Raw genomic sequence first — 56,039 nt, forward strand, 5'->3', positions numbered from 1 at the left:
CGACGAAAAAAACGTGGAGTGCAGCCATCGCGATTGCCCCACGAACGAGAAAGACTCTCAAGCGAGGAGTGAGGCGCGTCCAGAAGATCCGCAGAAGAAGCATCGCTGCCGTCAGCAGAACCAGGGCAGCAATTGTGATCGGAATGTGCATACATTGGTAGATTAGCCGTTTTCGCGGAAGAACGAATGGCTTTGAGGACTTTGGAACTACGACAGCAGGTCAGGGCGATTGTGAAAAAAAGCTGGAGCGAGTGAGAATCCGCTCCAGCTGCGCAAAGGGAATGTGGGTTGTCGGCTGTTAGGCGACGGCGCGGCGGTTCTCCGTGGAGTCGCGACGGCTGAGGTTGACGCTGACGATCTTCGAGACACCGGGTTCCTGCATGGTGACCCCGTAGATAACGTCGGCCTGGGCCATGGTGCGTTTGCTATGGGTGATGACGACGAACTGAGTCGTTGCGCTCATGTCGTGGATGAGCTTGGCGAAGCGGCCCACGTTGGTCTCGTCGAGCGGGGCATCGACCTCGTCCAGGATGCAGAACGGCGCTGGCTGGAACTGGAAGATTCCGACGAGGAGAGAGAGCGCGGTTAGAGCTTTTTCTCCGCCCGAGAGAAGAAGAATGTTCTGCAGCTTCTTGCCCGGCGGCGAGGCCACGATGTCGATGCCGCTCTCGTTGGAGTTCTCGGCGTCGGTGAGCTTCATGAATGCCTGGCCGCCACCGAAGAGCTTGGTGAAGGTGACGGAGAAGTTCTCATTGATGACGGCGAAGGCCTCGTCGAACTTCAGACGCGAGACATCGTCGATCTCCTTGATGGAGGCCTGCGTATTTTCGATCGAGTCAAGGAGATCCTTGCGCTGGGTTTCGAGAAAGCTGTGACGTGTGACCGTCTCGTTGTACTCGTCGAGGGCCATCATGTTGACGGGACCCATCGCCTCGAGCTTCTGTTTGAGGGCGCGAGACTCCTCTTCCTGAGTATGGAGATCGTCGCCCTCGATGCGGGCGATGGTCTGATCTTCGCGGAGTGTGATGGCCTCGGCGCCGAGATCGTTGAGGCAGGTGGCATCGATGTGTTCGATGTCGGAGGCGAGCTTGGCGGCGCGGGCGGTGAGGGCGGCGCGCTGTTCGCGGAGAGCTTCGGTCTCGTGACGCAGTGTGCGGAGTCGGCCGTCGAGCTCAGTCATTGCGGTGCGTAGTTCGGAGGCCTGGGCGGTGAGACGCGCTCCCTCAGCAACTGCGGTGGCGCGAAGTTCGGCGAGCTCCGCGTGCTGGACGGCGAGGGCCGAGGTTTCTTCTTCGCGGCGAACTTTCTCTGCGCCGGCGGAGGCGAGCTGTTGGTCGAGTTGCTGAATGCGCTGGTTCTGGCCGTTGTAGAGGCGTGTCGTCTGCTCGAAGTTGGCAGCTGCGTTCCGGCGGCGTTCTTCCAGACCGGCGAGCGCGGCGGAGGCTGCTGCTGCGGACTCCTGAAGCTCTTCGCGGCGGCCACGCAGCTCCTCCAGTTGCTCCTGGAGCGCGGCGAGGCTGGCTTCGAGGGTGGCGCGCTCGTTCTCAAAGGCGGTTGCTTCTTGTTGACGGCGTGAGATGAGGTCTGCTTTTTGAGTGCGCGCTTCACGGTTGCGCTCGGTGGTGAGAGCCCAGTCCTGCAGGCGGCGCTCGATGCGGGCGACCTCGGACTCCATCTGGCGGAGAGCTGCGCCGGAGTTGGCGGACTCGCGCTCGGCGTCTCGACGTTCGTGGGTCTTGCCTTCGATGGATGCATTGAAGGCGGCGATCTGATGTTGAAGCTCGGCGGTATGGAGGTCTGTCTGGGTCAGCTCCTGCTCGGCTTTTTCGAGCTTCTGCTGAACTTCAGCGAGTTCGCGCTTGAGAGCCAGAGGACCCTGGGTGCGCGGACGGCCACCGGTGACGGTGACGTTGTGGAAGGTCTCGCCGGTGGGGGAGAGGAAGAAAGCCTGGGGGTTCGAGAGCGCGAGGGAGCGGGCCGTGTAGGAGTCGGGCGCGACGAAGCCCTCACGCAGCTTGGGCAGGATGACCTCAAGCGATTTGCCGAAGCCGTCGAGGACGCGGATGCACTCCTTGAGCGGAATCACGCCTTCGATGCCGCTGATCTCGGTCTGGGCCGCACTCTCCATGCCCTCCGCAAAGGCGAAGTTCGCCTGTGAGTCGTTTGGGTGAACGAGGAACGTGGCGCGTCCGGTGACGTCGGTCTGAAGCAGATGCATACCGGCGTTGGCCGCGTCCCAGCTCTTGACGACGACGTAGTTGAGCTCGTCGCGAAGGAACTCGTCCACGACATTTTCGTACTTGCCGTCGACCTCTAGGAAATCGGCGAGCGTGCCCACGGGAGCCATGCCGTCGGTGTTCTGCTTGTAGGCGTCGGTCTTGAAGAGGTTGCGAACGGTGTCGGTGGAGTAGCTGTGCTCGCGGATGAGGGCTTCGAGAGAGCCGCGCCGGCCGGTGAGAGCAGCGACCTCGCCACGCAGCTGGTCGCCGCGCCGCTTGGACTGGGACTCTTCGCCACGGCTGGCTTCGATCTCAAGGCGGAGTTCGGCGATCTCGGCTTCGAGGCGCTTCAACCGTTCGGTGACGGATTCAAAGGACATCTTGACCTGGCCGCGCTGGAGGCCGAGGGTTTCAAGCTCCTGTCTGGCGATATCGGACTCGGACAGGAGACGTTCGGCTTCGCGGTCGAGACCGGCGAGTGCGGCTTCGGCCTGTGCCTGTTCGTTGCGTGTCTGGGAGATGCGCTGGACGAGCTGCATGGTGGAGCGGCGATTCTGCTCGGCCTGCTGCTCGCCTGCGGCGACGGAGCGTGCGGCCTCCTGGACCTGAGCCTGATGGCTCTGTGCGGCATCGCGGGAGCCGTTGGTCTCGGCTGTGGCGTTTTCCAGGAAGTTGCGATGCTGTTCGAGCTCACCCGAGAGGCCGGCAAGTTGCTCGCGAGCTTGCGCGAGATCGTCCACCCCGGTGGCGAGGCGATTAGTCAGCTCGCTGATGCGGTCGGCGTTGGCGGCGGTGCGGGCGGTGATGCGTTCCAGCTCCACGGCGGACTGGTTGGCCTGGGCTCCGGCCTCGCGAATCTGCTGGTCGAGCGTGTAGCCGGTAGCGACGCCTGCGGTGTGCTCAGCGTCCATGGCTTCGACAGTGGTGGCCTGGGCGTCGATCTGGGAGGCGAGGGCGGTGATCTTCTCCGTGGTGGCGGCCTGCTCGGAGTCGAGCTGCGACATGCGGCTGGCGAGAACGACGCGGAGACGAGTGCGAAGCTCGTCGCGCAGGGAACCATAGCGTTCGGCTTTGGCTGCCTGACGCTTCAGGGTGGTCATCTGCCGTGTGACTTCGTCAAAGATATCGTTGACGCGGGCCAGGTTTTGGCGGGCCGATTCAAGGCGCAGCTCTGCGAGGCGTTTCTTGGTCTTGAAGCGGGTGATGCCGGCGGCCTCTTCGATGATGGAGCGGCGGTCGTGAGGCTTGGCGGAGAGCAGTTGTCCGATGCGCTCCTGTCCGATGATGGCGTAAGACTCTCCGCCAAGACCGGTGCCCATGAAGATGTCCTGAATGTCGCGTAGACGGCAGATCTTCCCGTTGAGGAGATATTCGCTGTCCCCGGAGCGGAAGAGGCGCCGTGTGATGGTGAGTTCACCGGCGCGGACGGGCGCACGGCCAAACTTGCGGCGGCGGATCTTGAGGACGACGTTGTTCGGATTGGCCAGTTCAGCGGCGGCGTCTGCCTCTGTGGGCGGCGGGAGGATGTGAGGTCCCTTGGCTTCGCCCTCGATGACGGTGCCGGGCTGGGCTTCGGCTACGGCCTCTTCGGTCTCCTCTGCGCGATCCTGGCGGAAGGCGGTCTCATCCCAGTCGGTGGGAAGACTCTCGTCGATGACGATCTCAGGCAACTCCTGCAGGCTGGCGCCGTCGTAGACTTCGGGGTCGACGAGGGTGAGCGAGACCTCCGCCATGCCGGTCGGCTTGCGGTCGCGTGTACCGGCGAAGATGACGTCCTCCATCTTAATGCCGCGGAGGCTCTTGGCCGACTGCTCGCCGAGGACCCAGGTGATGGCGTCGGAGATGTTGGATTTGCCGCAGCCGTTAGGGCCAACTATGGCGGCGATGCCCTCGCCGGAGAGCTGGACCTCGGTGCGATCGCAGAAGGACTTGAAGCCGAGGATCTGAACTTTCTTGAGCTTGAGCAATGGCACCTCTGCGGGACGAATCAGGGAGTTTGGATAGGATTCGCCCTGGTGGTAAGACTGATTCAACTTTAGCTGCGGTTGGGCGCGGAATCAACGGTAACAACACCACCTGTTGTGGATAAGACGGGCGAAACACTATAAATGGGCAGTTCGAGCCGGATTCCACTGAAGTTGGATTATTTTGGAGCCGTCAGGCAGGCAGTTGGGTGGTGTGCCGAGGAATCTGCATGGAAATTAACACAAATTGAGACTGATTGAAGCACAGGGGGCATAGGGTCGCGGTGTAACTAATCAACGTTTCACAAAGGGGATCACCATGGCACACGACGCACACAAGAAGGCAGCAGAGCATCACGAGCACGCAGCGAAGGCCCACCACGCAGCAGCCGAGCACCACGCGAATGGCGATCACCAGGCCGCCCACGAGCATTCGGCGAAGGCGCACGAACACTCAACCACGGCGCACGATCATTCGACCGACGCTCATCACAAATCGACCGCACATAAGTAAGTTGAGGTTGGTTGATGGGCTGCCCTGGGCGATGGATATTGTCCGGGCAGCTCTTTTTTTGTGTTTGACGTCGATCTGCCGATAGGGAAGATGTAACTATTTGCCTATGCGGAAGTCACATCTGAGTAGGGCAAATTGGGGTTTGGCTTGCCTTTGAGCAACAGCGTTTCTATAATCCGCATCATCATCCCGAGATGCCAAGAACACTTCTATCGCTTGACCGAAGGGTCGGGCACGGTGAAGACTACAGCCTGATGCTCTATGATCAGGCAGTGCTTCGTCGTACATCCAAGTGACCCCGGAAGCATCGGTGACACATTTTGAAAGAAAGATTTACTGAGGAGTGTGGAATGAAGAAGGCAGTCGTTGCGTCTCTCCTGGCGGTCGCTAGCGCTACAGGTCTTGCAGGTATCGCAGTAGCACAGAGTCAGGTCAACCTAGGCTCCAATGCGCAAGCCTCAAGCGGCGGCGTTCAAATGTCCGCGGCTGAGTATGCCGCGTACAACAATGCAATTACACAGACAACGCCGCAGACGAAGGCCCCTGCCATAGAGGCTTACCTGACGGCCTATCCGCAGTCCGCAGTCAAGGCCGCTACGCTGGAACAGCTGATGCTGGCTTACAGCTCGTTCGATCCGAAGAAGACCGTGGATGCGGCTGACCGTCTGCTCCAGGTGGATCCGACAAATATGCGCGCCCTGACGTTCGAGGTGTACTTCCGCAAACAGGATGGGGAGCAGGCGACGGATCCTGCCACAAAGCAGGCTGACCTGGATGCCGCTGCGTCCTACGCTCAGAAGGGGCTGGCGGTTACCACCAAGCCGGCGGAGATGAGCGATGACGACTTTGCCAAGCTCAAGGGCGCGGCGACGCCGGTCTTCGACAGTGCGGTTGCTGAAGATGCCCTGAACAAGAAAGACTCAGCGGCTGCGATCACGAGCTACAAGGCGGAGCTGGGCAGCGTTCCTGTTGCGCAGACACAGGTACCCGGTCCCATCCTGCAGGACACCTACACGCTCGGTCAGGCCTACTACCAGCAGACGCCGCCTGACTACGTGAACTGCACCTGGTATGCCTCGCGTGCGGCTGCGTTTGCACCGGAGCCATACAAGAGCCAGATGCTTCCGTTGGCAAAGTATTGCTACAAGAAGTACCACGGCGCAGACGATGGTTACGAAGCTGTGACGGCTGCGGTTCAGACGAACTTGGATCCTCCAGCTGACTTCAAGATCAAGCCTGCTCCTTCACCGTCTGACATTGTGGCGCAGGTGATTGCAAGCACTCCGGACCTGTCGACGCTGGCCGTCAGCGACAAGGAGTTCATCCTTGCCAATGGCAAGCCTGAGGATGCCGCAAAGGTTTGGGATACCGTCAAGGGCAAGTCGGTCCAGTTCCCGGATACGACTGTGATCGCGGTGAACGATACCTCGATTCAGGTTGCGGTCTCTGACGATGCTGTTCAGTCGAAGACAGCCGACTTCACCTTCCAGCTGAAGGAGCCGTTGAAGACGCCTCCTGCTGTTGGAGCGAAGGTAACGCTGACTGGAACCTATGCTTCCTTTACCCCCAGCCCGATCATGATCACGATGAGCGATGGCGCGGTGGTCGAGCCGAAGAAGGCTCCGGTGCATCACACGACGCATCGCTAAACAAGCGGTATCAGACAAACGAAAGAGGCAGCCTTTGCGGGCTGCCTCTTTTACGTTTGCTGCGTGAAGAAAGCTCTATTCGCCGAGCATGATGCGCTGGATGCGGTGGGCGCGGCCAGTGGCTCCGTCGCAGGAGATGAGCGCGGCGCACATCTTGGGATTGCCCTTGGCGGGCTCGAATTTGCCGGGCATTCCGGTGAGGAAGCGGGCGAGCACAAGTTCTTTTTCGACGCCGATGACGGAGTCATAGGGACCGGACATGCCGACGTCGGTCTGGTATGCGGTGCCGTTGGGCAGGATGCGCTCGTCGGCGGTGGGGATGTGGGTGTGGGTGCCAAGCAGCGCGGTGATGCGGCCGTCGAGGTACCAGCCCAAGGCTACTTTTTCCGATGTAGCTTCGCCGTGCAGATCGAGGAGGATGACTTTTGCGGTGATCTTGCTGAGGAGCTCGTCGGCTTTGCGGAAGGGGTCGTCGCAGGAGGACATGAAGACGCGGCACTGGAGGTTCATGACGGCGTAGCTTTGGCCGTTGGGAAGTTCACCCTGATAGACGCCGAAGCCGGGTGTGCCGACGGCGTAGTTGGCGGGGCGGATGACGCGGCGGCCGCGGACGTGGGAGTCGGCGGGGACGGTCATGTACTCGAAGATCTCGCGCTTGTCCCAGATGTGATTGCCGGTGGTGATGACGTGGGCGCCGAGGTCGAATAACTCTTCTGCGATGGAGGGGGTGATGCCGAATCCGCCGGCGGAGTTTTCTCCGTTGATGACGAGGAGATCGACGGCGTTGGTTTCGAGGACATGGGGGAGATGTTCGCGGACGATGTGGCGGCCGGCGGAGCCAAAGACATCGCCGACAAAAAGAATATTCACCTTAAAAGTTTACACGGGCGTGGATGACGCGGAGTCTGCGATTGGCGCGGAGGTGCGCATTTCGCGGCAAAATCATCAGTGTTCGGCGGCGCATAGGCTGCCCGGGTGTGGTAGTTTTTTTGCATGGCACAGAGTGGGCGGTTTCAGTTGAGCGTACGGGTGTTGGCGGTGCTGGCGAGTGAGCCGGATGCGATGCATACGTCGTCGGCAATTGCGGAGGCGCTGACGGAGAGCGCCGTGATGGTGCGGAGAACGTTTCTGCTGCTGCATAAAGCGGGCCTGATCGAGCAGAAAAAAGGGCCGCACGGCGGTGCGAAGCTGAAGCTTCCGGCCAAACAGATTGGGCTGGGCGATGTGTTTGAGGCGACCGCCGGCGACTGGTTGAGCCTGGAGGACAATGCGGTGACGGCGCTGATGAAGAAGGTGCGCGGCGATGCGGTGGCGGCGATGAACGAGCACACGATGTCGGGCGTGGTGAAGAGGCTGAAGAAGACGAAGTAATTTTTGAGTAAATGTTGCAGATTTTTTTGCAAAAAAAGTGGCCCTGGTGCGAGCCAGGGTTTCGCTGTTTTTGCTGGTGTTTTTGAAGGGTGTTTTGGAAAAAGTGATGTTTTTGAGATGGTTTGTGGTGGTAAACAGGTGTGATTTGCGTGGTGAAGGTGGTTGCCTAGCGGTCACTTTTTTGAAGCTGAAAAGTACGCCATGAATTTAGGATTTATTTTTCGGGAAGGACTTTGATGCGTCGTCTAGTTGGTTTTTTGCTTTTTGTCTGGATATTCCCGATGGTTTCAATGCAGGCGGCGGGACCGGCGCGGTGGACCGAGGTGAAGGCGAACGCCTGGTACGCGGAGCAGCCCTGGCTGGTGGGAGCGAACTACGTGCCTTCGGACGCGATCAACCAGTTTGAGATGTTTCAGGCAGCAACGTTCAACCCGGCGTTGAACGACAGGGAGCTGGGTCTGGCTGAGGGCATCGGGATGAATACGATGCGGGTGTTTCTGCAGGACCAGTTGTGGGAGCAGGACCCGGAGGGGTTCAAGACCCGGCTGGATGCGTTTCTGGCGATTGCGGCGAGGCACCACATTCGTCCGCTGCTGGTGCTGTTCGACTCTTGCTGGGACCCGGAGCCGAGGCTGGGGCCACAGCATCCTCCGATTCCGGGTGTGCATAACTCTGGCTGGGTGCAGAGTCCGGGGACGAAGGGGCTGACGGATCCGGCGTATGAGCCGAAGCTGGAGGCGTATGTGAAGGGCGTGGTGGGGGCGTTTGCGAACGACGACCGCGTGCTGGGCTGGGATGTGTGGAACGAGGCGGACAACGAGGGTGGCGGCAACTACCATGCGCTTGAGGCGAAGGATAAGGTGGCGCGCGTGGAGAGGCTGTTGCCGATGGTGTTTGCGTGGGCGCGGTCGGTGCATCCGGTGCAGCCTTTGACGAGCGGGGTGTGGACGGGGAACTGGAGCGATCCGGCGAAGGAGAGCCGGACGGTGAAGATTCAACTGGCGGAGTCGGATGTGATTACGTTTCACAACTACGGATGGCCGGAGGAGTTTGAGGCGCGGATCAAGGAGCTGCAGGCGCAGCATCGTCCGATCATCTGTACGGAGTACATGGCGCGGGGGGCGGGAAGTACGTTCGATGGGAGTCTGCCGATCGCGAAGAAGTACCATGTGGGGGCGATCAACTGGGGGTTGGTGGCGGGGAAGACGCAGACTTATCTTCCTTGGGACTCGTGGCAGCGGCCTTATGTTTTGCAGCAGCCTGCGGTTTGGTTCCATGATGTGTTTCGGCAGGATGGGACGCCTTACCGGCAGCATGAGGCGGATTTGATTCGGGAACTGACGGGGCGGGGAAGCAGGTAGTGTGACGATTTTAAACTGGTGATCTCAAGGAATGCTTCGGTGGGCTGAAGGATTCCTTGAGATCGGGGTTATACCAACAGTGCTGTACCAACTTGAACGATGGTTTAGCGGATGCCGCCGCCAGCGAGGATCAGCTCGCCGGTGAGCCACTTGGCATCGTTAGAGGCAAGGAAGGTGGCGATGCTGGCGATGTCATCGACCTGGCCTACGCGGCCGAGGGGGGTCTGGGCGACGACGCCTTTTTCAAAGTCGGAGCCGATGAAGCCGGCGGCGTTTGCGCCTTCGGTGTCGACCATGCCTGGGTTGATGGAGTTGACGCGGATCTTACGAGCGCCGAGCTCTTTGGCGAGGACGCCGGTGATGGCATCGACTGCGCCTTTGGTCCCGGTATAGACGGAGCTATTGGGAGGGGTGAGGCTGCTGACGACAGACCCGATGTTGATGATGCTGGCGCCTTCGCCGAGGTGCGGGACGGCGGCCTGCGTGGTGAGGAGAAGGCCGAGCACGTTGACGTTGAAGATCTTGTGGAAGTGCTCTTCGGTGATGGCTTCGATGGGGGAGAACTCGTAGACGCCGGAGTTGTTGACGAGGATGTCGAGGCGGCCGTAGTTCTTGATGGCTGCGTCGATGATGCCTTTGGCTTCAGCGGCTTTGGAGACGTCTCCGCCTACGGCAACGGCCTTGCCGCCGGCTGCGGTGATGGCGCTGACGACGGTGTCTGCACCGGATTTGCTGGAAGCGTAGTTGACGACTACGGATGCGCCTTCGGCGGCGAGCGATTTGGCGATGGCTGCTCCGATACCTTTGGATGCGCCGGTGACGACTGCAACTTTTCCTGCGAGCTTGCTCATGTGTTCTCCTGATCTACTGCTCCCCATGAGATGGGTGAAATTGGAATGGGGATTCATAAGTTCTGGAAATATGAACTTATGAACAAAAAGTGATTTTGAGCGTATGGTTAGTGAGTATGCGACCGCTTTTTCATCCTTCGGTGGAAGACATCACGGTGGAGGGGATACTCCATGCGTTGTCGGACCCGGTGCGGGTGGCGATCTATGCCGAGATTGTGGCGCAGGACTGTACGCATAACTGTACGAACTTTGCGAAGATCATCCGCGAGAAGACGATACCGAAGTCGACGCTGTCGCTGTACTTCAAAGCGCTGCGTGAGGCGGGGCTGATTCGTGGGGAGCGGCGTGGGGTGGAGATGCACAATGCGTCGCGATGTGAGGAGATCGAGCAGCGGTTTCCTGGGCTGATCAGGGCGATTGTGGGGGCGCACAATATTCAGCTTGAAGGGCAGTTGAAGCGTGGGCAGACGCGGGCTGCGAGGAGGAGAGTGGCCGGGCAGGTTTAGGGTCTGCCCGGATGTTTATTTTCCTTGGCGCGGTTATTCGGCGGATTCTCCGTGCGGGGCTTCGGTGGGAGATTGTTTGGCCTGGGGGCGCATAAGGGGGAAGAGGATGACGTCGCGGATGGATTTGGAGTTGGTGAGGAGCATGGTGAGGCGGTCGATGCCGATGCCTTCGCCGGCGGTGGGGGGGAGGCCGTAGCCGAGGGCTCGGACGTAGTCCTCGTCCATGTCCATGGCTTCGGCGTCGCCGCGATTCTTTTCGGTCATCTGGGCTTCGAAGCGGGCGCGCTGGTCGTCGGGGTCGTTGAGCTCGGAGAAGGCGTTGCCTACCTCGAAGCCGCCGATGTAGAACTCGAAACGTTCGACCCAGTCGGGTTCGTCGGGTTTGATCTTGGAGAGCGGGCTGACGGCTAGGGGGAAGTCGTAGATGATGGTGGGTTGGATTAGGTGAGGTTCGGCGAGGAACTCGAAAAGCTCTGCGATAGACTTTCCGAGTGGCCTGTTCTTATAGGCCAAATCAAGTTTAATTGAGTAAACGACTTTATGTTGCGCCAGATCATTCTCATTCAGGACTAAATCGTCCAGCCGTTGCACGAATGGTTCTAGCGAGGCATGATCCTTGAACGCGATACCGGTCGGGGGTGATCCAGCGTCTTGGGGCCAGAATTTGATGATGGCTTCGCGCATGGAGAGTTTGGTCCATTTGCTTAGGTCGATTTCGTTGCCGTTGAAGGTGGTTTTGGTGGTGCCGTTTACTTCTGTAGCTACGAAGGTTACAAGTTCCTCGGTGAGCTGCATGAGGTCGTGGTAGTTGGCGTAGGCCTGGTAGAACTCGAGCATGGTGAACTCGGGGTTGTGGCGGGTGCTGACGCCTTCGTTGCGGAAGTTGCGGTTGATCTCGTAGACGCGGTCGAGGCCGCCGACGACGAGGCGCTTGAGGTATAGCTCGGGGGCGATGCGGAGGAAGAGGTCGAGGTCGAGCGCGTTGTGGTGGGTGGTGAAGGGCTGCGCGGCTGCGCCTCCGGCGACCTGATGCATCATGGGGGTTTCGACTTCGAGGTAGCCTCGGGCGTCGAAGAAGGTGCGGATGGCGCGGAGGATGGCGGCGCGTTTGACGAAGACTTCGCGGACGTTGGGGAGGGCGTCTATGGCTGAAGTGTCGGGGGCTGAAAGGGGTTTGGTGGTTGTGGCGGGGTTGATACTCTCGGGGTCCTTCGCTTCGCTCAGGATGACGACATCTTTATCACTGGCATCTTCATTGCTAGCGATTTTGTTGCTGGCGACTTTATTATTCGCGACGGAGTGCTCTGTCGCATCTTCTTTGTTCGTGGCGCCATTTGCTGCGGTGGGTTTGGTGGCGCCGGTGTTCATGAAGAGGTCGACGTAGCGCTGGCGGTAGCGGAGTTCGGTGTCTTCGAGGCCGTGGTACTTGTCGGGCAGGGCGAGCATGGCCTTGGTGAGAAAGGTGAGGGCGGGCTGGCCGTCGACCGGGGCGGCGTGGACGGTGAGTTCGCCGGTGCGGGTGCGCATGAGGTATCCGCGGACGCCGATGTGGTCGCCGAGGTCGAGGAGCTTGTAGAGGGCGAAGAGGCTCTCGCCGACGTCGTCTTTGCGGACGTAGATCTGGAAGCGCTGGCCGCCCTGCTGGAGCTGCGCGAATCCGGCTTTGCCCTGGACGCGGATGGCCATGATGCGGCCGGCGATGGAGACTTCAATCTTTTTGCCAGCGGCGATGTCGGCCTCGAGCTGCTCGGCGGCGAGGGTGTCGTAGGCGGCGCGCAGTTCGGGGACGGTGTGGGTGAAGGCGTAGCTGTTGGGCCAGGCCTGCTGGCCGAGGTCGGCGATCTGCTTGAGCTTGTCGCGGCGCTGCTGGTAGAGATTTTTTTCGAACTCCGACTCGTACACTGAAGGTCCTTTGTTTGATGGTGATGAATGATTAGTATAGCGGCGCTTGTCCTGCTGGACGGGCCCACTGCTCGTGGGGAGTCACTTCGTGACTTGTGTGCGGCTTCGCTTGGGCCTCCCTTTGGTCGGCGTTTGGCTGATTCGGTGTTCGCGATGGTGGGGCTGGCGTGTTGTAATGGTGCTGCTATGGCGGATGACGGAGCAGGGAAGACAGGCGGCAAGGGGTCGCTGGGCGAGCTGGTGAAGGCTGAGTCGATGATTCAGCTGGCGATTGCGCTGCCGGCGGGTTGCGTGATCGGGTGGCTGGTGGGAAGCTGGCTGGATCGGCACTTTCACCAGGGATGGATCTCGATTGTGGGGATTCTGCTGGGGGCGGTAGCGGGGTTTGTGCAGATCTTTCGGACGGCTTCGAAGTTTTTGAAGAACGACCGCTCGTGACGGACGCGGGTGTGGGCAAGGGAGATGATGTTTTGAGGACGATGGAGAGCTTCAGCGACGCGGACTTCAAGAAGACGATCTGGAGCGCGCTGCGTCTGCTGGGGGTGATTACGGTGGTGGCGGCTCCGCTGGTGTGGTGGAAGCTGGGGTGGCAGTCTGCGGTGCTGCTGCTGGTGGGGGCGGTGATCTCGGGGTCGGGGCTGTTTGAGTGGCTGCGGCTGATGACGGCGGTGATGGTGCGGATGGACGGCGGGGGGAAGGCCAAGCCGATGGGGCTGGTTTTGTTCGGGTTCTTCCTGCGTCTGGGGCTGACCGTGGTGCTTCTTTATGTTAGCCTTAAGTTTCTGAATGGTTCGGTCTACGCGCTGGCCGCCGGTCTCGCCTTGGGTGTGTTTGCACTGACGGTGGAGGGGTTGAGGCTGATGAAGGCGTGGACGGTTTAGGCCGGACGTTGGAAGAGTACGGAATCAAACAAAGATCTCTATATGCCTACACAGACACTGCTTGCCCAATTTCTGAATATCCACTTCGGTGCGCTGACGACATCGTTTCTGCGTGCGCTGCACATTCAGCCGACGTATCCGCAGGCTCCGATTACGGACGCGTTTGCGATGGAGCTGCTGGTATTTGCGTTCCTGATTGCTTACTTTCTGGTGGTTCGGTTCACGCTGAGCGTGGAGAAGCCGGCGCCGGTGCAGCATCTCGCGGAGATGACGCACGAGTTCGTGTCGGAGCAGGGTGAGTCGATCATCGGGCACGGGTACGAGCGGTTTGTGAGCTACCTGACGGCGCTGCTGCTGTTTATTCTGCTGGCGAACCTGATGGGCATCGTTCCGGGGCTGAAGTCGCCTACGGCCGAGGCCGTGGTGCCGCTCGGGTTTGCGATCGTCACGTTTTTCTACTATCACTACCATGGGATTCGGGAGAACGGCTGGGGATATATCAAGCAGTTCCTGGGACCGGTGTGGTGGTTGTACTGGCTGCTGTTTCCGATCGAGGTTATCTCGCACCTTGCGCGCGTTCTTTCGCTCACGGTTCGTCTGTATGCGAATATGTTTGCCGGTGACCTGGTGACGCTGGCGTTCTTCTCGCTGGTGCCGGTAGGAATTCCGCTGATCTTTCTGGGTCTGCACCTTGGCGTGGCTGTGGTGCAGGCGTATGTGTTCTTCCTGCTGGCGGCGATCTATCTCTCGCTGGCTACGGCGCACGATCATTAGAGTTTAGGTTTCAAGCTTCGCTGCGTTGGGGCCTCCTCTCGCAGTGTGTAACAACGCCGCATAGCGTGAGGGTGCCAGCACGGTGAGCATCAACCACCCACTGGCGGCGTATCTGACGGAGGCAGGAGTAATACTATGAAGAAGCTGCAATATCTGTTTATGTCGTTGGCCGCGCTGCTGCTTGCAACGCCGGCTTTTGCGCAGGGTGGCGAAGTTGCCAACCAGTGGGTTCCGCTTGCTGCCGGTCTGGGCATGGCGCTGGCTGCGGGTCTGTGCGGTCTGGGTCAGGGTAAGGCGACGGCTTCGGCGACCGAGGCTCTGGCGCGTAACCCGGGTGCTCGTCCTGGAATCTTTATCTTCCTGATTCTCGGTCTGGCGTTTATCGAGTCGCTTGCGCTGTTCACGTTCGTCATTATCTTCCTGAAGGTTAAGTAAGCTCAGGGAGTTTGGATTGAAGGGAAGGCCTCCGCTTTTGCGGGGGCTTTTTCTTTTGGGGAAAGATATGTTCTGCCGGACGGGCCCACTGCTCGTGGGGAGGTCACTTCGTGACTTGTATACGCCTTCGGGTGGGCCTCCCGTTGGTCGGCGCGATGATGATTCCGACCAACGGGAGGACTGATGTCGTCTGCGCGGGCGTGACAGGTATACACGTCACGATGTGACGTCCCGCTGAGTAAGCGGCCCGTCCGGCAGGACATCATCTTTATCTGTCGTCGAAGTTGAGCTGCAAATGGCAGTTGTCGGGGCTGGCAGCGCACTGCTGGCGGCCCTGCTCGATGAGCGTGGAGTGGCTGGCGAACTCGGCGAAGGAGACCGCTCCGTTGGGCAGGATGCCGAGTGCAAGCGTGGCCACTGCGGCCAAGGCCAGGCCTACTGCGGCGGAGACGCTGATGGGGCGAAGCTGGTTGAGACGGGCGGAGGCCTCGGTGCCGGGTTTGGTGTAGACGGCGGCGAGCAGGCGCAGGTAGTAGAAGCAGGCGATGCCGCTGTTGAGAAGGCCGATGACAGCGAGCCAGATGTTGCCTCCGTGGATGGCGGCGGTGAAGACGTAGAACTTGCCAAAGAAGCCGCCGGTGAAGGGGATGCCGATGAGCGAGAGCAGGAAGAAGCCGAGGAGCGCGGCGAGGAAGGGACGCTTCTGGCCGAGGCCGGTGTAGTCGTCGATGGTGCGGGCGCGCTCTTCGTAGCCGGAGATCTGGGTGATGACGGCGAAGGCGCCGACGTTCATGGCGGCGTAGGTGGCGGTGTAGAAGCAGGCGGCGGCGATGCCGTCGAAGGGGAAGGCCGTGAAGGCGACGAGCAGGTAGCCTGCGTGGGCGATGCTGGAGTAGGCGAGCATGCGTTTGACATCGCGCTGCTGCAGGGCGCCGAGGTTGCCGATGGTCATCGAGAGGGCAGCGAGTACCCACATCAGGACAGACCAGCGATGCTGGTAGATGGGGAAGCCGGTGAAGGTGATGCGAAGCAGGACGGCGAAGGCTGCGGCCTTGGGTGCGGTGGACATGAGGCCGACGACGGGAGCGGGTGCGCCCTGGTAGACGTCGGGCGTCCAGACGTGGAAGGGAGCGGCGGAGACCTTGAAGCCGAGGCCGATGAGGATGAGGGCCAGCGCGGTGAAGGCGAGGTAGGGTGTGGCGGTGGTTTGGAGGCCGTGGGCGATGGCGTAGATGTTGGTGGAGCCTGTGGCTCCGAAGGCGAGGGCGACGCCATAGAGGAAGAAGGCGGTGGCGAAGGAGCCGAGCAGGAAGTACTTGATGGAGGACTCGGAGCCGGTGGCCTGGCCCTTGCGGAAGCCGCACATGATGTAGGTGGAGATGGACGAGATCTCGAGGCCGATGAAGACCATGAGGAGCTCGACGGAGCAGGTCATGAGCATCATGCCGACGGAGCCGAAGCAGAGGAGAGCGTAGTACTCGCCCGCGTGGGTGGCGTGGCCCTGGAAGTAGTCGAGCGAGCCGAGGAGGGTGACGAGGACGACGGCGCCGATGATGAAGTGAAAGAGGACCGAGAAGGCGTCGACCTGGATGGTGCCGGAGAAGGCGTGGATGGTGCCGAACTGGATCTGGTACCAGCTGGAGGCGAGGGCAGCGACGGTGCCGGCGATGGCGATCCAGCCGAGGGGCTTACGGCTGGTGGCGGGCGCGAGGCACGGTTCGGCCATCATGACGAGGATGCCGGTGAGGGTGAGGATGAGTTCGGGAAGGATGGCCAGGATATTGGGGGACATTACTTCGTGGCCTCCTGGGCGGCTGGAATGGGCAGATGCATGTCAGTGTTGGTCGAGAGGGCTGGCTGTTCGGTGGATTGAATCTGAGCCGGTTCCTGCGCGAGGTCGGAGCCGGCGGTGTCGATGGCGCGCATCCAGAGCGGAGAGGCTACGCCCATGGCGAGCATGACGGCGACCAGGGGCCAGAGGGCGATGTGTTCGCGGGCGTCGAGGTCGGACGCTGGGGTGTCGGCGGTGTTGAAGTTGAGGTCGCCGTAGAAGACGCGCTGGATCATCCAGAGCATGTAGGAGGCGGTGAGGATGACGCCGGTGGTGGCGAGGACGGTCCAGCCGGTGTGGTTGTGGACGGTGGACTGCATGGAGCCGGTGAGAACGAGGAACTCGCCGACGAAGCCGTTGAGCATGGGTAGGCCGACAACCGACAGGGTGGTGATGACGAAGAGGGTGACCATCCAGGGGAGCTTCGCGGCGAGGCCGCCGTAGTCGCGCATGTCGTAGGTGCCGTAGCGCTCGTAGAGGATGCCGAGGAGCATGAAGAGTGCGCCGCCGCCGATGCCTTCGTTGAGGGTGGCGTAGATGCCGCCGTCCATGCCGGCGATGGTGAAGGTGAAGATGCCGAGGACGACGACGCTGACGTGGCCGAGGGTTCCGTAAGCGGCTAGCTGCTTGAGGTCCTTCTGGACGAGAGCGATGAGCGCTCCGTAGACGATGCCGATGGCTCCGAGGGCGATCATCAGAGGAGCGATGTGGCGGGACTGTTCGGGAAAGATGCTGAAGGAGAAGCGCAGGATGGAGTAGAGGCCGAGTTTTCCGGCGAGTACCATGACGGCTGCGGTGGGAGCTTCGGCGATGGCGTCGGAGAGCCAGCCGTGCAGAGGGAAGACGGGGACTTTGACGGCGAATGCGAAGAGGAAGGCGAGCGAGGCCAGCCAGAGGGCGGCGTTGTTGCCGGAGATGTTGTGCGCGGCGGCGAGCTGGGTGAGTTCAGGCAGCTGGAAGGTGCCGGTGCGGGAGTAGATCCAGAGCATGCCGACGAGCAGGATGGCCGAGGGGATGAAGGTGTAGAGGAAGTACTTGATGGCGGCGCGGCGGCGGTTGGCGGTGCGGCCGAAGGTGGCGATGAGCAGCGTCATCGGGACGAGGGAGAGCTCCCAGAAGGCGTAGTAGAGGAAGAGATCGAGCGAGACGAAGATGCCGAGCATCGCGACCTGCTGGAGCAGGAAGAGGATGTAGAAGAGTTTCTTGCGCTCGGAGATGGCGTTCCATGAGATGAGGACGCCGAGCGGTGCGAGGAAGCCGGTGAGCACGACGAGCCACATGGAGAGGCCGTCGACGCCGAGGTGGAAGCGGATGGCGGGGGAGCTGATCCACTCGTGGTTCTGGACGAACTGGAAGCTGCCGGCGCCCTCGAGGTTTGCCGCGGCGCTGTAGTCGTAGTGCGAGGGGAGGTGCAGGGTTGCGACGAAGGTGAGGAGGGTGACGGCGAGTGCGCCCCACTGCATCATCTTGCCGCGGTCGGGCAGAAGGGCGAGCAGGACCGCTCCCGCGAGGGGGAGGAAGGTGATGATGGTCAGGATGTTGTGGTCTATGTTCATCGCGAGTTCATCGATTCCTTTGGTGGTGCTGGTGCGGTGGTGCGAGTACAGAAGCAGATCCCTACGGGATGACAAATAAAAGAACAGACAACGGTTAGAGCAAAAGCTTTAGTGCAGCCAGATGGAACGGCCGAAGATCATGACGAGCAGAACGGCGGCTGCTCCGAGGGCGAGCCAGCCGGCGTAGGAGCGAATGTTTCCGGACTGAACGCGGCGTACGAGTGAGCCGAGGCCGCGGGTGGTTGCGCCTGCGGCTGCGGCGGATCCGTTGACGAGACCGCCGTCGATGAGACCGCCGAGGAAGAGGCGGGAGAACATGAGCAGAGGGCTGATGATGACCGCGCTGTAGACCTCGTCGATGTAGAACTTGTTCTGGACGAGGTTGTAGAGGGCGGGTGCGCGCCGGGCGAGGGCTGCGGCGGTGCCGGGCTTCTTGTAGTAGAAGACGAAGGCAAAGAGGAAGCCGATGGCTACGACGAGAACCGAGACGGTCGCAAGGCCGAGTTCGAGGCCATGGCTGGCAGTGGTGGTTGCGGCTTCGACAGCGTTGGGGTTGGCGAAGACGGGTTCGAGGAAGTGCTCGATCTCGTTGTGGCCACCCATGCTTGCTGGGACGCCGACCCAGCCGCCGACGACCGAGAGGATGGCGAGGATGACGAGGGGGAAGAGCATGATCCACGGGGATTCGTGGACGCCGTGGGTATGGGCAGCCTGGCCGGAGTCGTGCTCGGCCTCCATGACGGCGTGGGTGCCGGAGTGGGCGTGGACGGGGGCTCCGTGGGTCTCGATCGGGGCGTGCTCGTCGAAGTGCTCCGGGCCGAAGAAGGTCTTGAACCAGAGGCGGAACATGTAGAACGAGGTCATGCCGGCGGTGATGAGGCCGATGAGCCAGACGAGTTTGCCGAGGGGGTTGGGAGAGGCGAAGGCCTGGTAGAGGATCTCGTCCTTGGAGAAGAAGCCTGCGAAGGGAGGGATGCCAGCAATGGCGAAGACGCCCATCGTCATGGTCCAGAAGGTGACGGGGATGCGCTTGCGGAGGCCGCCCATCTTGCGCATGTCCTGCTCGCCGGAGAGCGCGTGAATGACGGAGCCGGCGGCGAGAAAGAGGAGCGCCTTGAAGAAGGCGTGAGTGAGGAGGTGGAAGATGCCGGCGGTGTAGGCTCCGACTCCGCAGGCGAGGAACATGTAACCGAGCTGCGACACCGTCGAATAAGCGAGGACGCGTTTGATGTCGTGTTGCACCATGCCGATGCAGGCGGCGAAGATGGCGGTGGCGGCTCCGATGGCGGCGATGACGGTGAGGGCGTAGGGGCTGCGGTCGAAGAGGACGTGGCAGCGGGCGACCATGTAGATACCGGCCGTTACCATGGTGGCCGCGTGGATGAGGGCGGAGACGGGGGTGGGGCCTTCCATGGCGTCGGGGAGCCAGACGTAGAGGGGGATCTGGGCAGACTTGCCGGTGGCTCCAAGGACGAGCAGGAGGGCGATGGCGGTGAGGACGCCGCCGTGCCACTCGGGATTGACGTTGATGGCGTTGAAGACGTGGCCGAATTCGAGCGAACCGAAGTGCTGGACGATGAGGAACATCGCGAGCAGGAAGCCGAAGTCGCCGATGCGGTTGACGATGAAGGCTTTTTTGCCGGCGTTGGCGGCGGAGTCCTTCTTGAAGTAGAAGCCCACGAGCAGGTAGGAGGCGAGACCGACACCCTCCCAGCCGACGAAGAGCAGAAGGAAGCTCGACGAGAGGACGAGGATGGACATGAAGAACATGAAGAGGTTGAGGTAGGCGAAGAAGCGCCAGTATCCCTCTTCGTGCGCCATGTAGCCGGCGGAGTAGAGGTGGATGAGGAAGCCTACGCCGGTGACGACGCCAAGCATGAGGAGGGTGAGGTGGTCGACGGTGAAGGCGAAGTCGATCTGTAGGCCGGTGATGGCGATCCAGGGCTGGCTGACGAGTTCGATGGCGTCCGGCGCGCCTGCGGCCTTCATGGTGATCCAGAGCCAGGCGACGAGGATGGCCGGGATCGCGGTGGCGATGAGGGCGATGGCGGTGACGAGGGTGCGGGGCAGCTTGCGGCCGACGGTTCCGTTGATGAGGAAGCCGGCGAAGGGAAGCAGCGGGATGAGCCAGAGATATTCGGAAGGCATAGAGGTCACGATTTCATCAGGTCGATCTGATCGACGTTGAGGGTCTGGCGCGTGCGGAAGATGGCGATGATGATGGCGAGGCCGACGGCGGCTTCCGCTGCGGCGACGACCATGACGAAGAAGACGAAGATCTGGCCGGAGACCTGGTGCCACATGTGGCTGAAGGCGACGAAGGTGAGGTTGACGGCGTTGAGCATCAGCTCGATCGACATGAAGACGGTGATGAGGTTGCGCTTGATGAGGAAGGCCGCGACGCCGATGGAGAAGAGGACGGCGGCGAGGATAAGGTAAGCGGCGATGGGGACCTGCGCGGCTGCGAATGAGTTCATGGCGTCTACTGCTCCTTCCGGGCGAGCACGACGGCTCCGAGGATGGCGACCAGGATGAGGACGGAGGTGACTTCGAAGGGGAGCAGGAGCTTGGTGAAGAGGACGGTGCTGATCTCGGAGATGTTGCTTGTGAGGTGGTTGAGATAGCCGCCGATGTTGGTGGTGCCGAGGGCGCGGCGCTCGGACAGGAAGACGAAGCTGAGCAGGCAGAAGATGGCCGCAGCGCCGGGGAAGCCGACGAGATAGGCTGCGCGGCTGCCGGTGGTGCGCTCCTCTTCGCCTGCGTTGAGCAGCATGATGACGAAGACGAAGAAGACCATGATGGCGCCGGAGTATACGATGACCTGTGCGGCGGCGAGGAACTCTGCCCCAAGCGACCAGTAGAGGACGGCGAGCGACATCATGACGACGACCAGCGAGAGCGCGCTGTTGATAGGATGGCGCTGCAGCAGGAGGTTGAGTGCACCTGCGACGGCCAGCACACCGAAGATGATAAAGAGTGCCAGTTGCATGAGGTTCCGCGATTCCTTGTTTGAAGCTCTTGAATCGGTTACGACGCTTGAACGTGAGCAGAGGCTTCTAGGGCTTATCTGCTGATTGTAAAACAGCTTGCTGTCTTGAGCGGAGTTAGCCGCGCAGGGCGATGATAAGGCTGGTGACGATGATGTTGAGCATGGCGAGCGGCAGGAGGAACTTCCAGCCGAAGCTCATGAGTTGGTCGTAGCGGAAGCGGGGCAGCGTGCCGCGCACCCAGATGAAGAGCAGAAGGAAGCCGAGGACCTTGAGGACGAACCAGAGGATGGGGAAGATGGCGGTCAGGATCGGGCCGCCGAAGTCCGCTGGGAGGAGATGACCGAGGGGGCTGGAGGCGCCGCCGAAGAAGAGCAGGGAGGCGACGCAGCTGACGGTGATCATGTTGGCGTACTCGGCCATGAAGAACATGGCGAACTTCATGGAGGAGTACTCGGTGTGGTAGCCGGCGACGAGCTCGGACTCGGCCTCGGGGAGGTCGAAGGGGGCGCGGTTGGTCTCGGCGTAGGCGGCCATGATGTAGATGAAGAAGCCGACGAACTGGAAGCCGCCGAAGAAGTTCCAGCTGAGCAGGCCGTGAGCGCCTTGGCTGTTGACGATGTCGCGCAGGCTGAGGGACTGGGCGCGGAGGACGACCCCGACCAGCGACAGGCCGAGAGCGAGTTCGTAGCTGATCATCTGCGAGGTGGCGCGAAGGCTGCCGAGCAGGGCGAACTTGTTGTTTGAAGCCCAGCCGGAGAGCGCGATGCCGTAGACGCCGATGGAGGTGATGCCGAGGATGACGAGAAGGCCGATGTTGAGGTCGGCGATGTTGAACATCTCGACGCCCTTGATGGTCTGCATGCCGCCGAAGGGAACGACCGCGATAGAGATAAGCGCGCAGGTGAGCGCGATGATGGGGGCGAGGAGAAAGAGTGGCCGTTCTGCGGCGATGGGCATGAGGTCTTCTTTGAGGAAGAGCTTGATGCCGTCGGCGAGCGGCTGCATCAGTCCGAAGGGGCCGGTGCGGGAGGGTCCCCAGCGGTTCTGGATGCGGCCCAGGACCTTGCGCTCGAGCAGCACCGTGTAGGCGACCGACGTCAGGGTGATGACGAGGACGACCACGACCTTGAGGATGCTGAGCAGAAGGAACGTCTGAAACGGTGTGAGATGGATCATGATCGGCTTTCAGCCCTGAGGTTCGAGCTTTGAGATTTTCGGTTCACTGCGGACTCCGTGAAACTAAAGCTGAGACTTAGTCGGCTGCGGTCTGAATCTGGGTGAGTCCGGTGGGTGGACGAAGGCTCTCGTTGTGCTGCAGGTCGGAGAGCATGGCGGAGTAGCGGCCGAGGGTTCCGGAGGTAAAGAGCGAGTCATTGGCCGGAAGGACGAGGTCGCGACGGTTTGCTATCTGGACGAGGTTGCCGGCGGCGGGTTCGAGGTGCTGGTCGTTGCCGGAGAGAAGCTGGAGGCGCATCAGGTTGTAGCCGGGGACGAGGCGCTGGATCTCGTCCAGGATGGCGAACGGATCAAACGGGCTGAGCTTCGGTTCGAGGTGGTTCGCCGTCAACCATACCGCATGGCGGTCGGCCTCGCCGGACTGTGCGCCGCGGGACTGGCCCATATCGGCGCGTGTGCCCTTGCCGAAAGGAACCAGCGCTTGCATGTTCGCGCCCATCTTGTCGGCGATGCGGACGATCATCTCGAAGTCGGTGCGGACACCGGCGCGGTCGCCTGCCTTGCTGACGAGTTGGAGGTCGCCGTAGCTGTTGGTGACGGAGCCTGACTTTTCGTACAGGTTTGCGGCGGGCAGGACGACGTCGGCGATGGCTGCGGTCTCGGTGAGGAACATGTCTTGAACCACGACGAATGTATTGGCCAGGGAAGAGGGATCGACACCGTAGCGGGAGATTGGGTTTGCGCCGACGACGTAGAGGGCAGAGAGCTCACCCTTGCCTGCGGCTTCGAAGATCTCAAGCATGTCGAGTCCGGGTGCGCTCGGGGTGTTGTACTCGGCGAAGGTGGTGTTGCCCGCCAACGGAGTGTAGCCGGGGAGCAGGTCGGGCAGAAGGCCCATGTCGGCGGCGCCGCGCGAGTTGACGTAGTCGGAGAGGAGAGCGAACTTGCGGTTCGGCATGGTGGTACCGAAGGCGAGGAGGCGCTTGAGGTCGGCACCGCGAATCTCGGAGCCGATGAGGACGAGGAGCGACTCTTCGGCGCGGACGGCGTCGCGGAAGCTGTGGAACGAGGCAGCATCGGCTCCGGCGTGGGTGAGGGAGTCGGTGGCGCTGTCGTCCCCGGCGATGAAGCTGGCGAGCGCGCCGTAGCTGAAGGGCGCGATGTGTGCGAAGGCCTTGGCCTGGCGACGAAGCTTGATCTCGGACGAGTTGGCGATGTAGAGGCGTGCGCGCTTGTTGCGAACGTTGGTGCGGATGTTCCACGCGGTGCCGGGGGCCTGGATGGTGGGGTCGCCGCCGAGGATCATGATGGCCGGAGCGGTGAGGGTGTCGTTCAGGCTGGCGGTGAGGCCGGCCTTGCCTGCGAGGCCCTGCGCGAAGGCGACGTAGTCCGCAGTGCGGTGGTGGTCGATGTTGTTGGTGCCGAGAACGGTGCGGGCGAACTTCTGCAGGAGGTAAGACTCCTCGTTGGTGGTGCGGTTGGAGCCGATGACGCCGATGGACTTACCGCCGCGGGTGTCGCGCAGCTCGCGGAACTTCTTGCCTACGAGGTCGAGCGCAGCCTCCCAGCTAACGGGCTTGAGTTCACCGTTGGGCTGGCGTACGAGCGGCTGGGTGAGGCGGGTCTCGTTGTTGGCGAAGTCGAAGGCGTAGCGGCCCTTATTGCAGAGGAAGTCGCCGTTGATGCCGGACTTGTCGCGATTGTCGCCGCGAACGATCTCGCTGCCGTCGGAGGTGCTGCGGACGCCTAGGGTGGTCTTGCATCCGTCGCCGCAGTGGGTGCAGATGGTGGAGACGTGATTCATCTCCCAGGGGCGGGTCTTGTAACGATAGGTGCCGGAGGTGAGAGCGCCTACGGGGCAGGCGTCGATGCACATGCCGCACTGCTCACAGTCGACGTGGGCGAGGTCATCGGGGGACATCTGCGCGGGGACGTTGGGGGCGACGACCGACGAGCTGCCGCGGTTCTGGATGCCGAGTGCGAAGACGTCCATGCCTTCGCCGCACATGCTGATGCAGCGGTAGCAGAGGATGCAGCGCGGACGGTCATAGTAGACGACAGGGGACCACTTCTGCTCTTCGCGGTGGTGCTTGGGTTCGGCGTAGAAGCTGGTGGCCGCGCCGTACTTGAAGGTCATATCCTGCAACTCGCACTCGCCACCGGCGTCGCAGACGGGGCAGTCGAGCGGGTGGTTGCCGAGCAGCAGTTGGAGCGTGGCCTTGCGGGCCTGGGCGATCTCGGGCGTCTCGGTCTGGACGACCATGCCCTCGGCGACCGGGGTGGTGCATGCGGTCTGGAGCTTCGGCATCTTCTCGATGCGGACGACACACATGCGGCAGGCCGCTTTGAGCGAGATGCCGGGGTAGTAGCAGAAGGCAGGGACTTCAATGCCGGCGGACTTGCAGGCCTCGAGGAGGAGGGTGCCCGCGGGTGCGGTGAGTTGCTTGCCGTCTACGGTAAAGGTTACGTCAGCCATTTAGTGTCCTGCTCCAACGAGTTGTTCGACGGTGATGATGGGAGTTCCGGCCTTGTGGCCATCGATGTAGTCTTCGAACTCTTTGCGGAATTTTTTGACGAAGCCGAGCGTGGGCATCGCAGCCGCGTCGCCGAGCGGGCAGAAGGTGCGGCCCATCATGTTGTCGGCGAGATACTGGATGTTGTCCACGTCTTTCCTGGTGCCTCCGCCGTTGTAGACGCGGGTCATGGTCTTCTTGATCCAGTCCGTGCCCTCGCGGCAGGGGATGCACCAGCCGCAGGACTCGTGCTGGTAGAAGGCGATGGTGCGCAGGGCGAACTCGACGATGGAGACGGTCTCATCCAGCACGACGATGCCGCCAGAGCCGAGCATGGTTCCGGCCTTGCCCATCTGGTCGAAGTCGAGGCCTACATCGATCTCGTCGGCAGTGAGGACCGGGCAGGATGCGCCGCCGGGCACGACAGCCTTGAGTTTCTTGCCGTCTTTGATACCGCCAGCGACGTCGTAGATGGCCTTGCGCAGCGAGTAGCCCATAGGCAGCTCGTAGACGCCGGGGCGCTCGACGTGGCCGCTGATGCCGAAGAGGCGTGTGCCGCCGTTGCGTTCGGTGCCGAGCTTGGCGTAGTCCTCGCCTCCCATCAACAGAATGTGCGGGGCGTTGGCGATGGTCTCGGCGTTGTTGATGACGGTGGGTCCGCCGTAGAGGCCGACGACGGCAGGAAAGGGCGGCTTGATGCGGGGGACGCCGCGCTTGCCTTCGAGCGACTCCATGAGGGCGGACTCTTCGCCGACCTCGTAGGCTCCTGCGCCGGTCTGGGTGATGACGTCGAAGTCGACGCCCGAGCCGAAGATATTCTTGCCGAGGAAGCCCTTCGCGTAGGCGTCAGCGACGGCCTTTTCGACGATCTTGAGGAGGTAGCGATACTCGCCGCGGAGATAGATGAAGCCGAGCTTGGAGCCGATGGCGAGGCCGGCGATCATGGTGCCTTCGATGACGGCGTGCGGATCGTGCAGGAAGATGACGTGGTCCTTACAGGTGCCGGGCTCGGACTCGTCGCCGTTGACCAGAACGTACTTCGGCTTCTCGGACTGCTTGGGAACGAAGCTCCACTTCATGCCAGTGGGGAAGCCAGCGCCGCCGCGTCCGCGCAGGCCCGAGGCCTTCATGGTGTTGATGATCCAGTTGGACATCTCCGGACCCTGGGCGATGGCCTGCTGCACGGCCTTGTAGCCGTCGAGTTCGATGTACTTATCGATATTGGCCGCGCCCATGCCGAAGCGGCGGGAGACGACCTTGACTTCATCGGGATGGCTGACGAGTGTAGGCATTATTTTTCGTCCTTTCCCTGGCCGTCGCGGTAGATCTGGAACAGAACGTCGACCTTTTCGGGGGTCAGATCGTCGTGGAAATCGTAGTTGATCTGGATGGCCGGAGCCCAGCAGCATGCGCCGATGCACTCAACCTCTTCGAGCGAGAAGACGCCGTCCGGCGTGACGCCCTTGTGCCCGATGCCGAGCTTCGCCTTGCAGTGGTCGAGGATCTCGTAACCGCCGCGCAGCATGCAGGAGATGTTGGTGCAGACCTGCACGTTGTACTTGCCCGCGGGCTTGGTGCGCAGCATGGAGTAGTACGAGAGCACGTTGCGTACGTCTAACTCCAGCAGGCCGATGCGCTCGGCGATCTCGGCGACAACGGCGTCCGAGACGTAACCGATCTCGTCCTGCGCGTAGAGCAGCATGGGCACGAGCGCCGACCGCTTGAGCGGGTAGATGGTGACGAGGTGGTCGAAGCGTGCGGCCGTCTCGGGCGAAAAGATCGTGTTGGCGACTGTGCTCATTCAGCTGAATCCTTGGCGGCAGGATGAAACAGATTCCTCCGCTGCGCTACGGAATGACTAAAAAGACTACTCACTGTGCATCATCTCCCGCGCCAGCCGTTCGGCGGCAAGGTCCATCTCTTCGGTGATGGAATTCAGTTTAACAGTTCCGTCTTCCTGAAGGCTGAAGCCGGTCTTGGTGCCGTTACTCTCTTCCACTGCGTCGTGCGTGAAGCGAAGCCAACGGCTGGCTACGCGTAGTGTAATTTCATCTGCTCCAACTTCAACGACTGCATGATGCCGGCTGTTAAGTCCGTGGGCGGCTGCGTACGAGCGAAGCAGGGAAGCCCAGGAAGTCCAAAGTTCGGTGTGAAGCTGTTTGTCCAACTTTGATCACTTGACCTTTTGAATCCATGTGCGTGAGGAAAGTGAGACTGCAGTGCTTGCGAGGATCGTTGCCATTGCTACAGCGCCAAAGTGTTGTCCCATAAGACTGTGTCTTGCAAATGCCGCGATCAACAACACGGGAACTATGACAAGGAGGCCCAGAGTCAGCTTTATCGTCTGCTGCTTTGCGGTTAACGATTCGAACGAAGCTGTCATCGGTCGATCTCTCCCAAAACAATATCAATGCTGCCAATCACTGCGACGACGTCGGCGAGCAATCTGCCTTTGCACATGGTCTCGAGCGCCTGCAGTGTTGCAAATCCCGGGTTGCGCATGTGGACGCGGTAAGGCTTGGCGGTGCCGTCGGAGACGACGTAGTAGTTCATCATGCCGTGTGGTGCTTCGACCGAGCTGCACACCTCGCCGGCTGGTACGCCGAAGCCTTCGGTGACGATCTTGAAGTGATGGATGAGCGACTCCATCTGGGTCTTCATCTCTTCGCGGTTCGGCAGGATGATCTTCGGCGCATCGGCGGTGATTCGGCCCTCGGGCAAGCCGTCGAGTGCCTGCAGGCAGATCTTGACCGACTCGCGGAACTCCTGCATGCGAACGATGTAGCGCGCCCAGACGTCGCCGATGGTCGAAGTGGGGACGTTGAACTGGAACTTCTCGTAGCCGGAGTAGGGCATGTCGCGGCGGACGTCGAAGTCGACGCCAGAGGCACGCAGCGGAGGCCCGGTCACGCCCAGCGCGATCGCATCTTCGGGCGAGAGGTAGCCTACGCCCTTCAGCCGGTTCATCCAGATGGGGTTGGTCTGGAGCAGGCCTTCGTACTCGTCGATGTGCGCGGGGAACTCTTTGAGGAAGGTGCGGATGGTCGCGTACAGATCGCGCGGCGGTTCCAGGCTCAGCCCGCCGACGCGGACGTAGCTGGTCATCATGCGCTGGCCGGAGACGGCTTCAAAGATGCGGAGGAGCTGTTCGCGCTCGCGGAAGCAGTAGAGGAAGACGGTGAGCGCGCCGATGTCCATGGCGTGGGTGCCGAGCCAGACCAGGTGCGATTGGATGCGGGTGAGTTCGTTGAAGAGGACGCGGAGGTACTGCGCGCGCTCCGGAATCTCTAGACCAAGCAACTTCTCCACCGCCAGGCAGTAGGCGAGGTTGTTGGTCATGGGACAGAGATAGTCGATGCGGTCGGTGAGCGGTACGACCTGCTGGTAGAACTTGGCCTCGCAGGTCTTCTCGATGCCGGTGTGCAGGTAGCCGATGTCGGGTGCGAGGCCGACGATGGTCTCGCCGTCTACCTCGATGACGAGGCGCAGGACGCCATGGGTTGAGGGATGCTGCGGACCCATGTTGATGATCATTGTCTGATCGCGCGGCGGCTCGTTCTGCCGGTTCTGGGCGGAGTTCGCGATTACATCATCAATGCCGGGGTCGATGGCCGCACGGCCGGTAAGCTCTGTAACGGTGGAAGCCATTAGCGGTAACCCTCCACGGGGTAGTCCTTGCGCAGGGGATGCCCCTTCCAGTCTGCGGGCATCATGATGCGCGTTAGGTTGGGATGGCCGCCGAAGTGGATGCCGAAGAGGTCGAAGATCTCGCGTTCGTAGAAGTTTGCTGAGGGCCAGACGTCGGTGATGCTGTCCAGCGAGGCGCTCTCGCTGTCGAGACGAACGACCAGGCGCACGCGCTGCTTCATCGCGAACGAGAGGATGTGATACGTGACCTGAAAGCGCGGCTCGGAGGGGTACCAGTCGACTGCGGTCGCGTCTTCAAAGAAGACATAGCCGGCCTGCTGGATGGCCCGGCAGGCGGCGACGATGTTCTCGCGGGCGACCGTAATCGTCAGCTCGGCGCGGTCGTACTTTGCGTCAGTGGCGAGATCGGCGAGTGCCTTGACGGCGGCGTTCTCAGGGTGCGCCTCGAAGACGGCCTGCTTGCCCTTGAGGGCGGAGGATGGCTCGTACATTAGAGGTCTCCTTTATCGTTCGCCCAGTTCAGAATACCTTTCTTCCAGACGTAGAAGAGGCCGACGCCAACGAAGCCCAGGTACACCAGCATCTCGTAGAAGCCGAACATGCGTGAGCCGGTGATGGCGGGCAGGCGGCGAAAGATGACGGCCCACGGAAGCATGAAGACGGCTTCCACGTCGAACAGAATGAAGAGCATGGCGACCATGTAGAAGCGGACGGTGAAGCGGCCGCGAGCGTCGCCGATCACATCCATGCCGCACTCGTAGGCGCTGGCCTTGGTACGTGAATTTTTGTGTTTTCCGATGAGGAAGGAGGCCCCCACCATACCGCAGGCGAGTCCGAGGGCGACCAGGACCTGAAGCACGAGTGGAAGGTAGTTCCAAATGTATGGGTAACTGTGCATGGCCATCTTCGACTCTAAGATTGTGTCTGGCAAGTGTCAAGCAAATGGCCGCCGGTTGTGACGCCTATCGAAGGAATGCTGTGTATATGTCGATAAGGCGGTTACCGAACAGAGCGGCGATGAGTCCGCCGATGGCGAGAAAGCTGCCGAAGGGGAGCTTGGAGGCCGCTCCGGCCCTGCCGCGAACCAGCAAAAAGACGCCGTAGAGGCTGGCGGCTAAGGCTCCGACGAAGAGCGAGAGGACGGACGGCCAGAAGCCGAGGAATGCCGCGATCATGGCGAGCAGTTTCACGTCGCCCAGGCCCATGCCTTCGCGGTGGCGCAGTGCCTTATAGGTCCAGCGGATGAGTAGAAGCAGAAGGGCGGCTCCGCAGACGGCGGCAACGCGGCTGAAGATCAGATTCTCGGGGCCGGTGAGGAAGAGGTTGCCGTGGTCGGTGACGCCGCCGGGACTGGTAAGGTGCAGGCTGTGCTTGGTGAGGTGGATCTCGTCCTCGTCGGGGCCGAGAAAGATGGCTTGGGCGCAGATGAGGAAGAGCGCGATGGCGATGCCGCCGAGGGTGAAGGCGTCGGGAAGGCGCATGGTCTGCCAGTCCATGACCATGAGACCGATCAGAAGGAAGCCGAGGATGGCGAGGCCGAGGGCGGAGAGAAAGTAGATCGCGATGTGGCTTGCCGTGGGGGCGGGCAGGGACGTGACCACAATGGTAGGGCCGAACGTTGGAGGGAATTGGGCCGCGTTCCAGAACAGTGTTGTGGCGTAGGCGAACCAGAGTCCGACGGCGAGCTCCACGGCGGGGTACTGCCACGAGATGGCGGTGTGGCAGTCGCGGCAGTGGCGTCTCAGCAGCAGCCAGCTCAGGAGCGGAACGTTGTCGTACCAGCGGATGGGGGTGCCGCACTGCGGGCAGCGGGAGCGGGGGCGAACGATGGACTCGCCTCTGGGTAGCCGGGCGATGCATACGTTAAGGAAGCTGCCGAAGAGGAGGCCGAAGAAAAAAACGGCGAATTGGACGATGCCGGGGGTGCCCACGTTGAAAGTATACGGTCTGCGCGGCCAAGCCCGCTGTGCGGCCTAAAGCTGGAAGTCCGAGGATAAGTTATCTCGATGGAAGACTTTGCGCAAAAAAGTCCAGGTGTGTGTCTGGTCTAGAAGTCGACGTGCATGCGGACGGATTCGAAGAGAACGGGGCCGCGATCCTGGTTGTAGCCGGGATGATCAATGAACTGCAGGTCGAGCGCGTAGTAGATTCCGCGCCAGGTGTGCACGTTGTAATAGCTCTCGATGATGTCCTCGCGAGCGTAGTTCAGGGTTCCGTCACCGAGCAGGAAGCCCTTTCCGCCAAGTTTCAGATACTCCTGATGGTCGCCCTTGATGGCGTTGGTGACAAAGCTGAGACCGATCTTATCGTTAGGGCGCGTCCAGGCACGGCCGGAGTAGTCGCCGCCGAACGCCATGGTTTGATCGACCTCGGTGTAGGCGAAGGACTCGTGCTGTCCTTCGTTCCAGCCGAGGCGGGTGAAGACGCGCAGGTTGGAGGTGATCTCCTGTTCGGCGTTGAAGGCGAAGCCGTACTTCACTGCGCTGAACTTCTCGTGCAGGGTGATCTCCGGCTTTGGGTCTTCGCCCGCGAGATAGGCGTTGATGGCGTCGCGATAGAGTCCCATGTGGGCGTGGTTGACGTAGCTGAGAACGCGGATGGTCCCCTTGCGATCGGCTGGAAGAAGCTTGCCGAGGAGCGATTTGCGCAGCTCAAACTCCATGTTCTGGCCGCTGGCACGGCGCAGGTCCCAGTCGAGGTCGATGCCGTTGGCGACGGTGGGCATCGTTGCAATGCCGTAGCGTGCAGTCCAGTCTTTATCGTAGTACTCGGCGACGACGCCGTAGGTGTAGCCGCGGGTGTCGGCTGCGTAGTCCCACGCGCCGTTATTGTCGACGGTCCAGTTCATAAACTGAAGATGGCTGTCGGTGCCGATGTTGTTGATGTCGAAGAAGTCGGGCATGCCCATCTTGCCGACGTGGAGCTCCAGCCGGCGCTCAGGCACCTTAGTGGCGAGCGAAAACGGGGTTCTCTCGGCATCGACCATGGTGTTGCTGAAGCCGATGGTCTGATGAAGCTGCACCTGGGCGACGTACGGCGTGGAACCGAGATTGGGATTGCGCACGACGTCCAGATTTGGGGCACCGGCGAGACCGAGCGCCTCGCTGTCGCCGCGTCCTCCCGCGGATTCAAGATCGAAGATGCCGTCGAGGTTGTACTTCGGATTGTTGATGATCTGAGCGCCCAGGTAGAGCGTTCCAAGCAGGGAGGTTTTGTACTCGCCGCGGCTTAGGAGACTGTTGGAGTCCTCATAGGGGGAGTGGAACGGACCGTGCGCCTGGAAGATGATGTTTGCCTGTCCGGCGATAAAGTAACGCGTCTGATCTGAGTGGGGAAACATCGTCAACATTGCGTCATCGGTCTTGGCTGCGGGAACGGGAGCGTCGGGACGGTCGGCAGCGGCGAAGTCGAAGCCTGCCACAGCCTGCTGTGCGACTGCGGGCCTGAGAGCAATCATCATCAACACGCATGCGCCGAGGCTGCGCCGATTCTGTATGAGTTTTCGTATCATCGAACTGTAATATTCAGGCCTGAAGGTTAATGAGGAGCAAACAATCAGGTGAAGGCAGCCTTTCTCAGTCTGATCCAGAAGATACAGATTTTAAACACAGTGTTTTGCCGTGGGCTCCCGGACAGAAATAGGATACCCCCATAGGGTATTAAGGACAATGAAAAATGTCACATACGAAGCGTGAACAGGTTAAGCTCCTGAATCGGGTGAAGCGGATTCGCGGCCAGATGGACAGTGTGGAGCGCGCACTTGCGTCGGAGGAGCAGGAATGTGCCGATGTGCTTATGTTGTTGGCAGCGGTACGGGGTGGAATCAATGGCTTGATGGCAGAGGTTCTTGAGGATCACATTCGGTTGCACCTGCTGCAGGACGGCCACGCTCCGTTGACGCCAGAGCTTGGGGAAGATCTGATCGATCTTGTGCGCGCATACCTGAAATAGCAGACGTCGGCTACGATTACTTCGATTTTGCGCCGACTACGACCAACCCAAGGCCTGCGATGAGCGCGACTGTGCTGAGGATGGGAGACAGGGGAAGAGTGTCCTGCGTTTTGTGAGAGATCTGGACTGGGCCCGCGTCCACCACTTTCTTTTCATGCGTGAAGGTGAGGCCTCCGGTGGCGTAACCGATAATCCCAAGGATGATGAGCAAGATTCCGACGATGGTAGCTGGCTTCATGAGTGGCAGCTTTCTATTCAATTTTCTAGCGGGCGACTTGCGGTGTGATGCGGGTATCGGGATGGCTGGATGTACGGGAGTGCCGCAGCGGCTGCACTTGCTTGCAAGTGGCGTGTGGAGTAATCTGCTTTTACACGGGAAAGGAGGATGGTCCAGCCTATGAAAATTGACAGTAATAGTTGCACAACAGTACGTGAGGTGACTGAGGCTTAGAGCGTCCATAGCTCTAGTCCTGGCGGTCTTTAGTAGTTAGAAAAGTCCAAGCCGAGGCCAAGTCCGAGTATGGACGCCTCAGGTCAATCTCAACAGTTCACCGCCAGACGGCTCGCTGCTCTTTTTAGAGTGCGAGCCGTTTGCGTCTTCGGTGCATCTTAACGGTATGCAACGGGTAGGATATTAACCATGAATCCTCTGGTCATCGCTGGAAGAGCTTTTCAATCGCGGCTGATTGTTGGTACAGGCAAGTACAAGGACGGCGCGGAGACCCAGGCTGCGATCGAAGCCTCGGGTGCGGAGATGGTGACGGTTGCGGTGCGCCGGGTCAATCTGGACCGGACGAGCGAGTCACTGCTGGACTTTATCGATCCGCGACGGTATTTTCTGCTGCCGAACACGGCTGGATGTTATACCGCCGATGAGGCGATTCGCGCGGCTCGGCTGGGTCGCGAGGTTGGCCTGTCGGAGTGGGTGAAGATCGAGGTAATCGGCGATCAGCAGACGCTGTATCCGGATATTCAGGCGACGCTTGAGGCAACTCGCGTACTGGTGAAGGAAGGGTTTACGGTGCTGCCGTATACGTCGGACGATATCGTCTTCGCGAAGCGGCTGATCGATGCCGGTGCGGCTGCTGTGATGCCTCTTGGCGCGCCGATTGGGAGTGGATTGGGTCTGCAGAATACTGCGAATCTGCGGATTCTTAGGGAGCTAATCACCGAGGTTCCGCTGATTGTGGATGCGGGTGTCGGAACTGCCTCTGATGCGGCAGTCGCGATGGAGCTTGGCTTCGACGCGGTGCTGATGAATACGGCGATTGCTTCTGCCAAAGACCCGCTGTTGATGGCGGAGGCGATGCAGCATGCAGTTCTGGCGGGGCGACAGGCTTTTCTGGCAGGCAGAATGCCACGGAAGCTTTATGCGACGGCCAGCTCACCGCTTGAGGGTATTTCCCGCTGAGGCGTTTTGTTGTCGGTCGGTGGCAGACTCAATCTCGATAGTCCGAAGAAGAAGTGAAATGCAGTAAACTTCGCCCATGCGTGTGTTTGGTATCGACTGCGGAACGGAGTTCACCGGCTACGGCGTGGTGGAGGTGGACTGCGATGCCCGGATGCCGCGCCTGGTGCACCTTGCGGCTGGAACGATACGGCTGAACAAGAAAGATAAAACTCCGCAGCGACTGGCACAGGTATACGCCGAGTTGACCGCTCTGATCTCGTTGCATCAGCCGGTGATCGTCGCCATCGAGGAGGTCTTCTTCTCGGCCAATGCTAAATCCGCTCTGAAGTTGGGACAGGTTCGCGGTGTGGCGATGCTGGCTGCGGCTACCTGCGGGCTGCCGGTGGCCGAATATGCGCCGCTTTCGATCAAGAGCTCGGTGGTGGGCTATGGATTGGCAGGCAAGGAGCAGGTGCAGTTTATGATCAGGCGGCTGCTCGATAAGGAAGATGCGTTTGATTCTGCCGATGCGGCGGATGCGCTTGCGATAGCGATCTGTCACATTCATACCTCACAGACATTGGAACTTCAGGGCGCGCATCGATGAGAGTGGTCTGGGTCGGAGGTGTTCTGCTCGCGGGTTTGACGGCCTCTGGGATCGGTCAGACGGCGCAGCCTGTGGCGGACAGCTCTGCAAAATCGCAACCATCGGTGAGCTTTCAATTCGACCGGGCTGGATTGCCGATTCCGCACTTTGCTCTTCGAGTTCGCGAGGATGGGACGGGCAGCTATCAGGCGGACCAGGCGGCAAGGTCGTCGACGGATAGTTCGATGCGGGGAGAGGCTGCGCAGCATATCGATCGCCCGATCGGTTTGAGTTCGGCCACTGCTTCGAAAGTATTTGCGGCTGCGCGGACACTGGATCATTTTAATGTTGGGTGCGCATCCAAAGCGAAGAACATCGCGGATACAGGCACGAAGACGTTGAGTTACACGGGTGCGGATGGCTCAGGTTCGTGTACCTATAATTTTTCCGAAAACAAAACAGTCGCAATGCTGACCGACACTTTTCTTGCCATTGCGAACACCATGGACGAAGGCCGCAAGCTGGAGTTTCTGCATCGATACGACCGGCTTGGACTGGACGAAGAGATGAACTTTCTGACAGAGCAGGTTGAGGCTGGACGGGCGCTCGAACTGGAGACGATCTCTGCTACGCTGTCTTCTCTTGCCGATGACACGGCACTGATGCAGCGGGTGCGATTGCGAGCTGTCCAGTTGCTGGAAAAGGCAAAAGAAGGCCGCTGAGCGTTGACCTGTCTTCCAAAGATGTGCGAAAAGCTAAGAGTCGCGAGTAGGTTCTGGGGGTAATAGAGCGCGATAGAGGACTGCCATAGGCTCGAGCCCGAGTGATTCAGCTCGCGCCTGTGGTGGGATGCTCTCGGGCCAGGCCGCGGAGAGTTGCTGAGGGGTGTACCCGGCGACTCGGAGGTTGTTCTGCAGCGTCTTGCGCTTTTGTGCGAAGCATCGTTTTAAAAATGCATTGAAGCCGATGGGATCTACATCCAATTCTGCGAAGCGAGGTTGAAAGTGGAGCCGAAGCACGGTGGAGTAGACGTCTGGCGGGGGCGAGAACGCGGAGGGCGGAAGGGTGAAGAGGTGATCGACCTGCGCGTTCATCTGGGCGGTGGCAGAGAGCAGGCCGTAGTCGCGAACACCGGGGGCGGCAGAGACGCGGTCGGCGACTTCGCGCTGCATCATGAGGACGGCGCGTGCGATGATGCCGGCGCTGCCCGCGGCAAAAAGCTGAAGCAGAATGTCGGAGGTGATGTAGTAGGGCAGGTTGCCGATGACATCCGCGGTCTCGCCCTCCGATACCAAGGTTCGCAAATCAGTCTTGAGAACATCTGCTTCTATGATCTGGACCTGGGGTTGATCGCGAAAGCGAAAGTTCAGCTCGGCTGCCAGCCCGCGATCGAGTTCCAGAGCAATGAGTCTGTGGCAGCGTCCGGCGAGGATCTCGGTGATCGCTCCGTGGCCGGGACCGATCTCAATGATGGTGCGCTTGCTAATATCGCCGAGAGCGTCGACGATGGCATGACGGGCGGCGTCGTCCACAAGAAAGTTTTGCCCGAGTTTTGGCTTATGTTTCATCTGCATCCAATGGTGTGCATGTATCGATGTGCTCTTGTATAGACTAACGGTTTGTCGGGAAAGATAGAGGAAGGCAGAATGTATATCGTATTTGCAGCATCGGAGTGTGCCCCGTGGGCGAAGACAGGCGGACTGGCAGATGTGGTGAGCGCACTGCCGCGGACGCTGGTTAAGCTTGGGCACCGCGTCAGCGTCTTTATTCCGTACTACAGGCAGGTCGCGAAGGCCGTGCCGGACCCTCCCGTTGCTCTGCAGAGCGTTACGATTCCGTTCCCGTCCTACAACCGCTTCGTCCGTATACTCGATGGCGGCGTAGCGGGTGGTGTGCAGACATACTTCGTTGACTGTCCTGAGCTGTTCGACCGTGAGAGCCTCTATGCGACACCTTCAGGCGATTATCCTGACAATGCCGAACGCTTTGGTCTGCTAAGCCGTGCGGTCATCGAAGCCTCGAAGGTTCTTGGCGTTCCGGATGTCTTTCATGTGCATGACTGGCAGACGGCGATGCTCGCTGTGCTGCTGCGCTCTGTATATTACTTCGATCCCGTCTTCCGCCATGTTCCGGCCGTGTTGACTATCCATAACGCAGGCTATCAAGGGTGGTTTCCGCCGAAGACGATAGAGACGCTGTTGCTGCCGTGGGACATGTTTACGCTCGATAAGCTCGAGCACTACGACACGCTGGACTTCCTGAAGGGAGGCATCGTCTACTCCGATGCGATCACGACGGTCAGCCGGACGTATGCGGAGGAGATTCAGACAGCGGAGTTTGGTAATGGGCTTGAGGACATAATTCGGAGACGTAGTGGCGATCTCTTTGGGATTTTGAACGGCGTCGACTATGAAGAGTGGAACCCACTGGTCGATTCGCATATCGCGGCGCATTACTCTGCGGATAATCTTGCAGGCAAGAAAGAGTGCCGACGTGATCTGCTGCACGCCTTCGGGTTCGAAGACGTTGGTGAGAGCACCGCTATCATCGGCGTCGTGTCACGCTTTGCGACGCAGAAGGGCTTCGACTTCATTGTGGACATCATGGATAAGCTGGTGGAAGAAGACATGGTGTTGGTGATTCTTGGTAACGGGGAAGAGTACTATGAGCGCCTGTTGGTTGAGATGGCGAGCCGCTATCCGGCGAAGGTTCGAGTGCAGGTGAAGTTCGATAATGTGATCGCGCACAAGATCGAAGCCGGTGCAGACATCTTTCTTATGCCGTCGCGCTACGAGCCGGGTGGGTTAAACCAGATCTACAGCTTGAAGTACGGTACTGTTCCCGTGGTTCGCGCTACCGGTGGACTTGAGGACACCATCGACGAGCAGCCATTTGGCGGCGGCAATGGCTTCAAGTTCTGGGGTTATAGCCCGTCGGCTCTCATGGACGCGCTTCACCGTGCGCTGGGCACCTTCCAAAATAAGGACGAGTGGACACGGATGATGCGGCGCGGCATGACGCAGGATTTTTCCTGGGATAAGCCTGCCCATGAGTATGTGCGGGTCTACGAACGTGTGGTTGAGAATCGCAGCTAGGTTGTGCGTCGGCGACGCAGGGCATAGTGGAGCGGAACTCCCAGCAGGATGATGGCTGTGCCTGTCAGGGAGTTCCGCGGTTGGTCTGCGAATGAAAAGACCAGGAGCACAGCCGCAGCCAGGATGAACAATACAGGTACGACGGGATAGCCCCAGATGCTGTAGGGGCGGGATGCATTTTTGTCGCGATGGCGAAAGACGAAGATGGTGCTTGCCGTCAGGGCGTAAAAGAGCCACTCTCCAAAGATGGCGAGGGAGAATAATGCTTGAAATCTCCCGATGGCGAGAAGCAGGAGAGAGCTCAGCACGGCTTGAAGGATAAGCGCCGTGGATGGCGTTTGAAACTTTGGATGGACGTGGGCGAGTTGCTTGAAGAACAGGCCATCACGAGCGGCTGCGAATGGAACACGCGCACCGGAGAGGGATGACCCCACGAACGTCGCTCCGATGCTGACGGCCATGCCGATCGAAACGAGGGTGGCTCCCCACGGTCCTGCGACAAGCCGCATCGCGTCTGCGGCAGGGCGATCCGACGCGGCTATCGCAGCTGCCGGCAAGACGTACTGGATCGCCGCGTTGGTCAGCATGTAGAGCGCTCCCACGATGGCGACGCCTCCGACGAGTGCGAGCGGCATGCTGCGCTGGGGCCGCTTCACCTCGCCCGCCATAGTGACTACATCGCTCCACCCGTCGTAAGCCCACAAGGCTGCTACGAGCGCGATCATGAAGCCGGAGAAGCCGCCGCGCGCTCCTGCAAAGTCTGTAGAGAAGTTATGCCACGACCCGTGATGGCCTGCTGCTCCGAAACAGAATCCTGCGATGACGACGATCAACGCGCCCTTCAACCATGTCAGTAGAAGTTGCACATTGGCGGACTTCCTGGTGCCGACGATGTTGAGACCGGCGATCGCCCACGTCATCGCAATGGCAAAGATCTGTCCCCACGACAGATGCGCGAACGCGGGACGAGCAAATGCGCTGAAGATGGCGAAGGTGCCGAGGACACGAGCTAGCCCAGCAGCGATGGTTGCGAGGGATGCAGGTTTCGCAACGGTGATCTGGGTCCACATGTAGAGGAAGCCGGTGAGGTCGCCGTATGCCTCGCGCAGGAAAGCATATTCGCCGCCATAGTTGGGATGCGCTGCGGCGATCTCCGCGTAGGTCATCGCTCCGAAGAGGGAGAGCAGGCCGCCCACGATCCACACCGCGTAGACCATGCGGGACGAGCCGACCGCAGCCATCATCTCGCGCGGCACCAGGAAGATACCGCTGCCGATAATGATTCCCACAACGATTGAAGTGGCGTGGGACGCGTTCAGAACGCGGGGTAGTTCGCTCTTGAATTGGGGCATCGGTTCACGGAGAGTAACACGTCGGCTGCTGGTCTGTACTGATAAATGAGGTGCTTCAATTTAGGCAGGCCTTTGGTGAAACTTATCAAAGTCTTCATTCTCGGAATCGGCTACCTATTTGCGAAACCATCTTCGGGCGACGCTCTGGCGAGATATACGCAAGACTTTCCCTCTCGCCGCAACTCCGGTATAACTCGCTAGTAGCTAATGCACAGTCGATGGAGTGAGCAATGGATTGGACGCCTGGCGGACTTAGTGGTGACGTTGAGGATCGGCGCGGCTCCTCTGGAGGTGGAGGGTTCGGAGGCGGTGGCCTGGGCATCGTTGGACTGCTGTTCCTCCTTATCATCAGCCTGGTTACCGGGAGGAACTACATAGGCAGCTACCTTTCGGGTGGCGGGGCTTCGCATCCATCGCAGAGCGTCGCTCCCTCTGGCCGTCCTTCTGCGTCGCCGCAGGAAGACCGCTCCGCGCAGCTTGTCTCCTGGACGCTGGATGATGTGCAGAAGACCTGGACCAAACTTCTGCCGGAGCAGACAGGAAGAGACTACCGGCGTTCGAAGCTTGTGCTCTTTCGCAACTACACGCAGTCGGGTTGCGGGGTGGCACAGTCGCAGACTGGCCCGTTCTATTGCCCCGCAGATGAAAAGGTGTACATCGACCTTAGTTTTTGGGACGAACTCAGGCGACTGGGCGGCAGCAACGCAGACTTTGCGCAAGCTTACGTGATCGCCCACGAACTGGGTCATCATGTGCAGGATCTTCTCGGCATCGAAGAGCAGGTGCGTCGTCTCTCCGCGCAGGATTCGTCGCAGAAGAACCGCCTCTCCGTCGATCTCGAATTGCAGGCGGACTGCTTCGCCGGCGTGTGGGCGCATACGACGGCGCAACGCAATATCATTCACGATGCCGATGTGACGGCCGGCATGCAGGCAGCGGCAGCAGTGGGTGACGACCATATACAGCGGATGCAGCGAGGAGCAGTCAGCCCGGAGAGTTTTACGCATGGCACCTCTGCTCAGCGTGTGGGATGGTTCCGACGCGGCATGCAACAGGGAACTGTTGCGGCCTGCAATACATTCAAGACTGGCGGCGTGGTTCCTTCTTCTAATCAACCATAGAGCAGAGTCTACGAAGAACTATTGCAGTACAGGAAGTATGGCATTGCCGGATGCCTCGGCCTCGAAGTAGCTGCGAATGCGCGCGGCCGTTGCAGCATTGACGACTGCTGTCAGTGCGTCGGGTCCGGCCTGCTTGATTCCGCGCACGCTGCCGAAGTGTTCGATCAGTCGCTGCCGCGTCCGTGGGCCTACGCCGGGAATGGATAGAAGTTCACTGTCGCGGTCGCGCATCTGGCGACGTTTGCGATGGTAGGTTACGGCAAAGCGATGGCTCTCATCTCGAATCTTCTGCATCAGATGGAGCACGGGGGAACGTCGATCTAGCACAATTGGCTCATCCTCCTGTCCATAGACGTAGATGATCTCCTCGCGTTTTGCGATCGATGCAAGCGGTTGCAGTGTGACACCGATCTCTTCAAGTGCTGAGTAGGCCGCATGGAGCTGGCCTAGACCGCCGTCGATTAAAATCAACGAGGGGAAAGGTTTCTTGTCTTCCAGTAGTCGTTTATAACGCCGCTGGATGACCTCGCGCATGCTGGCGAAGTCGTCAACTCCGGTGACGGTCTTAACCTGGAACTTGCGATAGTCAGACTTCTTCATCGCGCCGTCCTCCCAGACCACCATCGAGGCTACGGTCTCCGCACCCTGAATATGTGAGATATCGAAACACTCGATCCGGCGCGGCAGCTCCTCGAGCGTCAAAGCATCCTGAAGTGCCTCCTGGATCGCCTTCATCCCCGGCTGCAGAACGCGAAAACGCTGATCGTAGGACTGTTTCGCATTTTGGCAGACGAGATCGACAAGCGAGCGCTTCTCCCCGCGTTGTGGCGCGAGAATCTCAATTCGTTTGCCTGCACGTTCCGTCAGAATATCAGCCAGTAGCGCACGATCGGTGAACTCGACCGGAACAAGGATGGATCGTGGCACATAACTCTGGTCGAGATAGATCTGCTTCAGCAGTGCGGAGAAGAATGCAGATGGACTGAAGGCAGCACCCAACTCCGACACTGCGGAGTGCTGGACGACCGGAACTCCCTCGCCGATCTCGGGAGCAGGTATCGACGGGTCTGGTTCTATGCGTGGAATTGTTTCCAATTCATCGATCTCGGATATGGTCTCGGTGATGGCTTCCAGCAAAGATTCGGGCAACTCCTCCCAGAAGAAGTCTCGCCGGTCGACGATCTTTCCGTTACGCATGTGGAACAGGTTCACGGCCAGCATCTCGTTCTCATAGTGATAGCCGAAGACATCTGCATCCTCGTTGTCGGTGGTGGCGATGCGTTGCTTGTCCTGCATCTGGTGGACAGTGACGATCTGGTCGCGCAGTCGCGCCGCAAGCTCGAACTGTTCCGCCTCCGCAGCCGCTTCCATACGTTTGGTCAGGGACTGTTCCAGTTCATTCGGACGCCCTTCAAGAAAAAGCTGCACGTCCCGAATGGTTTCGCGGTAGCTCTCAGGCGTAGTGAGCCCTTCCAGGCATGGTCCCAGGCAGCGCTTGATGTAGTACTGCAGACATGCGCGCGGGTGGTAGCGCGACAGGTCGACCTTGCAGCTAGGTATAAGGAAGCTCCGGTGGATCAGGTCGACCAATCGATAGGCGAGGTTTCCCGGGAAGTACGGTCCGAAGTATGCTCCTCCATCCTTGCGCAGTTTGCGTGTGACGAACACCTTCGGGTAGCGATCGTTCATCGTCAGCTTGATGTAGGGATAGGTCTTGTCGTCGCGCAGAAGGATATTGAAGCGAGGCTTCTTCTGCTTGATGAGATTGTTCTCGAGAGCCAGAGCTTCGTGCTCGTTCGCGACCGTGATGTACTCGACATCGACAGCCTCGCGCATGAGGGAGCCGGTCTTGGCGTTGGCCTGGGACGCTGCAAGAAAATACGAACGCACACGCGCACGAAGGTTCTTTGCCTTCCCAACGTAGATCACCTCGCCATCGGCATTTTTATAGAGATAGCAGCCAGGCTGGGTCGGTATAGTTCGAATTTTCTGGTGGAGATCCATGCTTAAAGTCAGCGCCCGGTTCAGTGTAGACGCACCTCAAACGATGCGCCGTGTGCATATCTTTGCTCGGTAGATTTGACGCGCTAATAGATCAAAAGTTCCCAATGTATGAGATGGCACCCATATCCAGGGTGCGTATATCTGCTTTATAGTGTTGAAAATAAAATAGTTGCTGGGGCAAGTGGTTTGGCTTTTGAATTGCTCTAATCTCTGTGTTGAAGACGTTGAAGCAGTTGGACTTAGAAACAAAACGATAGAAAGAATAAATTAGGAGAGAGAAACCAATGAGCTCCAAGGCCTACATCCTGACGAAGATTCAAACTACCTTCTTTGTTGCTTTTGCCAGCGCTCTGGTCATTGCATGTACGGTTGGTTGTTCCAGTAAGAATTATGTGCGTTCACAGACCGCCCCGATTATTCAGCAGACGAATGATTTGGATACAAAGACTGCTGCCGATCACCGAAACATCGTCGACACCGATGAGCGCACTCAGAAGGGGATTGCTGGGGCACAGGGTGCAGCGAGCACAGCAGACCAGCATGCTCTCGCTGCCGGACAATCTGCAGACTCAGCCAATCAATCTGCTCAAGAGGCTTATAACCGAGTCGATAGCTTAAGTGGCGTAGTCGCTAATCTTGATAACTACAAGCAGCTATCCGATGTAACGGTCACCTTTGGCTTTGACAAGTCAGTGCTAACCGCATCCGACAAGAAGGAGCTTGACGACCTTGCGGGGAACCTGAATGGTACACGCGGTTATATCCTCGAAGTGACCGGCGGGACAGACTCCGTAGGCGATGCGAACTACAACTATCAGCTAAGCCAACGTCGCGCCGACGCGGTGGTCAATTACCTGCAAGCAAAGTACAACATCCCGCCACATAAGTTCTATCTTATTGGGATTGGCAAGGATCAGCAGGTAGCGAGTGACAGTACAGCGTCAGGCAGAGCAAAGAATCGCCGTGTCGATATCAAACTGATGACCAATATGGGCGCGGCTCCGGCAGTCTCTGGCAGCTCTGCAACTCCCAATGGACAGATGCAGTAGATTATCGCCCTTCGAAAATAAATCCTTTTGCCGTCCACCAATATCCTGCGCAATGAACTTTCATTGCGCAGGATATTTTTAGTTTTTCAGCTTTTTATAGACCACTGCCAGCAGGATTGAGGCGGCGATGACCCAGGCAAATTGATACCAATAGAAAAACGGAAAACCCCACAACGCTGGCGTCGAGCGGGCGTAGATCTGCGGAAAGCAAAGGCCGAGATACGGCAGCACAAGCAGAAGGACCCATCGGCTTCTGCGTCGGGTTGGGCTTGTTGTCGATCTCGTTTCAATCGCCATATGCAGGACAGCATACCGGATTTACAGCCTGCATGAAAACTCATCTCTCATCGCGTAGAGTTTAAGAATGATTGAGCCGATGCCAGACTCCTCCGAGCCGAACGCGACGCAGCAAGATCCCATAGCTGAGGCAATTGCCATCATGGCGAAGCTGCGCGCTCCTGACGGCTGTCCCTGGGACCGCGAGCAGACCTTCGACTCCATAAAAAGACATACGCTCGAAGAGACATATGAAGTCTTCGATGCGATTGAGCGCAGGGCGTGGCCTGATCTAAAGGATGAGTTGGGTGATCTGCTCCTTCAGGTGCTCTTCTATGCGCAGATGGCCTCTGAAGCTGGCTATTTCACCATCCAAGACGTTGCCGCGAATCTCAATGCCAAGCTGATCCGCCGACACCCGCATATCTTTGCCGGAGCCCCAGTCGCGGATTCGGCGGCTGTTCTGCGGAACTGGGAGGCGATCAAGCAGACTGAAAACAAGGCCTCCGCACTCTCTCAAATTTCGATGCTCGACGATGTTCCGCGTAGTATGCCGGCGATGCTGGAGGCGTCCAAGTTGGGCTCGCGTGCGGCAAAGGTGGGTTTCGATTGGCCGGACTCTCATGGGCTCTTCGATAAGCTTCAGGAAGAGATTGGAGAGCTGAAAGCAGAGCTCGCACCGGTAGCAACTGAACCGTCTCAGCAAGCGATCGACGCCGAATTAGGCGATCTTCTCTTCACCGTTGTGAACCTCGCTCGTCATCTCAAAATTGATCCAGAGTCTGCCCTGCGAGGCTCCAATGCTAAGTTCCGTCGTCGCTTCTCCGCTATGGAGTCTGTGGCGGGCGGCAGTGACGCTATGGCGACGCGCACGCCTGCAGAGCTAGACGTGCTCTGGAATCAGGCGAAGAAGACCGCGGGAGCGACGCCAGGGATATGAATCCCTACCTGCCCGCGCAACTGAGAAGTTTATTTGGATGGAGCGGGAGTACTCAGTAAAAGATGTATCGCGTCCTGATAACTCAGTGGAGGCAGCGTTTGGAATTCGCTCGCCTCAATTTGGGAGTGGACGTTCATCGTCTTGACCATCAGCGCACGAACGCTGAGTCGCATAGAAAAGTGTGTGAAGATCCAGCGGTCACCGCCAGCATTTGTCTGGTCGAGAACGAGCGAGCCTCCCGGATAGATGTGAGCCAGCATTCCCCATCCGAAGTTCACTGGCCGCGAGATGGTGCCTTCCATTCGGACCAGATAATGGGTCTTCGCATCGATCCAGATCCTGCCCGTAAGTCCAGTCAGCGCCTCGGCCTCTGTATTAGGAGGAGCAAACTTTGGGTTGGGTCTGTAGTCCAGCACGATCTCTTGCGCGCCGTTGCTGCGACCTGTCTGAGGTTGTCCCGGGACGTAACTGTAAAGCATCGCAACTGGCATAAGAGGCACTAGATTATCTGCGATCTTCTTTTCAGAGTCGCCATTCTTGATGTGCCGGGCGTAGGCTGATGGCGAAGCAATCATATCGTTCAGCCTCTGTTGCTCACCTTGATCCTGCTCTGAGGTAAGTGGCTTTCCATCTTTAAGGATCAATCTCGCGACAGTTCCATCTCTACTTTCCACGAGGTCGCGGACCTGCTCGCCCTTTTCGTTCACGAGACGCATCCGATAGCGCAGATAAGAGTTAGTGTGATGAAGCGCAATCAGTTCGTTCTTCGCTGCATCCTGTATCAAAGAGAGCGGGGGAGTGGGTGATAGCGGGGTGCCTACACTATCTTTCGCGATTAGGGTATTCTGCGCATCCACGAGTGAACTTCCCACCATGTTTGCCAACGCAAGAGATAGCGTGACGAGGGTCCATCGCCTCAATCTCCGACGTGGCGCCGCTGCTTTTCTGTACCAGACCGTGCAGCAGCGACCAGGCTCCCAGGCCTTTCCTGCAGGTTTCACAGATCTTCACCTCTGCCACGCGTCACCATTCTGTCTATCTTACGTAAGACGTTCCCGCTGCGCCAAAGTTTGACCGTTTGCCTCGCGGCATGAGCTTGGGTATAGTTCGGCAAGGCGCATTCGCAGCAAACAGGACCGAAGGAGAACAGCATTCTATGAAGCCAGCAGACGGTTCCACCGTCATCGGTAAGTCGGTTATCATCCGCGGAGAACTCTCCGGCAACGAAGATCTTTACATCGACGGAGACATTGAAGGGACGATTACACTTAGCGAAAGTCGCCTGACCATTGGTCCAAATGCGCACGTCAAGGCTGATATCAGCGTCCGCGATGTCATCATCTTCGGTCATCTCACGGGGAACATTCAGGCCAGCGGCCGTGTCGATCTCCGCCAATCTGCATTTGTCGGTGGCGACATCTCTGCCGGCAGGCTCTCTATTGAAGAGAGCGCCATCCTCAAAGGGCGCGTCGAACTAAAGGCAGTGGTAGAGAGCCAAACGAAGTCGGCACCCACCTCCGCGGAATCTGCCCCAATTGGGGCGGACGCACCTCTCTTCACACAACCAGGGGCATAGACCAGAAAGGGAAGCGGCACATGCGCAGCCTTTTCGGCGGTAGTGATAACACAGGCAGCACGCGCGGAAACGACACAGGACGTATATCGAGACATTCGAGCGGATGGAAGGAGTTATTGAAACATCTGCGAACGGATGACTCGCTTCGCATCTTGGATATAGGACCCACGTCCTCTACCAATATCAACTACATCACCAGTCTCGGCCACAGTATCTATATGGCGAATGTGGTGGAAGAAGCTGCGAAGCCCGAATGGGTGATCCCTGGTGAAGCCGGCGAACCGCCAGGTTTCAACGTCGAACGCTTTCTCGAAACAAATCTAAACTTTTCCGGTCGCATGTTTGATGTCGTTATCCTCTGGGATACTGCAGATTATCTGCCTGAGCAGCTGCTTGAGCCGGTATTCTCGCGCATTCATCAGGTTCTACAACCTGGCGGCCTGATGCTTGCATTCTTCCATGCAACGACAACCCCGGACACACCGTTCTGCCGCTACCATCTCACCGAAACCGAGGTCGTAGAGATGCAGCGAGCAGGGAATTATCCTTTACTTCATATCTTTAGCAATCGGAAGATCGAAAATATGCTGAGCCAGTTCAGCAGCTACCGCTTCTTCCTGGCAAAGGATAGTCTGCGCGAAGTGATCATCACCCGATGATCTAGCGAAGCATTTAATCTAATAAAAGAACAATAAAAAGCGCATACGCTGTGACTCAGGCGTATGCGCTTTTTATCTCGTAAGGGCTAACTATCCCTTTGGGTTCTGTTTTCTGCGGTCAGCCCAGCGCTTCTTCATCGCATCGGCGATGCGCTTGCGGCCCTCAGGGCTCAACTTGCGCTTACGCGCCGTTGCGCTTGGTGCTGCATTTGCGGCGTTCTTGCTTCCCTTTGGACGGCCGCGGCCATTGCGCTGCGTGGTTACTGCGGCAGGCGTACCAGCCAACAGAGCGCGTGCCTGCTGCAGCTTGAGAATTTGAGCGTCGATCTCCGCGATAATACGGCTTACTTCCATGTGTTGCCTCCAGTTGGCATAGGCAGTTTAAATCGCTCAGAATAGAGGGCTGCCTAAAAATGTATTAACAAATACTACTTTCGACCATACAGAAGTAACTAGCATCATGCAAATAACATGTAAGTCGAAATTCTAATCAATCTTTATGAAATTACTATCACTGTCCTTATCTTTTATTATCTCTGGACGCGGCTTTCGAATTGCATATCCCGGTCCAGCCTCATCCAACTCTTCATGTCGCAAATCCCCGAGCCTGCGGCGATGATTAGTCTCGTCGATACACTTTTGCAGGTCACGCAGAGTTCCTTGCTTATCTCTTGCGAACTCGCTCGCCACACGTGTCAGAGCGTAAGCCAGGATGTCGCTATGGTGAAGATCCTGCATATCAGGTGAACGCCGCAGGTTTAGCCAGAGACGATGCACTAGCTGGACCTCATGTGGTTCAATCGTCGGCGCGTGCGGTCCAATGTGAAAGCTTAGAGATGCACCGTCCGGCTTGACGATATAAAACGTAAACTGCCGCTTTGGCTCAGGGAGAGCCTCCCAGGCCTGACCAACGTGGTAGGCTTGCTCCTCTGCCGTGAGCTTTGTAGATAGTCCGGAGACTACCGCTGCAGCTTCCAGTGAGTTGGCCGTCTGCACCAGAGCGGAAAAGATATCGCCTGCGGGAACTACCAGAAGGGAGATATGTTTCCCGAAGCTTTCTGCAACAGAGACGGCCTTGGTAAAGAGCATCTGCTCGTGTTCGCTGAATAATTGTTCGGATGCATCGACATACTCTGGCCCGCCCGCCCCCATCATTCGCGCTGCCAGTACAACCAGATCTTGCTCCTCGGTATTTGTATGTGTCAGGGCCCATTTGAGCGCAAACGGAGCGGCAGAATCGCGCATCGTGACTACGACTGCACCTGGGCGAATATCCAGCGCCTCACGTCCGACGTTATCCTGATGCTCTAACTGAAAGTGTTCTTTCATCTGCATCGTTGTTAGATCGTGTCGCCGTTTGTTGTCTCTCTCTGATAGGGAGAAGATGACAAAAAAAGTAGCTGCAAAGATGACTCCACTTACTGTCGCCACCGATTTGGTAAATAGGTTTACGATCGCGGTTGTAAGTAATACGAGAAATACCGAGAGCAGGCCAAGCGGAATCTCCGTCTTGCCTATTCTGAGGTTCAGCGGTACCTTCCAGCCGCGCTCTCCCTTGTACTTCCACCTTAGTACCAGCATGGCAAGGGCATTGAATGTGAAGCTCCATATCACGCCAAATGCGTAAGCTTCGCCAAGCATGATTACGTTGCCGCGAGTGGCGATGATCGTAAACATCTGGAGCCCGGCGACGAGATTGACGATGCGATAACTGGTTCCAAACTTACGCTGCGGCTTACGAAACCAATCCGACAAAACGCCGTCTTCGGCTACGCGCATTAAGACGCCAGTGGAACCTACGATCGCCGTGTTCACCGCACCACCGAGGATCAGAAAGCCGACGATGACGACAAAGACACGGAAACCAATTCTGAGTGCCAGAGGCCCGACCATGTACATGGCCATGCCTGCGATCAGATTGTCGCGGTAGACCGGTACTCTGACCGAATCGGGTATCAGCATGACAGCCAGAAGCGTACCGACGCCTGTAAAGATGAAGCTATAGATTGCAATGACTATTGCAGCGCGCTTCAGGTTCTTCAGTTTGGGATGTTCGATCTCACGATTCACCTGCGCCAGTGATTCTTCGCCGCTCATCGCCAGTACAGAGTGCCCAAAGGCCATGAGCACGCCGAATAATCCGAGCGACTTCGCAAAACCCAAATGCTTCAGAAAACCTAGCGCATCATTGCTGAAGTGAAGATTATTCGGCGTAGGCCACGGAGGAAGGTGCACACCAAGGTGAATCGCCGAAAATATCCCCCAGCTAAGCAGGATCACGACCATCACTGTCGTAATCTTCATGACCTTCAGGGCCTTATCGCTGGACTCCTCGATACCTTTGGTGTTCTGCCACCAGAAATAAACTGTGATGAGGCCTGCTATTGCGGCTGAAGTACCATTTACCGGAAGTTGGCGCGCCACTCCGGACGGGTGCATTACGAGTACTCTCAGCCAGTGATGCGCAGCACATAGTCGCAATAGTTCATTCAATAAACCAACGATGTACTGTCCGGCAGAGACACCGGAGATCGGTCCTGTAAGAATGTAGTCGAACATCAGAGCCGAGACGCTCAGTTTGGCGAACGTCCCCCCCAGCGCCTCTTTTACAATTCTGTACACGCCTCCGCGCGTAAACATGCTGCAGCTTTCGACGTAAACTGCACGCACCGCGAAGCTGAACAGCATCACGCCCAAAATGAACCACGGCGCTGCTTTACCCACAGCTTCTTCTGCAATGCCACCCGCATAAAAGGCCGAAGAGCCAAGGTCATTCAGAACGATCGCCGCCGCTCGCCAGAACGAGATGAAAGTAAGCATGACCGACGACGCCACCACGAGGCGAACGCGGTTTGATTGCGGCAGAGAGATAGTTTGTTTGGATGCCATTATGGTTTGTTGTTCAGGAATGTGTTCCGGATGTGGCACCGAGTAACTCCGGAGTCATAAGGGTCACTCTTAGTTCTGAGTGGAAGCCTGTCGATGCCCGCTGACAAGATCAGATTACTTTGCCGATAATGGCTAATCTTCATCCTCAAGCAACTCCTTCAGATCTTCTGCAAAACTAATCACAATCACCACTGCGGAACCCGCCATTCCGAGAAAGAATAGTGGCACCACTATCTTTGCAATAACGTGAATTACGAGATCCATACCCCATTGATTGTATCTCTGAAGTCGCTGTCCATTGATAACTCAATGGTAGACTTCAGACGCGATGCGACTCATTTCTCCTCGGCTTTGGGCTGCGGCCGCACTATCCGGCGTTCTCCAGGTTCTCCCCTTTCCGATTGCGGGTCCCACGCCTCTCTGGCGCACTACGTTTTGCTGGATCGCACTCCTGCCACTGTTTTGGGCGCTTCTTGGTAACAGCAAGGCTGGAAATCCACTTACCGTTCGGCAGGGAGCTGCTCTCGGTTATCTTTGTGGCTTCCTCTGGTACATGGGAAATTGTTACTGGATCTACCAGACGATGTATCTCTACGGCGGCCTGGCCAAGCCCATCGCTGCAGGGATCCTCGTCCTTTTCAGCCTCTACCTTGGCCTGTATCACGCGTTATTCGGAGCCTTTGTCGCCGCCTTCCGGGTTCGCTTTGGCCGACAGGGTGCTTTGCTGCTTGTTCCATTCGCCTGGGTCGCAGTCGAACTGGCCCGCGCCCGCATCACCGGGCTACCCTGGGACTTGCTAGGCATGGCTCAGGTCGATAACCCTCTGCTTATACGTCTTGCAGCTATCACCGGCGCCTACGGCCTCTCCTTTGTCATCGCCGCCGTGAACGCCCTCTTCCTCGTTCGTATCAGGATCCGCGAGCGCCGGTTCACCCGTCCGATCCTTACCTCTACCGGTGTTACTATCCTTGTTCTCTACGTCCTCGGCCTGCGCTTCATTGCAACTCCTAAGAGCGAGCCCACGACGGCCACAGCTACCCTCGTTCAGGAAAACATCGAAGTGGGCGCTGCAAACACCGGGCCACAACCTACTACCCGCCAGTACCTCGAATCTTTCTCCTATCTCAGCCTCCACCCCTCCGCGACGCTTCTCCTGGGGATCCCGGAGTTGGTCTCTACCCCGTCGGTCCGCATCATTCGGCGAAGCGACTCAACCGACGAGACCGACCCGAGATCTCCCGTGACCATTCCGACGGATCTCATCGTCTGGCCCGAATCTCCGGCGCCCTTCGAAGATACCGATCCGGAATTCCGTGCCGCGATCTCATCCCTCGCTCGCACCGCTCAAGCTCCTGTGATCGCAGGTAATATTGGCTTCGAGCCAAGTGCGTCCACGAAGTCTGGCTATATCCCATATAACCGTGCGTCCTTTGTCACGCCAGACGGGACCTTCGCCGGCCACTACGACAAGATGCACCTCGTCCCATTTGGGGAGTATGTCCCTTACAAAGAACTCTTCTTCTTTGCGAAAAATCTGCTCAACGAGGTAGGCACCTTTGAGCCCGGTACGCGACGCAGCGTCTTCACCACCGGTGGCCATACCTACGGCACCTTCATCTGCTATGAGTCCATCTTCGCCGACGAGATTCGCGATTATGCGAAACAGGGAGCCGACGTTCTCATCAACATCTCCAACGACGGATGGTACGGCGATACCAGCGCTCCATGGCAGCACCTTAATATGGTCCGTATGCGTGCCATCGAAAATCATCGCTGGGTTCTTCGCGCCACCAACACAGGAATCACCGCTGCTATCGATCCCTTCGGCCGCGTACGCGCCGCCGCGCCGCGCCACAGCCGCACCAGCATTCGCGTCCACTTCGCCTACGAACACGATCTCACCTTCTACTCTACTTACGGCGATCTCTTTGCCTATACGTGCGCGCTTGTTACTGCACTCGGGCTGGCCTTCAGCCTGCACCGCCGGTTTGCCGTAAACTAAAGCTCATATGCTTAGCGATCTTGAATACACCTACTCCCCGGTTCGCGACAGAGTTCGCGATCTGCGGGAGTATCTTTGACTCGGCTCGACTCCGCCGAGAACTAGCCGTCATCGAGGAAAAAATAGCCGATCCTACCGTGTGGGCCGATGCTTCGCGCTCGCAGCCGCTTATGCGGGAGCGCAAACGCCTGGAAACCCTTCTCGCGGATGACGCAGAGCTGGCTCGTCGCTCTGACGATATCGAAGCCTACTTCGAACTGGCCAAGGAAGGTGAGAACACCGAGCCCGACCTCGTTCGGGAGATTCCAGCTCTCGTCGACTTCTCAGAAAAACTCGAATCCAAGACCATGCTCTCCGGCGAGACCGACCCACTCAACGCCATCGTCACCGTACACCCCGGCGCAGGCGGCACCGAGTCGCAGGACTGGGCTGAGATGCTCATGCGCATGTACATACGCTGGGGCGAGCGCCAGAACTTCAAGGTCGAGATCAACGAAGTACAGGACGGCGACGAGGCCGGTATCAAATCCGCGACCTTCACCATCACCGGCGACTTTGCCTTCGGTCTTCTCAGTGGCGAAACCGGCGTCCATCGCCTCGTCCGCATCTCGCCCTTCGACTCCGCCAAACGCCGCCACACCAGCTTCGCCAGCGTCTTCGTCTCACCCGAGATCGACGACACCATCGTCATCGACATCAAGGTCGAAGATCTCCGCATCGACACCTACCGCTCCGGTGGCAAGGGCGGCCAGCACGTCAACACCACCGACTCCGCCGTTCGCATCACCCACATCCCCACCGGCCTCGTCACCGGCTGCCAGAACGAGCGCTCCCAGCACAAAAACAAAGAGCGCGCCATGAAGATGATGCGCTCCAAGCTATACGAGTACGAGCTCGACAAGAAAAAGGCCACTGCCCGCAAGCTCGAAGACTCCAAGCTCGACATCAAGTTCGGCTCACAGATCCGCAGCTACGTCCTCCAGCCCTACCGCATGGCGAAGGATCTTCGCACCCGCGTCGAAGTGGGCGATGTAGACAAGGTTCTCGACGGAGATCTGGAGCCGTTCATTCGCGGCTACCTGCGTATGCGCCGGGAAGGCAGCTTTCCAGCCGAGATTGCAGAAGGGGATGATATTGCATGACATCTGTCATTCGGAAGAATGACAAGGGGCACTGTTAGCGGATCGTAAGGTCGGGGATACTTGGCAGCAAAGCTTTGCACTGCATAAGCGATACTTCGGAGGATCCTTTGGCCACATCATCCAAAACGAAACCCGACTACGGCGTCGATGCTCCCGCCGTCATGCGCAACCTCTTCATCTTCGGAGCGCTCTGTCTCCTTATCGCAATCTTCGCGCCCGGCATCATCAAACTGGGTCCGGTCTCTATTCTTTCGCAATCGTTCTACTGGCCTGCAGGCTTTCTCATCGGCGAAGGCTTTCTCTTTCTCCTCTATGTGAAGTTCGGTAAGTTCCGTCATCGCGACTTTATGCTGAGCCTCCACAGTTGGCGAGGTGACGAAGACGTACTGGATGTCGGCTGCGGTCGTGGCCTGCTTCTGGCCGGAGCAGCAAAGCGTCTTGCATCCTTGAAGGGAACTGGCCACGCCACCGGTATCGATGTCTGGTCGAACGTCGATATGGGCGGAAACTCCGCCGCTGCCACCCAGCACAACCTCGACCTCGAAGGCATCTCCGAACTCTGCACGCTCATCAGTCAGCCCGCGCAGGATATGTCCTTCCCCGACGCCACCTTTGACGTAATCCTCTCCAATCTTTGCATCCACAACATCTACGACAGCCCGACCCGCCGCAAAGCACTCGGCCAGATAGTCCGCGTCCTCAAACCGGGAGGCATCGCTCTCATCTCCGACTACAAACGAACTGGCGAATACGCCAAAGAGTTTGCCAGCTCCGGCCTCATCGTCGAGAAGAAGCGCGGCAGCTTTCTTACCACGTTTCCTCCGCTCACCGTCATCGTCGCTCGCAAACCAATGTAACTCCCAAATTTATCCTGCATCCAATCTCCTATATGGAGGGCAAACCGCCGATGGCGACAACCAAAGCAGCTGAAAAATCCAAGCCCACAGAAGACGTACAGGAACCTCTACGCAAGCAGCTCATCGCGCTCCTCTACGGAGGCCAGGCCCACGCGACCTTCGACGACGCCATCAAAAATTTCCCCACCGACCTTCGCAGCACCGTGCCGCCTAACCTTCCTTACTCTGCGTGGCAGCTCCTCGAGCATCTCCGCATCACCCAGCGCGACATCCTCAACTTCTCCGCCCCACCAACCGGCGGCTACCACTCCATCCAGTGGCCCGACGCCTACTGGCCCAAATCCCCCGAACCGCCCTCTCCTCATTCATGGGATGAATCCATCGCAGCCTTTCACAGCGATCTCAAAAACTTTATCGCTCTCATCGAGAACCCAAAGTCCGACCTCTACAAACCATTTCGCTGGGGCGACGGCCAGAACCTCCTCCGTGAAGCGCTTCTTGTCGCCGATCACAACGCGTACCACCTGGGCGAGCTAATCATCCTTCGGCGCCTCCTCGGAGCTTGGCACAAGTAAACTGTGGAGGCAGCAGGGAAGCGAGAAAAGATGAACGATCCCCAGACAATCCGTGACATGCTGAGCACTACCAACAAGGAAAATACACGGACGATCGCCGTCATAGGCTTGTCGGAAGACCCGCATAAACCAAGCCACTATGTCTCGGCCTACATGCAGCAGCACGGCTATAAAATCTATCCCGTCAATCCATCCCTCTCTGAAGTCCTCGGCGAGAAGTCCTACGCATCACTCGCCGATCTGCCCGTCAAACCCGATATCGTCAACGTCTTCCGTCTTCCGAAGTTCATTCCTGCCATCGTCGACGAGATGATTCAGCTCGGTCTTTCAAATCTCTGGATCCAGCAGGGCATCGTGAATCTCGAAGCCGCCGCACGCGCCGAAGCTGCTGGTATCCATGTGGTTATGGACCGCTGCATCATGGTCGAGCACCGCATGACAAGGACCTGACAAAATTTACCCCTGAAAAGCCCTACAATCGAGTTTGAATGAATATCTTCGGTCGAACTTACACGCTGCTGCTTCTCGCCTGTGCCTCCTGCTTTCTTCCGTCTGCGAGCGCGCAGCTTCAGGTAGTCGGCGACGGCGGTCCCGGTCCCGTCAAGGCCCAGCATCTCACCGCCGAACTGGTCTCGCTCGCCCCCAGCATTGCCCCGGGAGGCACGCTGCAGGTAGGTCTCGTCCTCACACTCGAGGAGCACTGGCACGTCTACTGGATCAACGCCGGAGACTCTGGCGAACCACCCCACATCACCTGGACCCTCCCCGACGGCGTCACCGCCGCTCCGATGCAGTTTCCCATCCCAAGCCGCCTCCCCCTTGGCCCGCTCATGGACTTCGGCTACGAAGACTCCGTAGCCTTTCCTGTTCAACTCACCGCCGCAAGCTCCGTCAAGCCCGGCCCCATTCATCTCGACGCTCAGGTGAGGTGGCTGGTCTGCCGCGAGGTCTGCATTCCCGGTAAGGCTCACCTCGGCCTCAATCTAACCGCCGCCGCCGGAGCAACTGCCCCAGCTCAACCCGTCGGAGCCCTCGGCGAAGCCCTCACCCTCATCCCCAAGCCCCTCCCCGCTGACGCGAAGCTAACCGTCACAGGCGGCAAGCAGAACTTCGTTCTCACCCTCACCACCGGCACGCGCGAGACCGACGCCGAGTTCTATCCCTTCGACCAGGATCAGATCGCCAACGCCGCAGAACAGAAGATCGAGGCCCTCCCAGACGGCGTCCGTCTCCGCGTGCCCCGTTCCGAAGACCTCAAGACCCTTCCCACGCAACTTCACGGCCTGATCAAACTCTCCGACACCGTAGCCTACGACGTCACCTCGCCCGTCGTCCCCGGCGAGATCGCTCCCGCCGCCGGCACCACCGCACCCGGCGCTGCCCAGACCAGCAACGTCACCACCCTCACCGCCATCGGCCTTGCCTTCGTCGGCGGCATCATCCTCAACCTGATGCCCTGCGTCTTTCCCGTCCTCTTCCTCAAAGGCCTTGCCCTCGTTCAGTCGTCCGGAGAAGAACGCAGCCGTCTTCGCAGTCACGGTCTCGTCTACACCCTTGGCATCCTCGTATCGTTCTGGGTCATCGTGGCCGTCCTGCTCATTCTCCGCGCAGAGGGCAGCCAGGCCGGATGGGGCTTCCAGCTTCAGTCTCCGACCTTCCTCACTCTTCTTGCCGCCGGCATCTTCTTCTTCGCACTCTCGCTCGCCGGCCTCTTCGACATCGGACTCTCCCTCACCAGCGTAGGTGGCGAACTCGCGCAGAAGCAGGGCTACACCGGCAGCTTCTTCACCGGCGTTCTCGCTACCGTCGTCGCCACGCCCTGCACCGCGCCGCTTATGGGAGCTGCCATCGGCTTCGCCCTCGCCCAGCCTGCGGGAATCACCTTCGCCGTCTTCACCGCACTCGGCCTCGGCCTCGCCACGCCCTATCTCCTCCTCAGCTTCCAGCCCGCGTGGACCCGTATCCTCCCCCGGCCCGGCGCGTGGATGGAGATCTTCAAGCAGATTACGGCGGTCATCTTCTTCGCCACGGTCATCTGGCTCACCTACGTCTACGGCTCACTCTTCGCAGGGGTAACCGGTGGAGGCCAGGGAATCTACCGAATCGCCCTGCTGCTCGGCTGCTTCCTCGCTCTCGCCGTAGCCGGATGGGTGCTCGGCAAGTGGCCTGCTCGTTGGACAAGCACCACCGCCGCAATCCTCATCGCAGCCCTTGGACTAGCCATCCCCCTCTACCAGCCGAAAGACAACACCCTCGTCTGGACGCCGTACTCCCAGCAGGCTCTAGACTCCGCCCGCGCCGCTGGTCATCCCGTCTTCATCGATTTCACCGCCGCCTGGTGCCTTAGCTGCCAGGTCAACGAGCGAGCCGTCCTCAAATCTGCAGACGTTCAGCACCAGTTCAGCATGAACAAAGTCACACTCCTTCGCGCCGA

Annotated in this window: 54 protein-coding genes (2 of these 54 running past the window's edge); 25 read left to right on the forward strand and 29 right to left on the reverse strand. The window is 59.1% G+C overall.

Annotation, left to right across the window (positions count from 1 at the left end):
- Positions 1-151: the beginning of a hypothetical protein gene (locus GSQ82_RS18770; protein WP_158793838.1), read on the reverse strand. Its footprint begins 482 nt before the window's first position; only the first 151 of its 633 coding nucleotides appear in the window; the start codon lies at positions 149-151; its stop codon lies off the left edge, out of view.
- Positions 152-298: 147 nt separating this feature from the next.
- Positions 299-4,186: a chromosome segregation protein SMC gene (smc, locus tag GSQ82_RS18775; RefSeq protein WP_158794210.1), complete on the reverse strand. Its 3,888-nt coding sequence runs from the start codon at positions 4,184-4,186 to the stop codon at positions 299-301.
- A 316-nt stretch (positions 4,187-4,502) separates the two neighbouring features.
- Here smc and GSQ82_RS18780 point away from each other — a divergent pair, with 316 nt between their 5' ends.
- Together GSQ82_RS18780 and GSQ82_RS18785 are read left to right on the forward strand one after the other, a co-directional pair.
- Positions 4,503-4,697, forward strand: coding sequence for a hypothetical protein (locus GSQ82_RS18780; protein ID WP_158793839.1), 195 nt, complete (start codon positions 4,503-4,505; stop codon positions 4,695-4,697).
- A 350-nt stretch (positions 4,698-5,047) separates the two neighbouring features.
- Complete coding sequence (locus GSQ82_RS18785; RefSeq protein WP_158793840.1) at positions 5,048-6,346, forward strand: hypothetical protein; 1,299 nt, start codon at positions 5,048-5,050, stop codon at positions 6,344-6,346.
- Positions 6,347-6,421: 75 nt separating this feature from the next.
- Here GSQ82_RS18785 and GSQ82_RS18790 read toward each other — a convergent pair whose 3' ends face one another.
- Positions 6,422-7,216, reverse strand: coding sequence for a TIGR00282 family metallophosphoesterase (locus tag GSQ82_RS18790; RefSeq protein ID WP_158793841.1), 795 nt, complete (start codon positions 7,214-7,216; stop codon positions 6,422-6,424).
- A gap of 123 nt (positions 7,217-7,339) precedes the next feature.
- On the opposite strand from GSQ82_RS18790, the gene GSQ82_RS18795 reads away from it, so the two are divergent.
- Entirely contained in the window at positions 7,340-7,717 is a 378-nt protein-coding gene (locus tag GSQ82_RS18795) for an Rrf2 family transcriptional regulator (protein ID WP_158793842.1), read from the forward strand.
- Positions 7,718-7,998: 281 nt separating this feature from the next.
- Positions 7,999-9,078 (forward strand): 1,4-beta-xylanase, encoded by a 1,080-nt coding sequence (locus tag GSQ82_RS18800; protein WP_254061774.1) that lies wholly within the window; start codon positions 7,999-8,001, stop codon positions 9,076-9,078.
- A gap of 104 nt (positions 9,079-9,182) precedes the next feature.
- Here the strand turns inward: GSQ82_RS18800 and GSQ82_RS18805 are convergent, their stop codons facing one another.
- Positions 9,183-9,929, reverse strand: coding sequence for a glucose 1-dehydrogenase (locus tag GSQ82_RS18805; RefSeq protein WP_158793844.1), 747 nt, complete (start codon positions 9,927-9,929; stop codon positions 9,183-9,185).
- Positions 9,930-10,045: 116 nt separating this feature from the next.
- On the opposite strand from GSQ82_RS18805, the gene GSQ82_RS18810 reads away from it, so the two are divergent.
- Entirely contained in the window at positions 10,046-10,435 is a 390-nt protein-coding gene (locus tag GSQ82_RS18810) for a helix-turn-helix domain-containing protein (protein ID WP_158793845.1), read from the forward strand.
- A 33-nt stretch (positions 10,436-10,468) separates the two neighbouring features.
- Here the strand turns inward: GSQ82_RS18810 and lysS are convergent, their stop codons facing one another.
- A complete protein-coding gene (gene lysS, locus GSQ82_RS18815; protein ID WP_158793846.1) occupies positions 10,469-12,337 on the reverse strand; it encodes a lysine--tRNA ligase in 1,869 nt (622 codons plus the stop codon).
- Between the two features lie 27 nt (positions 12,338-12,364).
- Here lysS and GSQ82_RS25185 point away from each other — a divergent pair, with 27 nt between their 5' ends.
- The 4 genes from GSQ82_RS25185 to GSQ82_RS18835 all read left to right on the forward strand — a co-directional run bounded on the left by GSQ82_RS25185 (position 12,365) and on the right by GSQ82_RS18835 (position 14,427).
- Positions 12,365-12,775 carry an AtpZ/AtpI family protein gene (locus GSQ82_RS25185; RefSeq protein ID WP_254061775.1) on the forward strand — a complete coding sequence of 137 codons (411 nt, stop codon included), beginning with the start codon at positions 12,365-12,367 and terminating at the stop codon, positions 12,773-12,775.
- The gene (locus tag GSQ82_RS18825; protein ID WP_254061776.1) at positions 12,772-13,218 is read left to right on the forward strand and encodes an ATP synthase subunit I; all 447 of its coding nucleotides are present in this window, start codon (positions 12,772-12,774) and stop codon (positions 13,216-13,218) included. Before GSQ82_RS25185 ends, GSQ82_RS18825 begins: the two co-directional genes overlap by 4 nt.
- A 42-nt stretch (positions 13,219-13,260) precedes the next feature.
- Positions 13,261-13,992, forward strand: a complete 732-nt coding sequence (gene atpB / locus GSQ82_RS18830; protein WP_158793847.1) for a F0F1 ATP synthase subunit A — start codon at positions 13,261-13,263, stop codon at positions 13,990-13,992.
- Between the two features lie 135 nt (positions 13,993-14,127).
- Entirely contained in the window at positions 14,128-14,427 is a 300-nt protein-coding gene (locus GSQ82_RS18835) for an ATP synthase F0 subunit C (RefSeq protein WP_158793848.1), read from the forward strand.
- A gap of 268 nt (positions 14,428-14,695) precedes the next feature.
- Here the strand turns inward: GSQ82_RS18835 and GSQ82_RS18840 are convergent, their stop codons facing one another.
- The 15 genes from GSQ82_RS18840 to GSQ82_RS18910 form a co-directional block, all read right to left on the reverse strand.
- On the reverse strand, positions 14,696-16,219 hold the full coding sequence (locus GSQ82_RS18840) for an NADH-quinone oxidoreductase subunit N (protein ID WP_158793849.1): 1,524 nt from the start codon (positions 16,217-16,219) through the stop codon (positions 14,696-14,698).
- A complete protein-coding gene (locus GSQ82_RS18845; protein WP_158793850.1) occupies positions 16,219-17,814 on the reverse strand; it encodes a NuoM family protein in 1,596 nt (531 codons plus the stop codon). The genes GSQ82_RS18840 and GSQ82_RS18845 overlap by 1 nt, the downstream gene beginning before the upstream one ends.
- 108 nt (positions 17,815-17,922) lie before the next feature.
- A complete protein-coding gene (gene nuoL, locus GSQ82_RS18850; protein WP_158793851.1) occupies positions 17,923-19,962 on the reverse strand; it encodes an NADH-quinone oxidoreductase subunit L in 2,040 nt (679 codons plus the stop codon).
- A 5-nt stretch (positions 19,963-19,967) separates the two neighbouring features.
- A complete protein-coding gene (gene nuoK / locus GSQ82_RS18855) occupies positions 19,968-20,291 on the reverse strand; it encodes an NADH-quinone oxidoreductase subunit NuoK (protein WP_158793852.1) in 324 nt (107 codons plus the stop codon).
- 5 nt (positions 20,292-20,296) lie between these two features.
- Positions 20,297-20,803, reverse strand: a complete 507-nt coding sequence (locus tag GSQ82_RS18860) for an NADH-quinone oxidoreductase subunit J (RefSeq protein WP_158793853.1) — start codon at positions 20,801-20,803, stop codon at positions 20,297-20,299.
- 115 nt (positions 20,804-20,918) lie between these two features.
- Positions 20,919-21,980 carry an NADH-quinone oxidoreductase subunit NuoH gene (gene nuoH / locus GSQ82_RS18865; protein WP_158793854.1) on the reverse strand — a complete coding sequence of 354 codons (1,062 nt, stop codon included), beginning with the start codon at positions 21,978-21,980 and terminating at the stop codon, positions 20,919-20,921.
- A gap of 76 nt (positions 21,981-22,056) precedes the next feature.
- The gene (locus tag GSQ82_RS18870) at positions 22,057-24,456 is read right to left on the reverse strand and encodes a molybdopterin-dependent oxidoreductase (RefSeq protein WP_158793855.1); all 2,400 of its coding nucleotides are present in this window, start codon (positions 24,454-24,456) and stop codon (positions 22,057-22,059) included.
- The gene (gene nuoF / locus GSQ82_RS18875; RefSeq protein WP_158793856.1) at positions 24,457-25,785 is read right to left on the reverse strand and encodes an NADH-quinone oxidoreductase subunit NuoF; all 1,329 of its coding nucleotides are present in this window, start codon (positions 25,783-25,785) and stop codon (positions 24,457-24,459) included. It lies immediately after the preceding gene.
- Entirely contained in the window at positions 25,785-26,294 is a 510-nt protein-coding gene (nuoE, locus tag GSQ82_RS18880; RefSeq protein WP_158793857.1) for an NAD(P)H-dependent oxidoreductase subunit E, read from the reverse strand. The genes nuoF and nuoE overlap by 1 nt, the downstream gene beginning before the upstream one ends.
- 66 nt (positions 26,295-26,360) lie before the next feature.
- Positions 26,361-26,660: a transcriptional regulator gene (locus GSQ82_RS18885; RefSeq protein WP_158793858.1), complete on the reverse strand. Its 300-nt coding sequence runs from the start codon at positions 26,658-26,660 to the stop codon at positions 26,361-26,363.
- Between the two features lie 212 nt (positions 26,661-26,872).
- A complete protein-coding gene (nuoD, locus tag GSQ82_RS18890) occupies positions 26,873-28,141 on the reverse strand; it encodes an NADH dehydrogenase (quinone) subunit D (protein WP_158793859.1) in 1,269 nt (422 codons plus the stop codon).
- Entirely contained in the window at positions 28,141-28,632 is a 492-nt protein-coding gene (locus GSQ82_RS18895; protein WP_158793860.1) for an NADH-quinone oxidoreductase subunit C, read from the reverse strand. The genes nuoD and GSQ82_RS18895 overlap by 1 nt, the downstream gene beginning before the upstream one ends.
- A complete protein-coding gene (locus GSQ82_RS18900) occupies positions 28,632-29,039 on the reverse strand; it encodes an NADH-quinone oxidoreductase subunit A (protein ID WP_158793861.1) in 408 nt (135 codons plus the stop codon). Before GSQ82_RS18900 ends, GSQ82_RS18895 begins: the two co-directional genes overlap by 1 nt.
- 64 nt (positions 29,040-29,103) lie before the next feature.
- A complete protein-coding gene (locus tag GSQ82_RS18905; protein ID WP_254061777.1) occupies positions 29,104-30,072 on the reverse strand; it encodes an A24 family peptidase in 969 nt (322 codons plus the stop codon).
- A 116-nt stretch (positions 30,073-30,188) separates the two neighbouring features.
- Positions 30,189-31,601, reverse strand: coding sequence for a carbohydrate porin (locus tag GSQ82_RS18910; protein WP_158793862.1), 1,413 nt, complete (start codon positions 31,599-31,601; stop codon positions 30,189-30,191).
- A gap of 215 nt (positions 31,602-31,816) precedes the next feature.
- Between GSQ82_RS18910 and GSQ82_RS18915 the strand changes: the two genes are divergently transcribed.
- Entirely contained in the window at positions 31,817-32,092 is a 276-nt protein-coding gene (locus GSQ82_RS18915) for a metal/formaldehyde-sensitive transcriptional repressor (RefSeq protein ID WP_158793863.1), read from the forward strand.
- A gap of 16 nt (positions 32,093-32,108) precedes the next feature.
- On the opposite strand, the gene GSQ82_RS18920 is transcribed toward GSQ82_RS18915, so the two are convergent.
- Positions 32,109-32,330 (reverse strand): DUF3185 domain-containing protein, encoded by a 222-nt coding sequence (locus GSQ82_RS18920; protein WP_158793864.1) that lies wholly within the window; start codon positions 32,328-32,330, stop codon positions 32,109-32,111.
- Positions 32,331-32,732: 402 nt separating this feature from the next.
- On the opposite strand from GSQ82_RS18920, the gene GSQ82_RS18925 reads away from it, so the two are divergent.
- From GSQ82_RS18925 to GSQ82_RS18935, 3 genes are all read left to right on the forward strand, one after another.
- Entirely contained in the window at positions 32,733-33,503 is a 771-nt protein-coding gene (locus GSQ82_RS18925; RefSeq protein ID WP_158793865.1) for a thiazole synthase, read from the forward strand.
- 76 nt (positions 33,504-33,579) lie between these two features.
- The gene (gene ruvC, locus GSQ82_RS18930; RefSeq protein ID WP_158793866.1) at positions 33,580-34,089 is read left to right on the forward strand and encodes a crossover junction endodeoxyribonuclease RuvC; all 510 of its coding nucleotides are present in this window, start codon (positions 33,580-33,582) and stop codon (positions 34,087-34,089) included.
- Positions 34,086-34,790 (forward strand): hypothetical protein, encoded by a 705-nt coding sequence (locus GSQ82_RS18935; protein WP_158793867.1) that lies wholly within the window; start codon positions 34,086-34,088, stop codon positions 34,788-34,790. Before ruvC ends, GSQ82_RS18935 begins: the two co-directional genes overlap by 4 nt.
- Positions 34,791-34,823: 33 nt before the next feature.
- Here the strand turns inward: GSQ82_RS18935 and rsmA are convergent, their stop codons facing one another.
- Positions 34,824-35,642 carry a 16S rRNA (adenine(1518)-N(6)/adenine(1519)-N(6))-dimethyltransferase RsmA gene (gene rsmA / locus GSQ82_RS18940; RefSeq protein ID WP_158793868.1) on the reverse strand — a complete coding sequence of 273 codons (819 nt, stop codon included), beginning with the start codon at positions 35,640-35,642 and terminating at the stop codon, positions 34,824-34,826.
- A 72-nt stretch (positions 35,643-35,714) separates the two neighbouring features.
- Between rsmA and glgA the strand changes: the two genes are divergently transcribed.
- A complete protein-coding gene (gene glgA / locus GSQ82_RS18945; RefSeq protein WP_158793869.1) occupies positions 35,715-37,163 on the forward strand; it encodes a glycogen synthase GlgA in 1,449 nt (482 codons plus the stop codon).
- Here glgA and GSQ82_RS18950 read toward each other — a convergent pair.
- Positions 37,160-38,515 (reverse strand): APC family permease, encoded by a 1,356-nt coding sequence (locus GSQ82_RS18950; RefSeq protein WP_158793870.1) that lies wholly within the window; start codon positions 38,513-38,515, stop codon positions 37,160-37,162. The two genes, glgA and GSQ82_RS18950, sit on opposite strands and share 4 nt — an antisense overlap.
- A gap of 230 nt (positions 38,516-38,745) precedes the next feature.
- Here GSQ82_RS18950 and GSQ82_RS18955 point away from each other — a divergent pair, with 230 nt between their 5' ends.
- A complete protein-coding gene (locus GSQ82_RS18955) occupies positions 38,746-39,636 on the forward strand; it encodes a neutral zinc metallopeptidase (protein WP_158793871.1) in 891 nt (296 codons plus the stop codon).
- Positions 39,637-39,654: 18 nt separating this feature from the next.
- On the opposite strand, the gene uvrC is transcribed toward GSQ82_RS18955, so the two are convergent.
- A complete protein-coding gene (gene uvrC / locus GSQ82_RS18960; RefSeq protein WP_158793872.1) occupies positions 39,655-41,640 on the reverse strand; it encodes an excinuclease ABC subunit UvrC in 1,986 nt (661 codons plus the stop codon).
- A 284-nt stretch (positions 41,641-41,924) separates the two neighbouring features.
- Here uvrC and GSQ82_RS18965 point away from each other — a divergent pair, with 284 nt between their 5' ends.
- Positions 41,925-42,689, forward strand: coding sequence for an OmpA family protein (locus GSQ82_RS18965; RefSeq protein WP_158793873.1), 765 nt, complete (start codon positions 41,925-41,927; stop codon positions 42,687-42,689).
- A 78-nt stretch (positions 42,690-42,767) separates the two neighbouring features.
- Here the strand turns inward: GSQ82_RS18965 and GSQ82_RS18970 are convergent, their stop codons facing one another.
- Complete coding sequence (locus GSQ82_RS18970; RefSeq protein WP_158793874.1) at positions 42,768-42,986, reverse strand: DUF3311 domain-containing protein; 219 nt, start codon at positions 42,984-42,986, stop codon at positions 42,768-42,770.
- A 67-nt stretch (positions 42,987-43,053) separates the two neighbouring features.
- On the opposite strand from GSQ82_RS18970, the gene mazG reads away from it, so the two are divergent.
- Positions 43,054-43,905, forward strand: a complete 852-nt coding sequence (gene mazG / locus GSQ82_RS18975) for a nucleoside triphosphate pyrophosphohydrolase (RefSeq protein ID WP_256370101.1) — start codon at positions 43,054-43,056, stop codon at positions 43,903-43,905.
- A 29-nt stretch (positions 43,906-43,934) separates the two neighbouring features.
- Here the strand turns inward: mazG and GSQ82_RS18980 are convergent, their stop codons facing one another.
- Positions 43,935-44,906 carry a hypothetical protein gene (locus tag GSQ82_RS18980; protein WP_216847125.1) on the reverse strand — a complete coding sequence of 324 codons (972 nt, stop codon included), beginning with the start codon at positions 44,904-44,906 and terminating at the stop codon, positions 43,935-43,937.
- 155 nt (positions 44,907-45,061) lie between these two features.
- On the opposite strand from GSQ82_RS18980, the gene GSQ82_RS18985 reads away from it, so the two are divergent.
- Together GSQ82_RS18985 and GSQ82_RS18990 are read left to right on the forward strand one after the other, a co-directional pair.
- Complete coding sequence (locus GSQ82_RS18985; protein WP_158793876.1) at positions 45,062-45,481, forward strand: polymer-forming cytoskeletal protein; 420 nt, start codon at positions 45,062-45,064, stop codon at positions 45,479-45,481.
- A gap of 20 nt (positions 45,482-45,501) precedes the next feature.
- Positions 45,502-46,140 carry a class I SAM-dependent methyltransferase gene (locus tag GSQ82_RS18990; protein WP_174243118.1) on the forward strand — a complete coding sequence of 213 codons (639 nt, stop codon included), beginning with the start codon at positions 45,502-45,504 and terminating at the stop codon, positions 46,138-46,140.
- 90 nt (positions 46,141-46,230) lie between these two features.
- On the opposite strand, the gene GSQ82_RS18995 is transcribed toward GSQ82_RS18990, so the two are convergent.
- The 3 genes from GSQ82_RS18995 to GSQ82_RS25395 all read right to left on the reverse strand — a co-directional run bounded on the left by GSQ82_RS18995 (position 46,231) and on the right by GSQ82_RS25395 (position 49,293).
- Positions 46,231-46,494, reverse strand: coding sequence for a hypothetical protein (locus tag GSQ82_RS18995; protein ID WP_158793877.1), 264 nt, complete (start codon positions 46,492-46,494; stop codon positions 46,231-46,233).
- A 132-nt stretch (positions 46,495-46,626) separates the two neighbouring features.
- On the reverse strand, positions 46,627-49,029 hold the full coding sequence (locus tag GSQ82_RS19000; RefSeq protein WP_158794216.1) for an APC family permease: 2,403 nt from the start codon (positions 49,027-49,029) through the stop codon (positions 46,627-46,629).
- Between the two features lie 132 nt (positions 49,030-49,161).
- A complete protein-coding gene (locus tag GSQ82_RS25395) occupies positions 49,162-49,293 on the reverse strand; it encodes a hypothetical protein (RefSeq protein WP_256370102.1) in 132 nt (43 codons plus the stop codon).
- A 64-nt stretch (positions 49,294-49,357) separates the two neighbouring features.
- Between GSQ82_RS25395 and lnt the strand changes: the two genes are divergently transcribed.
- The 6 genes from lnt to GSQ82_RS19030 form a co-directional block, all read left to right on the forward strand.
- The gene (gene lnt / locus GSQ82_RS19005; protein ID WP_158793878.1) at positions 49,358-51,031 is read left to right on the forward strand and encodes an apolipoprotein N-acyltransferase; all 1,674 of its coding nucleotides are present in this window, start codon (positions 49,358-49,360) and stop codon (positions 51,029-51,031) included.
- A 7-nt stretch (positions 51,032-51,038) separates the two neighbouring features.
- Positions 51,039-52,173 (forward strand): peptide chain release factor 2 gene (gene prfB, locus GSQ82_RS19010; RefSeq protein ID WP_158793879.1). Its coding sequence is split into 2 segments (ribosomal slippage): positions 51,039-51,107 and positions 51,109-52,173, totalling 1,134 coding nucleotides; the frame shifts between segments, so codons are not numbered across the junction.
- 107 nt (positions 52,174-52,280) lie between these two features.
- Entirely contained in the window at positions 52,281-53,030 is a 750-nt protein-coding gene (locus GSQ82_RS19015) for a class I SAM-dependent methyltransferase (protein ID WP_158793880.1), read from the forward strand.
- 50 nt (positions 53,031-53,080) lie between these two features.
- Complete coding sequence (locus tag GSQ82_RS19020) at positions 53,081-53,605, forward strand: DinB family protein (RefSeq protein ID WP_158793881.1); 525 nt, start codon at positions 53,081-53,083, stop codon at positions 53,603-53,605.
- A gap of 30 nt (positions 53,606-53,635) precedes the next feature.
- On the forward strand, positions 53,636-54,055 hold the full coding sequence (locus GSQ82_RS19025) for a CoA-binding protein (protein WP_158793882.1): 420 nt from the start codon (positions 53,636-53,638) through the stop codon (positions 54,053-54,055).
- Positions 54,056-54,093: 38 nt separating this feature from the next.
- Positions 54,094-56,039: the 5' portion of a protein-disulfide reductase DsbD gene (locus GSQ82_RS19030; RefSeq protein ID WP_158793883.1), read on the forward strand. 172 nt of this gene lie beyond the right edge of the window; the window shows 1,946 of its 2,118 coding nt (coding positions 1-1,946); it begins with the start codon at positions 54,094-54,096; the stop codon falls past the right edge of the window.

Origin of the sequence: Granulicella sp. L60 (assembly GCF_009765825.1) — a bacterium.
Taxonomy (GTDB): domain Bacteria; phylum Acidobacteriota; class Terriglobia; order Terriglobales; family Acidobacteriaceae; genus Edaphobacter.

Excerpts from the sequence above, each read along its gene's own strand:
- GSQ82_RS18780 (WP_158793839.1), top strand. The coding sequence starts at position 4,503 with ATGGCACACGACGCACACAAGAAGGCAGCAGAGCATCACGAGCACGCA.
- GSQ82_RS18785 (WP_158793840.1), top strand. The coding sequence starts at position 5,048 with ATGAAGAAGGCAGTCGTTGCGTCTCTCCTGGCGGTCGCTAGCGCTACA.
- GSQ82_RS18795 (WP_158793842.1), top strand. The coding sequence starts at position 7,340 with ATGGCACAGAGTGGGCGGTTTCAGTTGAGCGTACGGGTGTTGGCGGTG.
- GSQ82_RS18800 (WP_254061774.1), top strand. The coding sequence starts at position 7,999 with ATGGTTTCAATGCAGGCGGCGGGACCGGCGCGGTGGACCGAGGTGAAG.
- GSQ82_RS18805 (WP_158793844.1), bottom strand. The coding sequence starts at position 9,929 with ATGAGCAAGCTCGCAGGAAAAGTTGCAGTCGTCACCGGCGCATCCAAA.
- GSQ82_RS18810 (WP_158793845.1), top strand. The coding sequence starts at position 10,046 with ATGCGACCGCTTTTTCATCCTTCGGTGGAAGACATCACGGTGGAGGGG.
- GSQ82_RS25185 (WP_254061775.1), top strand. The coding sequence starts at position 12,365 with ATGATTAGTATAGCGGCGCTTGTCCTGCTGGACGGGCCCACTGCTCGT.
- atpB (WP_158793847.1), top strand. The coding sequence starts at position 13,261 with ATGCCTACACAGACACTGCTTGCCCAATTTCTGAATATCCACTTCGGT.
- GSQ82_RS18835 (WP_158793848.1), top strand. The coding sequence starts at position 14,128 with ATGAAGAAGCTGCAATATCTGTTTATGTCGTTGGCCGCGCTGCTGCTT.
- GSQ82_RS18840 (WP_158793849.1), bottom strand. The coding sequence starts at position 16,219 with ATGTCCCCCAATATCCTGGCCATCCTTCCCGAACTCATCCTCACCCTC.
- GSQ82_RS18845 (WP_158793850.1), bottom strand. The coding sequence starts at position 17,814 with ATGAACATAGACCACAACATCCTGACCATCATCACCTTCCTCCCCCTC.
- nuoL (WP_158793851.1), bottom strand. The coding sequence starts at position 19,962 with ATGCCTTCCGAATATCTCTGGCTCATCCCGCTGCTTCCCTTCGCCGGC.
- nuoK (WP_158793852.1), bottom strand. The coding sequence starts at position 20,291 with ATGAACTCATTCGCAGCCGCGCAGGTCCCCATCGCCGCTTACCTTATC.
- GSQ82_RS18860 (WP_158793853.1), bottom strand. The coding sequence starts at position 20,803 with ATGCAACTGGCACTCTTTATCATCTTCGGTGTGCTGGCCGTCGCAGGT.
- nuoH (WP_158793854.1), bottom strand. The coding sequence starts at position 21,980 with ATGATCCATCTCACACCGTTTCAGACGTTCCTTCTGCTCAGCATCCTC.
- GSQ82_RS18870 (WP_158793855.1), bottom strand. The coding sequence starts at position 24,456 with ATGGCTGACGTAACCTTTACCGTAGACGGCAAGCAACTCACCGCACCC.
- nuoF (WP_158793856.1), bottom strand. The coding sequence starts at position 25,785 with ATGCCTACACTCGTCAGCCATCCCGATGAAGTCAAGGTCGTCTCCCGC.
- nuoE (WP_158793857.1), bottom strand. The coding sequence starts at position 26,294 with ATGAGCACAGTCGCCAACACGATCTTTTCGCCCGAGACGGCCGCACGC.
- nuoD (WP_158793859.1), bottom strand. The coding sequence starts at position 28,141 with ATGGCTTCCACCGTTACAGAGCTTACCGGCCGTGCGGCCATCGACCCC.
- GSQ82_RS18895 (WP_158793860.1), bottom strand. The coding sequence starts at position 28,632 with ATGTACGAGCCATCCTCCGCCCTCAAGGGCAAGCAGGCCGTCTTCGAG.
- GSQ82_RS18900 (WP_158793861.1), bottom strand. The coding sequence starts at position 29,039 with ATGCACAGTTACCCATACATTTGGAACTACCTTCCACTCGTGCTTCAG.
- GSQ82_RS18910 (WP_158793862.1), bottom strand. The coding sequence starts at position 31,601 with ATGATGATTGCTCTCAGGCCCGCAGTCGCACAGCAGGCTGTGGCAGGC.
- GSQ82_RS18915 (WP_158793863.1), top strand. The coding sequence starts at position 31,817 with ATGTCACATACGAAGCGTGAACAGGTTAAGCTCCTGAATCGGGTGAAG.
- GSQ82_RS18920 (WP_158793864.1), bottom strand. The coding sequence starts at position 32,330 with ATGAAGCCAGCTACCATCGTCGGAATCTTGCTCATCATCCTTGGGATT.
- GSQ82_RS18925 (WP_158793865.1), top strand. The coding sequence starts at position 32,733 with ATGAATCCTCTGGTCATCGCTGGAAGAGCTTTTCAATCGCGGCTGATT.
- ruvC (WP_158793866.1), top strand. The coding sequence starts at position 33,580 with ATGCGTGTGTTTGGTATCGACTGCGGAACGGAGTTCACCGGCTACGGC.
- GSQ82_RS18935 (WP_158793867.1), top strand. The coding sequence starts at position 34,086 with ATGAGAGTGGTCTGGGTCGGAGGTGTTCTGCTCGCGGGTTTGACGGCC.
- rsmA (WP_158793868.1), bottom strand. The coding sequence starts at position 35,642 with ATGCAGATGAAACATAAGCCAAAACTCGGGCAAAACTTTCTTGTGGAC.
- glgA (WP_158793869.1), top strand. The coding sequence starts at position 35,715 with ATGTATATCGTATTTGCAGCATCGGAGTGTGCCCCGTGGGCGAAGACA.
- GSQ82_RS18950 (WP_158793870.1), bottom strand. The coding sequence starts at position 38,515 with ATGCCCCAATTCAAGAGCGAACTACCCCGCGTTCTGAACGCGTCCCAC.
- GSQ82_RS18955 (WP_158793871.1), top strand. The coding sequence starts at position 38,746 with ATGGATTGGACGCCTGGCGGACTTAGTGGTGACGTTGAGGATCGGCGC.
- uvrC (WP_158793872.1), bottom strand. The coding sequence starts at position 41,640 with ATGGATCTCCACCAGAAAATTCGAACTATACCGACCCAGCCTGGCTGC.
- GSQ82_RS18965 (WP_158793873.1), top strand. The coding sequence starts at position 41,925 with ATGAGCTCCAAGGCCTACATCCTGACGAAGATTCAAACTACCTTCTTT.
- GSQ82_RS18970 (WP_158793874.1), bottom strand. The coding sequence starts at position 42,986 with ATGGCGATTGAAACGAGATCGACAACAAGCCCAACCCGACGCAGAAGC.
- mazG (WP_256370101.1), top strand. The coding sequence starts at position 43,054 with ATGATTGAGCCGATGCCAGACTCCTCCGAGCCGAACGCGACGCAGCAA.
- GSQ82_RS18985 (WP_158793876.1), top strand. The coding sequence starts at position 45,062 with ATGAAGCCAGCAGACGGTTCCACCGTCATCGGTAAGTCGGTTATCATC.
- GSQ82_RS18990 (WP_174243118.1), top strand. The coding sequence starts at position 45,502 with ATGCGCAGCCTTTTCGGCGGTAGTGATAACACAGGCAGCACGCGCGGA.
- GSQ82_RS18995 (WP_158793877.1), bottom strand. The coding sequence starts at position 46,494 with ATGGAAGTAAGCCGTATTATCGCGGAGATCGACGCTCAAATTCTCAAG.
- GSQ82_RS19000 (WP_158794216.1), bottom strand. The coding sequence starts at position 49,029 with ATGGCATCCAAACAAACTATCTCTCTGCCGCAATCAAACCGCGTTCGC.
- GSQ82_RS25395 (WP_256370102.1), bottom strand. The coding sequence starts at position 49,293 with ATGGATCTCGTAATTCACGTTATTGCAAAGATAGTGGTGCCACTATTC.
- lnt (WP_158793878.1), top strand. The coding sequence starts at position 49,358 with ATGCGACTCATTTCTCCTCGGCTTTGGGCTGCGGCCGCACTATCCGGC.
- GSQ82_RS19020 (WP_158793881.1), top strand. The coding sequence starts at position 53,081 with ATGGCGACAACCAAAGCAGCTGAAAAATCCAAGCCCACAGAAGACGTA.
- GSQ82_RS19025 (WP_158793882.1), top strand. The coding sequence starts at position 53,636 with ATGAACGATCCCCAGACAATCCGTGACATGCTGAGCACTACCAACAAG.